This is a genomic window from Sphingopyxis sp. (assembly GCF_051861155.1).
Classification (GTDB): domain Bacteria; phylum Pseudomonadota; class Alphaproteobacteria; order Sphingomonadales; family Sphingomonadaceae; genus Sphingopyxis.
This window is the reverse complement of record NZ_JBHYDE010000003.1, coordinates 389,070-444,353: the sequence shown is the minus strand read 5'-3', so window position 1 is coordinate 444,353 and position 55,284 is coordinate 389,070. Positions and strand designations below refer to the sequence as shown.

The window sequence follows — 55,284 nt, the reverse complement described above, 5'->3', positions numbered from 1 at the left end:
GCCAGCAGGTGTTCGACGCGTGGAGCGCCGAGGGCAAGGACGTCAGCGCCTATGACCGCGCCAAGCTGATGAGCGTCGATTATGACGGCACCCCGCTCGGCGACGAAGCCGATAACCGCATCCGCACCTTCCAGCGCGATTCGGCAAAGCGGGCGGGCATCTTCCACCACCTGATCACCCTGCCGACCTATCACACCGCGGCGCTGTCGACCGACAATCTCGCCAAGGAATATTTCGGCGACGAAGCGATGCTGGGTTACGTCAAGGGCGTCCAGCGTGCCGAGATCCGTCAGGGCATCGCCTGCGTGAAGCACCAGAATATGTCGGGCAGCGACATCGGCGACGATCACAAGGAATATTTCGCCGGCGAAGCGGCCCTCAAGGCGGCGGGCAAAGACAATACGATGAACCAGTTCGCCGCGTAAATCCCGAGCTTGGCGCGGGGGCCCGTTGCACCCCCCGCGCCTTCCCTCTTGGTGCGGGGGCTAGCGACCCAGCCCCCGCGCCTCCCGAGCTTTCCTGGGGAGGAAAGCCTGTCCGTCGGAAACCGCAAGGCTTCCGGCGGACATTTTTATGGTTGCGGCAACGCGTCCTCTTGGCGCGTTTTGACCAGCGACCAGATGATGCCGCCCGCGATCAAGCCCACCGTGACGCCCAAGCTGACCAGCGGCGGGAACTTGTCGCCGCCCAGGATGAAATCGGCGACGAAGATCTTCGACCCGATGAACACCAGCACCAGCGCGAGCGCATATTTGAGATAGTGGAAGCGGTGCACCATCGCCGACAGCGCGAAGTACAACGCGCGCAGGCCGAGGATCGCCATGATGTTCGACGTATAGACGATGAACGTGTCGGTGGTGATCGCAAAGATCGCCGGCACGCTATCGACCGCGAACACCAGATCGGCGAGGTTGATGACGACGAGCGCGAGGAACAAAGGCGTCGCCGCCAGCACCAGCTTGCCCGTCTTGCTATCCGGCACCCGCACAAAGAATTTCTCGCCGTGCAGCTCGCCCGTGATCGGGATGTGACGCGACAGCCATTTGACCACCGGATTGCCCGCGACGTCCATCGGCTTGTCGCCCGCGAACAGCATCTTGATGCCCGTGAACACCAGGAACGCGGCAAAGACGTAGAGCAGCCATTCATATTCGGTGACCAGCGCCGCGCCGCCCGCGATCATGATCCCGCGCAGCACGATGACCGCGACGATGCCCCACAGCAGCGCGCGATACTGGTAGCGCGGCGGGATCGCAAAGGTCGCAAAGATCAGCGAAATGACAAAGATATTGTCGATCGACAGCGCCTTCTCGATAAAGAAGCCGGTGTAATATTGCAGCCCCGCCTCGCCGCCCTTCGCGGCCCAGACCCAGGCGCCAAACGCCATCGCAATGCCGATGTAGAGCGCCGAGAGCCGCAGGCTCTCGCCAATCCCCATCTCCTTGTCCTCCTTGTTGAGGACGCCAAGGTCGAAGGCGGTGAGCGCGATGACGAGCGTGATAAACGCCAGCCAGAACCAGGCGGGCGTGCCCAGCCAGTCGGCAAACAGAAATTCCATGGTGATTGTCCCTGGATACGCCAGAAGGCGCCGCCCCGGCGGGGCGACGCTTCCGGTCTTGGTTAGGATCGATTAGCGCGCGAGCGCCGGGCGCAGCGACAGCGCTGCCAGGCGCCGCTTGACCGCGAGCTTCAGCGTTTTGAGCCGTAGCAGCCGAAACGGATCGGCCCCGCGCCGCCGCGCTTCGCGGCGCGCCGCTTCGTCGAGCTGGCGGTGCAACATGGTAAGCCGATAAAGATTGGGATTAAGCGTCATGAAAATGGGCCTCCTGATTGAAAATCAAGCAGGTGACGCCGATGTCGGACCCAGGGTTTAAGGGGGGAGGAGGGCCCAGAGCATCGGTGTCACCCGATGCGGTCCGACATCACGTGGCAGGAATGATCCTGCCGACGCCAGAGGGGCCCGGCCCGCATGAGTCCGATTTAGGGCGCCCGCATCAGCGTTTCAAGACCCCGGACGATCATGCTAGCGGAAAAAATACCGATCCCGGCGACAGGTCGGCAACAGGGGAGGTTCGTTTGTCCGTCATCATCAGCCGAGATGGCCCCGTCATGATCGTCACGATTGACCGCCCGGCGCGCCGCAACGCGGTCGACCCCGGTACAGCCATCGCATTGCGTGAAGCCTTCGCCGCCTTTGCCGACGACAGCGACGCGCGCGTCGCTATCCTGACCGGCAGCGCGGGGCATTTCTGTGCCGGCTTCGACCTCAATGCCGTCGGCGCTTCGCGCTACGACCCCGACGGTCCCGGCCCGATGGGACCGACGCGGATGCTGCTGGACAAGCCGGTGATCGCCGCGGTCGAGGGGCATGCCGTCGCGGGCGGGCTCGAACTCGCGCTGTGGTGTGACCTGCGCGTCGCCGCCGCCAGCGCGGTGTTCGGCGTCTATTGCCGCCGCTGGGGCGTGCCGCTGATCGACGGCGGCACCGTCCGCCTGCCGCGCATTGTCGGGCAAGGCCGCGCGCTCGACATGATCCTGACCGGACGATCGGTCGAGGCGCAAGAAGCCCACCACATCGGCCTCGTCGACCGCATCGTCGCCGATGGCGAAGCGATGTCCGCCGCGATCGCACTCGCCAAACAGATCGCCGTCTTTCCGCAATTGTGCATGAACAGCGACCGGCTGAGCGCCTACCGCCAATGGGACTTCGATCTCGAAGCCGCGCTCGCTCACGAAGCCCATGCCGGGACCGCTCCTTTGCGTGAGGGCGCGACGGCGGGGGCCAAACGCTTTACCGAAGGCGAAGGACGCGGCGGCAGCTTCGCTACTTTCACGGGAGAATGACGGAGAAGCCAGGGATCGCAGCTACGCTGCTCGGTGCCATATCGCGAAATGGGACAAGGCGGCCCCCGGGGGCAAGCCCGGGGTGCCGAAGGTTGGGAGGGGGCATTGCGCGCGTGCGACGTCTGCAATTTTGCGGACGGCGAACGCGTGAGGACCGGCATTTCTTCGTAGCGCCTGGCGATGCCGGCGGTCGCGATCAAGAAATTCGATTAAAGTGCGTCGTTTCCAATTTTTGAAGCTTGTCGCTGGACCAGACAATCGTTTCGGTCATGGATTTCAAATCCTTGGCGACGGTATAGACTCTCGTCGACACCCGCGCCCCTGCCTTTCCCAGTGTCATCACCAATGTGTCCGGCGCTGGCTGACGCAGGGCAACAGTGTCGATGAAATCCATATTGCCGGTGATCGGTACAGGAACGCCATCAAGAGCGGCGGTCGATTCCGCATGCCTGCGGGAGCCGTCTGGCGCGACGATTTCGACACGCGTTGTCCATTTGCCGTCTTGCGATGCGCGGAAAGTCATCGTCACCCGTTGAGGCTGTTCTTCCTCGGGCATGAGCGACGCGTCCAGCGACCAGCTTCCGACCAGCGGCCGTTGCTGGGATGCCGCGCCGTAAACGGCGGCGGGTGCTCCGACCTGATCGGCGGAAGGGGCGGTTGCGACCATTAACCCAGCGGCGGCCAGCGGTATTGCAATGAGCATGACGATCTTTCCTTTCAAACCACGAACCCCGACGGTTGCGGCGTGCGCCAAACCTTTCACCGGGTACCGTCTGCTCGAAAGATCGATATTTTCGTCACAAGTTTTCTGGGGGTCCAGAAGCCGCGCCAATTCGCGGCTGCTGCCGACGCCTGTCTTACGGCGGGCGGAGCGCAAACGCTCGTTAATCGAGGTCTCCGAACGGCCTAGACGCGCTGCGATGGTCTTGACGGTATGCCCAGCGACCAACAGACGCAAAACTTCCATTTCCCGGTCGGTCAGGCATGCGGACAAGCCGATGGATTGTTCCTTGGCAGACATATCTTTGCTCACCACAGGCACGGTGACACGTCCATCCCAATTAATTTGGGAGGCAGTTGCGTGGACAGATCGAGCATTGCGGTAACGGGTCGGGTGTCAACATCGTCAAAGGCGGGGATCGGCGGTGAATGCCCAAATTAATCAACCGCAGGATATGACGAGCCTGTCCGTGTCCGGGAAATTACCGTGTTGGTGACGCCCATCAACGCCCGTCGTTCCCGCTTACTACTTCCCCATCAACTTCATCGCCATCGCGGTCAGCGCCTCGGTCGCGGTCGCGATCACCTTGTCGGCCTCGGGCGCCCAGTACGGCGAGTGCAGGCTCGGCAGCGTCCGGCCTTCCTTTTTCGCCGCGTCATACTCGGCCTGCGGGACGCCGCCGACCCAGATGATCAGGCTTTTGATGTCCTTGTCGTCGCGCGAAAAGCGGCCGAAATCTTCGCCGCCCATCACCGGCGGGATCTGCATCACGCGTTTGTCGCCGAAACTGTTTTTCAGATATGCCGCCATCTCTTCGGTGAAATCGGGGGTGTTGAAGGTCGATGGCGTGAACTCGTCCTTGGCGACGCTCACCACCGGCATCTTGTCGTCGGGAATCCCCGCCGCAATCGCCTCGCCCCTCGCAATCCGCGCGATGCCGTCGAGCAGATGATTGCGCACCTCGTCCGAATAGCTGCGCACCGTCAGCTGCAACCGCGCCTCGTCCGAGATGATATTGTGCTTCGCCCCGGCGTGAAAGCTGCCGACGGTCACCACCGCGCTGTCGAGCGGGCTGATCTCGCGCGACACCAACGTCTGCAACGTCGACACGATGCGGCTGGCCAGCACGATCGGATCCTTGGTCGTCTGCGGATAGGCGCCGTGGCCGCCGACGCCCTTCACCAAAATGTCGACGCTATCGACATTGGCGAGCGCATAGCCCGGGGTGTAGCCGATCATTCCCGCGGGAAACTGCGCCGCGTCGTGGAACGCCAGGGCATATTGCGGCTTAGGGAAGCGCGTATAAAGCCCGTCCTCCAGCATCATCCGCGCCCCCGCGCCGCGTTCTTCGGCGGGCTGGCCGATCATCACCAGCGTCCCCGACCATTTCGCCTTGTTCGCCGCCATCAACCGCGCGACGCCGACCCACGCGGTCATATGCGTGTCATGGCCGCACGCGTGCATCACCCCGGTCTCGACGCCTTCCGCGGTCGTGACGCGCACCTTCGACGCGCCGGGCAGCCCGGTCTGCTCGGTCACCGGCAGCCCGTCCATGTCGGCGCGGACCAGCACCACCGGTCCGGGGCCGTTCTTCATCACCGCGACGATGCCGGTGCCGCCGACCTTTTCGGTCACCGCAAACCCCAGCTTGCGCGCCTCGGCCGCCAAAATGCCCGCCGAGCGCACCTCCATGAAGCTGAGTTCGGGGTTGGCGTGCAGATCGTCATAAATTTTCATCAGCGACGGCATCTGCTTCTGCACCTCGCCGCCCAGCTGCTGCGCCGCCGCGGGCGACGCCCCCGATACCGCGAGCGCCAGCGCCGCGGCGCCCGTCCACAAAGTTCGCATCTGATTCCCCTGTATCAAGCTGTTATGAGCCGAACCCAATCCGTTCGTGTCGAGCGAAGTCGAGACACCCCGCAGCGTAGCGCGCCCCAAGCGTGTCTCGACTTCGCTCGACACGAACGGGAAACAGAAACGGGAATAAAGAATCCACTCAAACGCTTGTCAGCCCGCCGGGACCAGTTCGATCACGTCGACCAGCGATTCATACGCCGGGGCGGGCAGCACAAGCCGCCATCGATTGTCGCCGATGCGTTCGACCAGCCCCGCCATGTCGCGCATCCGGTCGCTGCCATAATTCACCGCCATCTTCTCGTCGCCCAGCTCGAGCGTGCCGAGGAAAATCTGGCGTTTCAGATGGTCGGGAAAGATCAGCCCCACGGGGCGCTGCGACCCGGTCAGCTTGGTCAGGCTCGACAGCCCCTGTTCGGGCGCCACGCGGCAGCGGAACCAGCCATAAGCGATATAGCTGAGGCCGCCGCGCCCCTTCGCGCCGACCTTGATCGTCCGACAACGATAATCGCCCGCGGGCAGATGCGCGTTGGGCAGCGCCGCCATCGGCTGCAGCAGCACCCCCTCGCGATCGATTTCGGCGCCATGCCCCTTCGCCCGCGCGTCGGCCAGCGCCGTCTCCCAGCTGGCGTACCAGCCGCGAATCCGCTCCTTGTCCGCGTCAGTCGCGGTGGCGCGCCAGCTGCCGGGCGCGGGCGGTTCGTCGGCCGCCGACGGCGGCAGCTTGGGCACCGTCTGGCAGGCGCCAACGCTCAGCCCCAGCATAAGGGCGAAAATAATCCTGGTGCGACCCCTCATTCTCCGTCTCTCCCCTGATCCGGCTCTGTTAACCTTAGGAGGGCAAAGGGGAATGCTCAAGGCTTACGGAGTATCAGGCCGCGGTCCAGCCGCCATCGACACTCAGGTTTGCGCCGGTAATGTTCGCCGCCTCGTCGCGAGTCAGGAACGACGCGAGCGCCGCGACCTGCTCGACCGTCACGAACTGCTTGGTCGGCTGCCCCGCCAGCAGCACGTCGTTGATCACCTGCTCGCGCGTCATCCCGCGCGCTTTCATCGTGTCGGGGATCTGCCCTTCGACCAACGGGGTCCAGACATAGCCGGGGCTGATGCAATTGGCGGTGATCCCCGCGTCAGCCACTTCCAGCGCGACGGTCTTGGTCAGCCCGACGAGGCCGTGCTTCGCCGCAACATAGGCCGATTTGAACGGCGAGGCGACGAGCGAGTGCGCCGACGCGGTGCCGATGATCCGCCCCCACCCCTTTTTGCGCATGCCGGGGACCGCGTGGCGGATGGTGTGGAACGCCGAGGTCAGGTTGAGCGCAAGGATCAGATCCCATTTCTCGACCGGGAAATCCTCGATCGGCGACACGAACTGTGTCCCCGCATTGTTCACCAATATGTCGACCCCGCCCATGTCGGTATCGGCGCGCGCAAACATCTCGGCGATCGCATCGACCTTGGTCAGGTCGGCGCCGTCATAGCTCGCCTTGCCGCCGCTTAAGCCCTCCAGCGCCACGCGCTCGGCCTCGATCGCCGCGGCGTCACCGAACCCGTTGATGATGACATTCGCGCCCTCGCTCGCCAGCGCCTTGGCGATGCCCAGCCCGATGCCCGAGGTCGATCCGGTGACGAGGGCGGTTTTTCCTTTAAGACGCATTATGGGAGTCCTTTCGGTGGGATAATGTCAGTTGATGTCGGGATCGGCCTTGGCCCGCAGCGCGTCGGATTGCACCGCAAAGCTGCCCGACCGCCCTTCGGCGATGCTGTCGGCGAGCAGGTGGCCGTCCTTCATCGCAGCCTCGACCGCGGCGCGGCCCAGCGCCCAATTGACCTCCATCGTCGAGCGCGAAAATTCAAAATCACGCGCGCCCGTCTGCCACACCGGCGGCTGGTGGATCAACTGGACGACGTTCAGCGCCTTGCAATCGACCATCCGCTGCACCGCCTTGACCTCCGGCAGGTCAAGCCACTCCGGCGGCAGTTTCGCCAGCATCCGGTCGATCAGCCGGTGTTCCTTGCGCCGCCGCACCAGCCCGTCCGAAATCCGCCGCGTGCGGCTGGAATAGCGAATGTCCTTCTCGCGCGACCAGGCCTCTTCCATATCGTGCGGCCGGTCGCCGCGCGCCGGGAACAGGTCGACCTGGAACACCAGCATATCCTCTTTCGCGGCATCGACGACATGCTCGAGCGGGGTGTTCGACACCAGCCCGCCGTCCCAATACCAGCAACCGTCGATCTCGACCGGCGGCAGCCCGGGCGGCAGCGCGCCCGACGCCAGGATGTGCCGCGCATCGAGCGTTTCTAACTTGGTGTCGAAATAGCGGAAATTGCCGGTTTCGACCGCCACCGCGCCGACCGACAGCCGGACATTGCCCTTGTTCACCCGGTCCCAGTCGACCAGCCGGTCGAGCGTCTGGGCCAGCGGCGCGGTGTCGTAAAAACTCACCGCCTCGGGGGTCTGCCGCTCGGCAAAGGCGGGCGGCGGCCAGCGCGGGGTGAAGAAGCCGGGCACTCCAAACGCCGCCACCTGCCCCGCCGCGGCCATATGCGCCCATTCGCGCGCCCAGTCATTGTCGGCGGTGGGCAGCGACGGCAGCGCCGAAGATACGCCGTCCCAGAATTCGCGCAGCTTGCCCACCGCGTCGTCGCGCGGATTGCCCGCGATGATCGCGGCGTTGACCGCGCCGATCGAAATCCCCGCGACCCAGTCGAGTTCGATGCCCAACTCGATCATCGCCTCGTAAACCCCCGCCTGAAACGCACCGAGCGCACCGCCGCCCTGCAGGACAAGCACGACGAGGTCGGGAAGCGGAAGCGCGGCGGTTGCGGCACGGCGTGACATGGACTCGGGGGTTCCTTTGGCCCGTGGAAGCGCGATTGGTGCGCCGCAGCATAGATGAATGCAAGCGCCGCGTCGCGCGCGAAGTCTCTTTCAATTGCCCGTCGCTGCTGTAACTATCGGGACGAACAGACACTTTAGCGGCGGAGAACCCCCATGCGCCTCGACGATTATGATCCCGGCGACGACATTCGCGACCTTGGGCGCGGCGGGGGCGGCGGCTTTGGCGGCGGCGGTGGTCTCGGCGGGCTGCTGATCGGTTTCCTGCCGATGCTGCTCGGGCGCAAGATGGGCTGCGGCACGATCCTGTTGATCGGCGCGGTCGCCTTTTTCCTGCTCGGCCCCGGCGCCAACATGCTCAGCAGTGGCGGCGGCACCGCCGACCCTGCGGCCGACAGCCGCGGTGGCAGCGGCGTTGCCTGCGACACCGCGTCGGAGCGTTTCGCCTGCAACGTGTTCGGATCGACGCACACAGTATGGGAAGGGCTGGTCAGCGGCTATCAGAGGCCGACGCTCAACTTCTTCACCGACCGCAACAGTTCGGAGTGTGGCCCGGCGCAGGCCGCGATGGGCCCCTTTTATTGCCCCGCCGATCAGGGCGTCTATCTCGACACCAGTTTTTTCCGTGAGCTCGAACAAAAATTCGGCGCCGCGGGCGACGCGGCGCAAGCCTATGTGATCGCGCACGAGGTCGGCCATCATATCCAGACGATCAGCGGTATTTCCAACCAGGTCCGCCAGGCGCAGCAACGCGCGTCGCAGGCCGAGGGCAATCAGTTGCAGGTTCGCATGGAATTGCAGGCCGATTGCTACGCCGGCGTCTGGGCGGCGCGCGCGCGCAACAGCGCCGGTCAGCCGGTGCTCGAAGCGGGCGACATGGAGGAAGCAATGCGCGCCGCCAACGCGATCGGCGACGATACGCTGATGCGCTCGGCGGGTCAGCGTCCGGTCCCCGAAAGCTTTACCCACGGCACCAGCGAACAGCGGATGAGCTGGCTGCGCCGCGGCCTGCAATCGGGGGATCCGCGTCAGTGCAACGCGTTCGACACCGCCATCTGATCGCCGCGCTCGCGGCGGCACTCGCCGCGACGCCCGCCGCGGCGCAGACACTCTATGTCCAGGCCGGGCGGCTGATCGACGGCGTTTCGGACGACGCGCGGACCGGCCAGTGCATCACGATCGAGGCCGAACGGATCAAGGCGGTCGGGCCGTGCGGCGCGCCCCCCGCGGGCGCGACGCGGCTCGACTGGTCGGGCTTTACCGTCCTGCCCGGGCTGATCGACCTGCACACCCACCTTGCTGATCTGGGCCAGAGCGCCGACCTTGCCGCGCCGATCAAGGCCTCACCTGCCGAAACCGCCCTCGTCGGCGCGCGCAATGCCCGCGTCACCCTGAACGCCGGTTTCACCGCGGTTCGCGATGTCGGCACCTATCGCGGGCTCAGCGACGTGACGCTGCGTAACGCGATCGAGCGCGGCAATGTGCCAGGGCCGCGGATGTGGGTCGCGGGCGCCTATCTCACCATTCCCAAGGGCGGCGGCGAACTCAACGGCGTCGTCCCCAACGAAGACCTGCCGCCCGACATGCGCCTGGGCGTCGCCGCAACGCCCGAAGAAGCCGCGGCGAAGACGACATATTTGCTCGACCATGGAGCCGATTTCATCAAGACGATCGCCACCGGCGCGGTGCTCGCGATCGGGACCGAACCCGGCGCCCCCGAACTGACCGTCGATCAGCTGCGCGCGATCGTCCAGGTTGCGCATGCCCGCGGCAAAAAGGTCACCGCGCACGCCCATGGCGCGATCGGTATCCAGAATGCGATCAACGCCGGGGTCGACAGCATCGAACACGCCAGCCTGGCCGACCAGGCGACGCTGCAACTCGCCAAGAAGCACGGCACCTGGCTGGCGATGGACATCTATAACGGCGATTATATCGAGGATGTCGGCACCAAAGAGGGCTGGCCGGCCGAATATCTGCGCAAGAACCGCGAGACCACCGACGCCCAGCGTGCCGCCTTCCGCCGCGCCGTCGCGCTGGGGGTCAATATCGGCTACGCGACCGACGCCGGCGTCTATCCGCACGGCCTCAACGCGCGCCAGTTCCGCTACATGGTGCGCTATGGCATGACAGCGATGCAGGCGATCCAGTCCGCCACCGGCCGCGCCGCAGTCGAAATCGGCCGCGAAGACATCGGCGCGATCGCGCCGGGCCGCTATGCCGATATGGTCGCGGTGAAGGCCGACCCGCTCGCCGATATCGCTGCGCTCGAACAGATCGATCATGTGATGAAGGGCGGCGTGATCGTTCGTTAGCGACGTCGTCAGGATGACGCGGGCGCGGTCTGCAAGGTCGACACTAATATTCGATGATGATCCGGACCCTGTCGGCGCTGATGCCGCCGGCACGGGCGATCTCTTCGCGGCTGCGGTCGATCAGGTGCTGGAACTCCTCGCACACGGCGTTGTCGATCACCGGATCTGCGCCAACTTCGTCAACGCCGGGCGCCGGGGCGATGGCAGTGGTCAGCTCAGGCGCCGCAGCGACGGCGCTTTTCAGTTCCACCGCGCTCAGCGTTGCGGACGATACCGGGCCTTCGAACTGGCACCCGAAAAGGCGCCCGCTGGCCCATATGACGACCGCGGTGATGTCGCCAGCATGCGGCAGCTCGATTTCGATCCTGTCGCAGGCGACCAGCTTGATATCGCTTTCGAACAGCAAGCCCGTTCCAGAGATGTTGTGGATCTGGACCTCGATGCCGGTGCCGTCATGCTGCATGCCGCGGGCAAGCAGGCTAAGTTTTCGGCGCACGTCTTGACGCTGGTCGCCAGCAGACGCGGACGGCAAAAAATGTCCGAGAATAGCCATGCGCCGTTGTTGGAGTTGGCTGGTTAAAAGAAGGTTAGCGGGCGCAGTGAAAGATCGCGCCCGGTCCAAAATATCCGGATGCCGGCCCTGGTGCACGGCGCGCAGATACTTGACCGCCCGCCCCCGAAGCTCTGACGACGAACTTGCTTGAACGCACTGGCCACCCCGCTACACCGCTTTCATGCGAAACCATATCCTGACCAGCGCCCTCGCGCTTGCCGCCGCCCTGTCCACCCCTGCCTTTGCCCGGCCGATGACCGAGGTCGATCTCGCGACGCTGAAGCGCGTTGCGGCGCCGACCGCGTCGCCCGACGGGCGGTGGGTGGTATTTCAGATGACCGAGACCGACACCGCGACCTACAAGCGCTCAACCGGGCTGTGGCTGATCGATCGGGGAGCCAAAGACGCCGCGCCGGTGCGCGTCGCCGACACCGCCGACAAGAATGAAACCGCCCCCGCCTTCCATCCCGACGGCAGCCTGTATTTCCTGTCGAACGCTTCGGGCAAAAGCCAGGTGTGGCGGATCGATCCCAGGGTCGGCGGCGGCGCGGCGCAGGTCATCGATACCGCGGCCGATGTCTCTGGCTTCAAGATTTCGCCCGATGGCAAGCGCCTGCTCGCATGGGGCGATGTGCCGCGCGAATGCACCGACTTCGGTTGCGACGCGAAGGACAAGGGCGCGGTTCCCGGCCCTGGCACCGGCCGCCTTTACCAGGACGGTGCGGGTTTCGTGCGCCATTGGGACAGCTGGGAAACCCCCGGCACCTACAGCCGCCCCTTCGTCTTCAACCTCGACGGCGGCAAGGCGAGCGTCGCGCGGGCCGTTGACGGCGGGCTGATCGGCGACAGCCCGTCGAAGCCCTTTGGCGGCGGCGAGGAACTCGCGTGGGGCGCCGACAGCCGCACCGTCTTTTTCACGCTGCGCAAGGCCGACAAGGACGAACCGACCTCGACCAACCTCGATATTTACAGCTGGCTGGTCGACAGCCGGATGATGCCGCAGAACCTGACCGCGGATAATCAGGCGACCGACACCCTGCCCGCCCCCTCGCCCGACGGCCAATGGCTCGCCTATGCCGCCATGGCGCGCCCGGGGTATGAGGCCGACCGGCAGGTGCTGATGCTGCGGAACCTCGCCAGCGGCGAAACGCGCAAGCTCACCGACGCATGGGACCGCTCGGTGGGTTCGATCGCGTGGGCGGCGGACGGCAAGTCGCTCTACGTCACCGCGCAGGATGTGCTCGACCACCCCGTCTTTCGCGTCGATGTGAAGACCGGCAAGGTCACCAAGCTCAAGGCCACCACCGACGCCTATGAAGGCAATATCGGCGACGTCACCCCGCTGCCCGGCGGCGCGCTGCTCTATTCGCGCAACAGCGTCGCGGTGCCGACCGACCTGTTCGTCCGCGATGCGAAGGGCAAGGTCACCCGCCTGACCGACGTCAACCGCGCGCAGCTCGCCGAAATCGACCCCGTCGATGCCAAACGCTTCAGTTTCAAGGGCGCGAACGGCGACACCGTGTGGGGCCAGATCGTCAAGACCGCCGATGCCAAGGGCAAGGTGCCGGTCGCCTTTCTCGTCCATGGCGGGCCGCAGTCGAGCTTTGGCAACAGCTGGTCGACGCGGTGGAACCCGAGGCTGTTCTCGGCGCCCGGCTATGCCGCGGTGACAATCGATTTCCACGGGTCGACCGGATATGGACAGGCGTTCACCGACAGCATCAATCAGGATTGGGGCGGCAAGCCGTTCGAAGACCTCAAGCTCGGCCTCGCCGCGGCGGGGGCGCAGGACGCCAATGTCGATACCGCCAACGCCTGCGCGCTCGGCGGATCTTATGGCGGCTATATGATGAACTGGATCGCGGGCAATTGGCCCGACGGTTTCAAATGCCTGGTCAACCACGCCGGGGTGTTCGATCTGCGCGCTATGGCGTTCGAGACCGAGGAAACCTGGTTCGACGAATTTGATCATGGCGGTCCCTGGTGGCAGCGCGCCGAGGGCGAGAAATGGAACCCGGTGAACCATGTGACCAAATGGAAAACCCCGATGCTGGTGATCCACGGCGAAAAGGATTTTCGCATACCCTACAGCCAAAGCCTCGCCGCATTCCATGCGTTGCAGCGGCAGGGCGTCGAAGGCGAATTGCTGGTTTTCCCCGACGAAAACCACTGGATCCTGAAGGGTCAGAACAGCGTCCAATGGTATCAGACGGTGTTCGGGTGGATGGGCAGGTATTTGAAGAAGTAGGAACCCCTCAATTCCGTTCGTGTCGAGCGAAGTCGAGACACCGCGAAGGCGCGCGCCAACGATGGGCATCTCGACTTCGCTCGATCCGAACGGAAACTCTATGGTTCCCCCTTGCCGCGCCGCACCATGGCTGGCAAAGCGCGGCGCATTATGCCGATGGAAAAAACATTCGATCCCGCCGCAATCGAGGCGAAATGGGCTCACGCATGGGAGAGCCGCGGGCTGTTTCGCCCGCACCGCCCCGACGCCACCCCCTTTACGATCGTCAACCCGCCGCCGAACGTCACCGGCGCGCTGCACATCGGCCATGCGCTCGACAACACGCTGCAGGACGTTCTCGTCCGCTATGAGCGGCTGCGCGGCAAGGATGCGCTGTGGGTCGTCGGCATGGACCATGCCGGCATCGCGACGCAAATGGTCGTCGAGCGCCAGCTGGAGGCGAGCCAGGACAAGCGCACCAATTACAGCCGCGAAGATTTCATCGACAAGGTGTGGCAGTGGAAGGCGGAAAGCGGCGGCCAGATCACCGGTCAGCTGCGCCGTCTCGGCTGCTCGATGGACTGGTCGCGCGAGCAATTCACGATGGACCCGCATTTCACCGCCGCGGTGGTCAAGGTGTTTGTCGACCTCCACAAAAAGGGCCTGATCTACCGCGACAAGCGGCTCGTGAACTGGGATCCCAAGCTCAAGACGGCTATTTCGGACCTCGAGGTCGAAACGCACGAGGTGCAGGGCGGCTTCTGGCATTTCAAATACCCGCTCGCCGACGGCGTGACGCTCGACGACGGGCGCGACCATATCGTCGTCGCGACGACGCGCCCCGAAACGATGCTCGCCGACATGGCGGTCGCGGCGCACCCCGACGACCCGCGCTACCAGAGCGTGATCGGCAAGGACATCCTCCAGCCGATCACCGGCCGCCGCTTCAAGATCGTCGCCGACGAGCATGCCGATCCCGAACTAGGCAGCGGCGCGGTGAAGATAACGCCGGGGCATGATTTCAACGACTTCGACGTCGGCAAGCGCGCGGGGTTCAAACCCGGCGAAATGCTCAACATGCTCGACGGCGACGCGAACGTCATCCAGACCGCCGACGGGCTCATTCCCGACGAATATCTCGGGCTCCATCGTTTCAAGCGCGATGGCAAGGACGGCGCGCGCGAACTGGTCGTGATGCGGATGAAGGAAGCGGGCTTCCTGATCCCCCATATCGACAAGGACGGCGGCGAACACGACGCCGAGCCGCGCACGATCCAGACCCCCTTCGGCGACCGCGGCGGCGTGGTGATCGAGCCCTGGCTGACCGACCAATGGTATGTCGACGCCGAAACGCTCGCGCAGCCGCCGATGGCGGCGGTGCGCGACGGGCGCATCAACATCGTCCCCAAGACGTGGGAAAAGACCTTCTTCAACTGGATGGAGAATATCCAGCCGTGGTGCGTCTCGCGCCAGCTCTGGTGGGGGCACCGGATTCCGGCGTGGTACGCCGAGGACGGCCGCATCTTCGTTGCCGAAACTGAAGAGGAAGCACAGGCCGAAGCCGGTGCAGGCGTGACTCTTACCCGCGACGAGGACGTCCTCGACACGTGGTTCTCCTCCGCGCTCTGGCCCTTCGCTACCCTCGGCTGGCCCGAGGACACCGAACTGCTTCAACGCCACTATCCCAATGACGTCCTGATCTCGGGCTTCGACATCCTCTTTTTCTGGGATGCGCGCATGGCGATGCAGGGGATCGAGTTCATGGGCGATGTGCCGTGGAAGACGCTCTATCTCCACGGCCTCGTCCGCGCGCCCGACGGCGCGAAGATGTCGAAGTCGAAGGGCAATGTCGTCGACCCGCTCGGGCTGATCGACCAATATGGCGCCGACGCGCTGCGCTTCTTCATGGCGGCGATGGAAAGCCAGGGCCGCGACATCAAGATGGATGACGCACGCTTGGCGGGATACCGCAATTTCGCGACCAAGCTTTGGAACGCCGCGCGCTTCTGTGAAGCCAACGGCATTTCGGCCTCGACCACCCTCGCAGCTCCTGCCGCTACCCTGCCCGTCAACCGCTGGATCATCGGCGAAGTCGCCGCGACCGTCGCCGCGATGGAAACCGCCTTCGCCGCTTATCGCTTCGACGAAGCCGCGAACGCGATCTACAGCTTTGCGTGGGACCGCTTCTGCGACTGGTATCTGGAGCTGATCAAGGGCGCGATCGACGATGAGACCAAGGCCGTCGCAGGCTGGGTGCTCGACCAGATCCTCGTCATGCTCCACCCCTTGATGCCCTTCATCACCGAAGAGCTGTGGACGGGACTCGGCGACCGCGCGGATTATCCGCTCATCACCGCGAAATGGCCCGAACCGAACGCTGCGCGCGACGCCGACGCGAGCGCTGACATCGACTGGCTGATCAAGCTCGTCAGCGAACTGCGCACCGCCAAGGCCGAACTCGGCCTGCCGCCGGGCGCGCGCCTGACCGCGCATTTCCCGGCGTCGCTCAAAGGCCGCACCGACAAGCTCGCGGCGCAGCTCGACCGGCTCGCGCGCCTGCAAGCCATCAGCTTCGACCCCGCGCCCGCGGGCGCGTCGGCGCAGCTCGTCGTCGAGGGTGAGACGATCACCGTCCCCCTCGAAGGCGTGATCGACATCGCCGCCGAACGCGACCGCCTGAGCAAGGCACTCGCCGCCGCGGCCAAGGAACGCGACGGCCTCGCGGGCCGCCTGGGCAACCCGTCGTTCGTCGAACGCGCCAAGCCCGAGGCGGTCGACAAGGCGCGCGCCGATCACGCCGCTAAGGAAGCCGAGGCCGACCGCCTGACCGCCGCATTGGCAAGGCTCGGTTGAGCGAAGAGGCGCCCGTCACGCCGACCCCGGTCGCTGCGGCGGCCGACCCTGCCGCCAATCCCATGCCGCCGCGCCAGACCGCGCGCGGCGGCATGGATTTGACCAGCGGGCCGATCGCCAAGACGCTGATCATCTTCGCTCTCCCGACGCTGGCGTCGAACGTCCTCCAGACGCTCTCGGGTTCGGTGAACTCGATTTGGGTCGGGCAGTTTCTGGGCAACAGCGCGCTCGCCGCGACCGCCAACGCCAACATCATCATGTTCCTGATGTTCGCCACGTTCTTTGGCTTCGGAATGGCGGCAACGGTGCTGATTGGGCAAGCGATCGGGCGCGGCGACATCGACGCCGCGCGGCGTGCGGCGGGGGGTGCGATCGGGCTGGCGGCGCTGTTTGCGGTCGTCATCGCGGTCGTCGGCTGGTTCGCCTCCGACGCGATCCTGCGCCTGCTCGAAACCCCGCCCGAAGCCTTTGCGCTGGCGCATGATTATCTCCGCGTCACCTTTGTCGCGATCCCGGCCAGCATGATTTCGGTGACGCTGATGATGGCCTCCCGCGGCGCCGGCGACGCGGTGACGCCGCTGCGCTTCATGGTGCTCACCGTCGTCATCGACATCATCCTCAACCCGGTGCTCATCCTCGGGCTCGGCCCCGTCCCGCGCCTCGGCATCGCGGGCAGCGCGCTGGCGACCGCGATCGCCGGGACGATCAGCCTGATCGGCATGGTCATCTGGTTCTATGCCAAGGATCATCCGCTCCGCCTGCGTGGCCGCGAGCTTGCCTATCTGGCACCCAGCTGGCGCGAACTGCGCTTCATCGTCGCCCGCGGCCTGCCGATGGGGGCGCAGATGCTGGTGATCTCGGGCGCCGGACTCGTGATGGTCGGGCTCGTCAACCGCGAGGGGCTGGTGACCGCCGCGGCGTACGGCGCGACGCTCCAGCTGTGGAACTATATCCAGATGCCCGCGCTCGCGGTCGGCGCCGCGGTCAGCGCCATGGCGGCGCAGAATATCGGCGCGCAGCGTTGGGACCGCGTCGCGACGATCACCAATAGCGGTATCGCCATCAACCTTGCGATGACCGGGGTGCTGATCGCGCTGCTCCTCCTGTTCGACCGCGCCGCACTCGCGCTGTTCCTCGGCAGCGGCAGCGAGGCGATCGAGGTGTCGCGCCATATCCAGTATATCGCGACCTGGACCTTCTTGCCCTTTGGCACCACGATCGTCATCATCGGCACATTGCGCGCCAACGGCTCGGTCGTCCCGCCGCTGATCATCCTCGCGCTGTCGATGTTCCCGATCCGCTTCGGCATCTATTATTTCGCTTATCCCGCGCTCGGCGCCGACGCGATCTGGTGGAGCTTTCCGCTCTCCTCGCTCGCTTCGCTGGCGATGGCGTGGACGGTGTACCGGCGCGGCAACTGGCGCCGCGCGCTGCCGCAACCCGGCGCGAGCTGACGGCGCAGCTTTCGACCAAAGCGCACGCCCCTTCGACTGGCGGCCCGGTGCCTGCTATCCTTCGCCCCGGTTTTGACGCTAAAGCAGGCGCAATGAACATGACTCTTCGTAAAGACGCGCTGCGCGACCAGCGCGCAAAAATGCTGGCGGCGGCGCCCGACTGGCGCGCCTCCGACGCCCGCGTCAACCCGCGCGTCGCGATCGGATCGATCATCGCGATGTGGCTGATCTATTTCCTGATCACCACCGGGCTCGGCCTGCTCACCGGCGTCGCCGAACAATGGGCATCGGCGGGGCGGCGCGGCATCGTCGTCGTCGCGGGCATCCTGTGCACCTTCGTGCTGTATCAGCTGCTTCAGCGCGCCCAGCCGCAAAGCTTCGGCGCGCGCCTCGCCGCCGCGCTCGGCGCCGCGGTGCCGCTGGTCATCGTCTATGCCTCGGTCAATCTGCTCGTCTTCTATTACTGGTTCCCGGTCGCCGAAGCCGCCAAGATCATCGAGGAAATGCAGGCGAAATTCCCCGGTGCCTGGGAAACGGTGCTCATCCTCGACAGCTCGATCCGCTGGTATTTCTTCTTCGCCGTATGGGCCGCGCTCTATGTCGCCTTCGGCTATGCCAATGAAATGCGCGCGGTCGAACGGCGCGCCAATCATTTCCGGCTCGAGGCGAAGAACGCCCAGCTGCGCGCGCTGCATTACCAGGTGAATCCGCACTTCCTGTTCAACACGCTCAATTCGCTATCGACCCTCGTCATGCGCGGTTCGAAAAGCGAGGCCGAGACGATGATCATGAACCTGTCGTCCTTCCTGCGCTCCAGCCTAGCGGTCGATCCCGAACAGCTGGTCAGCCTGGACGAGGAAATCGCGCTGCAACGCCTGTATCTCGACATCGAACAGACGCGCTTTCCTGACCGGTTGCAGGTCGAGGTGACGATGCCCGACGAGTTGAAAAACGCCTGCGTCCCGGTGCTGATCCTGCAACCGATCATCGAAAATGCGATCAAATACGGCGTCGCGCCGACCAAGGGCAAAATCGCCATCCGCCTGCACGCCAGCGCCGAATATGGGTTGCTGGTGCTGCGGATCGACAATGACATCGATGCAAAGGCGCCGGCGCCGCCGTCGGGGACCGGGCTCGGCCTTGGCAATGTTCGCGAACGGCTGCTGACCCGCTATGGTCCGACCGCCGGGTGCGAATGGGGACCGTCGGACGATGGCGGTTTCGTCGTGTCGCTGTGGTTGCCACTGTCACGGGAGGCCCGCTAAGCCATGATTCAGACGCTCCGCACCCTGATCGTCGACGATGAACCGCTGGCCATCGAACGCCTGCAGATCCTGACCGGACAACAGGACGGCGTTTCGCTGGTCGGCACCGCCAGCGACGGCGCCTCGGCACTGCGCATGGTCGACGCGCTCGCCCCCGACCTCGTCCTCTGCGACATTGCGATGCCCGACCTCAACGGGCTGGAGGTCGCCGCCGCGATCGACCGGCTCCACAATCCGCCAGCGGTGATCTTTGTCACCGCCTTCGATCAATATGCGGTCGCCGCCTTCGATGTTGCCGCCGTCGACTATCTGCTCAAACCGGTGGCGCCCGATCGCCTCGCGCGCGCACTGACCCGGGTGCGCGAATGGCGCGCGACCGAACGCGCACCCAGCCAGAAAAGCAAATGGATCAACGAATTCTGGGTCCAGAACCGCGGCGAAATGCTGCGTATCGACGCCGGTCAGGTCGATCTGATCGAGGCCGAGCGCGACTATATGCGGCTGCACGTCGGCGCGCGCAGCTGGCTGATCCACCAAACGATCAAATCGCTAGAAGCGCGGATGAACCCCGATCAGTTCATGCGCATCCACCGGTCGAAAATGGTGCGCCGCGACGGTATCGTCGGGCTGAAACACCATGGCGACGGCGCGTGGAGCGTCGACCTGGGCGACGGCGGCGTCCACCGCATCGGGCGCACCTATCTCCACGACGTCAAGGCGATCATGCACGCCTGAGCCCGAACGGCAAAAGGCGGCCACGCCCGCCGGGGCACGACCGCCTTTCGCCAGCGTCCGGTCGCTATCGCCGGTCCCTCGGCGATAGCGACCGGGGGCCGCGCCGTCAGGGCGCGGAAACCAGGATCGTCTGGCCGCGATCGGCCAGCCGGGTGCCGTCGCCATTGAGCAGGCCGGCCAGCTTCACGCCCGCATCGGCCAGCGTCGCCGCCTCGCAATTCTGCGCCAGCGCCAGTTCGTTCAGCGTCGCGCGATAGTGCGGGCGGCTGTTGCACACCGTGCGCACCGCCGATTTGACGCGCGAATTAAGTCGTTCGCGGCCCTCGACGCTCGCCAGGTTCAGGTCGTGATAGCGCACCACGACGGTCCGCCGCTCGCCATCGTCCTTGGCCGCGGCCACCGCGGGGATGCTCAGGCCGATACACGCCAGCGGCGCGCTCAGCAGGATCAGAGAAAATTTCGCCATGGGGGAGTCCTTTTTTGGGGGATGATGCGGGACACGAAGGCTCCGGACCGGGGAGACCGGTGCCCCCGCATCCCGCAAGTTGGTGATACCCCCTAGACGGCATGAGAATCGCGTTTGGATCGATCGGCGCAAACGGCGGCTCGATTACCGGACGAAAGCCGTTCATCCATCGACGAACGGTCGGCGGTCGGGCAATTTCATGGCGCCGGGCTTGCATCGGACATCGCAACATGACCAAATCATGACATGGTGAGGAAATTATCTTTCATCGCGAGTCGCTTGAACAGCCGCCGGGCATCCCGCTGGTCGCGGGTCGCGCTCGCCGGGACGATCGCCGGAATGTTGTTGGGGGAAATGGTCGCTGGTCCGCTCGCCGAACAGCGCGCGAGTGCGGCGGCGTCGTTTTCGCGCCTCAGCGCCAATCCCGACGCGCAAATGGCGCAGGGCGAAGGCGCGGCGCCCTGTTTCGATTGTCCCGACAGCTATGGTGTCGCGGCCCGGCTGCGCGCCGCTCGCGACCAGCGGATGAGCGATGAATTTCGCGAACTGGGCGCGGTGGAACTCGATCCACCGGCGCCCGCCGATCCCGACGACGGCTACCGCTACGGCGGCCGCTTTCCTGACCCGCCGCCGCGCGAACCAAAAGCGCTCGATACCCCGCCCGCGCCAGCCGCCGCGGCGGACGAAACTCCGCCGAACACCGACGCGCTTACGCCGCCCGCGATCTATTGATCGTTCAGCGCGGCGGCACCGCCGGCTTGGCACAGCGCGTCGTGTCGCCGGCCTTGCACGCCGCGACATCGGCCTCCCACTTCATCCGTTCCTCGGCCGACATCGCCGCAACACGCGCCTTTTCGGCTTCATAGGCCGCGGTTTCGGCGGCAAATTCGCTCTGGTCGTGCGCGACCTGTTGCGCCGCCGCCGACACTTCCTGTTGATAAGTCACCGTTTCGGCCTTGGCGCGCGATGCCTGTTCGGCGTTCAACCGTGCTGTATTGGCGCGTTCTTCGGCGGTCGTGCCGTCGGGCAGCTTCTTCGCGGTTGCAGCCGCGGGTGCCGGGGTTTCGGCGGGTGTCTGCCAGGCCGCGGCCTGCCCCGCCCCCAGCAACGCCAGCGCGGTGGTCGCCGCCAAAATCATTCTGGTCATCGAAGCTCTCCTGCGATCAAATCCTCTGCCGCTCCAACGCGCGGGCCGATGGGGCGTTCCCGGCATCGAATTGACCCCGGCGCGGCCACGCGCCATGTTGCCCGCCCCACCCTGTCCGATCGGCCCGTCCTTTGCCAGCATTGTCAAAGCTTTCCAGCCATCGCCATCCCATCAACCGCGCGGTGTTCTATACCCCGCTCGCGGTGCTGCTCGCCGCGGTGATCCTCAGCCTGTGGCAGGGCGCTGCCGTCCTCGCCGCCGAAACCGCGATCAACGACTGGATTCTGCGCCACTTCTCGCCGCTGTTCGCCTGGGCCGGGCTCGCCTTTCTGGTGCTGCTCGCGGGCATCGCGCTCTCGCCGCTCGGCGGGCGGACCATCGGCGGGGCGCAGGCGAAACCGATCCTCAGCCGCTGGCGCTGGTTCGCGGTGACGCTCTGCACCACCATCGCGACCGGCATATTGTTCTGGGGCGCCGCCGAACCTTTGTTCCACCTCAACGATCCGCCCGCGATGTTGGGGCTACAGCCCGGCAGCGATGCCGCCGCGACCTTTGCGATGTCGACGATGCTCCTGCACTGGACGCTGACGCCCTATGCGATCTACACCGTCGCCGGGCTCGCCTTCGCGCTCGTCTATTACAATCGCCGCGAACCGTTCAGCCTGTCATCGCTGTTCGTCCCGCTGATCGGCCAGCGTGCGCATGGCCCCGTCGGCACCGGCATCGACATCATCTGCCTCTACGCCCTCGTCGCGGGTATGGCGGCCTCGCTCGGCGCCGGCTTGCTCGCGCTTGCGGGCGGGATCGAGGGCATCGGCGGCTTCGATGGCGGCGCGGCGCTGCGCTGGGCGATCGCGGCGGCGATCGTCGGCAGCTTCCTGATCTCCGCGGCGACCGGTCTGCAAAAAGGGATCGCCGGGCTGTCGGTACTAAACACCTGGCTGTTTTTCGCGATCATCGCGTTCGTGCTGATCGCCGGGCCGACCGCCCGGATGTTCGACCTCACGCTACGCGGCACCTTCGACTACTTCCAAACCTTCATCCCCCGCAACCTCGGCCTCGACGTCGATACCGGCTGGCACCGGCAATGGACGATCTTCAACTGGGCCAACTGGTTCGCCTGGGCGCCGGTGACCGCGCTGTTTCTCGGCCGCCTTGCGGTCGGCTACAGCGTCCGCGCCTTCATCCTCTACAACCTCATCCTGCCGTCGCTGTTCGGCGCGGTGTGGATGACCGCGATCGCGGGCGCGACGATCGCGCTCGACCAGCAAAGCGGCGCCAGCCTTTACGCTGTCCTGATCGCGCAAGGCCCCGATCCGGTGCTATTCCGGCTGTTCAGCGCGCTCGGCGGCGGAACGGTCGTGGCCGGGATAGTGCTGTTCGCAATCTTCCTCTCCTACGTCGCCGGCGCCGACGCCAATGTCTCAGCGATGAGCGCACTGTCGACCCGCGGCATCACCCCCGACGCGCCCGAAGCGCCGCTCGGGGTGCAGGCGGTGTGGGGCATCACCGTCGGGCTGGTCGCGCTCGTGCTCGTGGCGAGCGGCGGTATCGACGGCATCCGCATGATGTCGGTCCTCGGCGGCTTTCCCGCGCTGTTCGTGATCGTCGGCGCGGCGCTGTCGCTGGTCGTCATGGCGGTACGGGGACGGCACGAAACCGCCCCCGCCCAATCCTGAGAAAGGGGCCTCAGGATTACCAGATCCGCGTGCGCTCCTCGGGCTTCAGATAATATTTTGCGCCCGCCTGGACACTGAACGCCTTGTACCACGCATCGACGTTGCGCACCGGCCCGATGATGCGCCAGCGCGCCGGGCTGTGCGGATCGCTCGCCACCTGCTGCTTGACCGCATCCTCGCGCTGCTTCGTCCGCCACGCCTGTGCGAAGGCCAGGAAAAAGCGCTGATCGCCGGTTAGCCCGTCGATCACCGGTGCGGGCTTGCCGCCCAGCGAGCGGCGATAGGCGTCATAGGCCACCTCCAGCCCCGCCAGATCGGCGATATTTTCGCCCATCGTCAGGTCGGGATTGATGAACGCGCCAGGAGCGGCTTCATAGGTCGCATATTGCGCCCCAAAAGCCTTCGCTGCGGCGTCGAACTTCGCCGCGTCCTCGGCGGTCCACCAGTCGCGGACCGCACCGTCGGCATCGATCTTGCGCCCCTGATCGTCGAAACCATGGATGATCTCGTGGCCGATAACCGCGCCGATCGCGCCATAATTGACCGCATCGTCGACGCTTTCGCTGAAATAGGGCGCCTGCAAAATGCCCGCCGGGAACACGATCTTGTTCTCCAGCCCGCCGTTATAGGCGTTCACCTCCTGCGGGTTCATCGCCCATTTCTTGCGATCGACGGGCTTGTTCAGGTCACCCAGCGCATAAGCATATTCGAACGCCGAACTGCGCTTCACATTGCCGTAAAGGTCGGTCGGATCGATCTTTAGCGCTGCGTAGTCGCGCCATTTGTCGGGATAGCCGACCATCACGTCCATCTTCGCCAGCTTTGCCAGCGCCGCGTCCTTGGTCGCGGGCGCCATCCAGCTGTTGGCGCGAATACGGTCGCCCATCGCCAGTTTCAGGTTGGCGACCAGCACCTCCATCTTCGCCTTGGCGCTCGCCGGGAAATATTGCGTCGAATAGGTCTCGCCGACCAGCTCGCCGAGGCTGCCGTCGACCAGCGTCAGCCCGCGCTTCCACCGCGGCCGCAGCTCGGACACGCCGCTCAACGCCTTCGAATATTCGAACCGGCTGTCGACAAACGGCTTGGACAGATAGGGCGCAGCATTGTCAGCGACATGGAACTGCTGCCACAGCTTGATCGTGTCGAGCGGCGTCTTGGCATAAAGCGCCGCGATGTCGCGCACCGCGGTCTTTTCGTTGACGATGATACGCTTTTGCGGCGCGATCCGCGCCCCCGCGAACCACGCCGCCCAGTCGAGCCCGGGCGCATAGGCGGCGAGCTCGTCCGACGACATCGGGTTGTTGATCTTGCCGATGTCGCGCCGGTCAGCGATCGCCCAGCTGACCTTTGCAATCTCGGTCTCGAACGCCAGCACCGCATCGGCGGCCTTTTCGGGGTCGGCATGCCCTGCCATCTTCATCGTCCGCGCGATATAGGCGCGGTACGCATCGCGCTGCGGCTTGAAGCCGTCGCTGAGGTAATAGTCGCGTTCGGGCAGGCCGAGTCCCGCTTGGCCCAGCCACAGCACATTGACCGTCGGGTCGGCGGTGTCGGCATAGGGCCCACCGCTCACAATCGTCGCGCCGAACGTCCCCTGCGTGCCGCCCATGAAGCGCGCCATTTCGGTCTTGTCCCTGATCGCCGCAACGGCGGCGATGTCGGCGAGCAGCGGCTTGGCGCCGAGCGCCTCGACCCGCGCCTCGTCCATGAAGCTTTGATACAGCCCGCCGACCTGGCTCGTCGCCGGCGCCCCCGCGACCACCGCGCGCAGCTGGCGCTGGGTCAGGTTGTAAACGTCGTAATCGACCCCCGCCGACGCCTGATCCGACGGAATTTCAGTGCGCGCGAACCAGCCGCCATTGGCATATTTGTCGAAATCGTCGCCGGGCTTCACCCCCGGATCGCGCGCGCCCAGATCGACGCCCCAGGTGCCGAAGGTCAGCGCTTTCAGCGATTCCGCGTCGCCCGCCGCTTCCTCGGCACCGGCTGCATGCAGCGATGCGGCCGCGGGTGCATCCTTCGCCAGCGCCGGTGTCGCGGCCAATGCGATAGCGATCGCAAGGCTCGCGGCCCCGCCCAGATATTTCATCATTCCCCAGTCTCCCTATGTCCCCGCGTCGCCCGAAACCGGACAACGGCCATAGTGCGACTGTCCGCCCGCGCTGCCAAAGGGTCAAGCGAGGGGGATGACGCTGGTCGAAGACATTGGGAAGTTGGTGGAAAGTCGGCAGCCTTTACGTGGCCACCCCGATCTGCATCGCATAAAAATGGTCCAGCACACCGCCGGTACCGAAACGAACACGCAGAAAGCCGTCGTTCCCCCATCCCTGTCCCATACTATTGAGCAGGACAGCCGTTCGGGCGGGATAATCATATCCGACAAGAAGCATGCTGTGCCGCTTCGCGGTGCCCGGATCGACCGGCGCAGAATAGATGTCATGCCTGCGAATATCCGGAAAATCAGGCGGGACATTCATTTCGACGACCATCGGGCCGTGCCTGACCAGCGAATTGAGCATCGGCGTTCCAGGCGCCACCCAGCCAAACCCCGACACCCCGATACGATCCTGCCCCAGTATTTGGCATTGTTGGACCGATAGCGGTGGTCCGTCTGTTACGGATTTCGCAAGCCCGTTCGCGGTTGCCGCGCGCGCCGCCGTTTCTGGGTTTACACCCTGCAACGGCTCGCTGATGCCGAGCAGACAACAATGGACGTAGGCGCCAGCTAGCCGGATGTTTTCATTGCGACGCAGTTGCCAGCGCGCCTCCGCCATCGCGGCGGTTGCATAGCTGGTACAGACGTTCGCGGCGCCCTGCGCCCGTGACACAAATGCCAACCCTCTCGTGCGCCAGTCGAAACGTTGTTCTACCAAGCTGGATTCGGACCAATGGTTGAAGGGTCGCGAATATTTATACTGTGCTGGGTTGGCATCGGGAGCATCGACAAAGGCGGCGAAGCGATCCGCGGTGGTCGCTTCAGCATCCGCGGCGTCACCAAGATGTGCGCCCACTACGGCTCAACCTGACTTTTGGCTTCGTCGAGCGCTCGCCGTCCTTCGATCAGTCGGCGTTCGGTGTCCAGCATTGCGATCTCGTCTTCCCATTGCTGCTTTTGGGTCGGCGGCGCCGTCACCTGCGCCTTGCGCGCCGCAGCGATCTTTCCGTCGATCTCTAGCAAAGCCAGTTCGGCCTGCTTGTCCTTGAGCGCGCGGCCATCCAGTGCCGTTTTGACGCCAGCCACCTCCGTGACGGCAGTGCTGAGCAAGCCTGCCGCGACTTCGCCCGGCGCCTTGCTGTTGGTCGTGCCCGCTTCGCTGACGCGGCCATTCTCGTTGAACGCCAGACTACAACTGATCGACGTGAGGGGCTTGCTTACACAGGGCAAGACAAAAACGCGGCCGAGTTGTAGAAACTCGTAGCGCTTCTCCTCAGAAACTTCCCACGCCCCGGTCTCGTTTTTCGTTCTTACACGCATCAACCCCCAATAGGGATTCCGGTACGGAATACCCTTGGCAAGGTCGGTCGCGGGTAATGTCCTTGACCCTCCAGCCTGCACATAGGGACTGTTCGGTTGTTCAGCTTCGATTTCCAGCTTCACCGCCAAACCAGCCAGATCAGCCGGGTTGATCGAAACCGATGCCGCGCCACCTTTGAGCCATTTGTTAAATAGCGGCGCGAGTTGATCGCTCGTCGGCACGATCTCTTCGGACATCAGCACGCCATTCCTCGGCCAGTTGAGCGCTACCGAAATGCTAAGCGCCTTCTTTGCGGCATCGAGCGCCTTTTTGCTGTCGGCAAGCCCTTGCAATGCGCCCTGCAACGCCATGTAATCCTGGGTAAACTGCTTGCGCAATGCAGAGGGTATTGCGGCACCCGCTGCGTCGATCTGCGCCTTTCGTTTGTCAAATATTTCTTGCGCGCTTTTCACTACCGCAGTTCTGGTCTTGACCAATTGCGTCAGGCGATCGAGTTCCTTGATCGCGGCATCGGCCTCCGTTGTGCAGGCGACGACTGCGGTCATTCCGCCTCCGCCGGCTACCAACTTGGCGATGCCGGCGGCTGATTTGATCAGTGACCCGGCGATTTCCGCCGTGCGGTCATCGGCCTTTGCGTTGATCGACGAAGGCATGCCGTTCGGAAAATATTTGATCGTTGCCTCGGCGGTCTTGTTAAAGGCGGCAAGGCTGTTCGGGTCGATGACGTAGCTATGCTCCGGATCCGCCGAACGGATGCGCTCGACGACCTCCACCGACGTTTTGAAGATCAAGTCTGAATCGCACTTTGCCAGTTGATAATTTATCGAAACGCGAAATTGATCAAAATAGAGTGGAAACGGTGCGCCAACCGGGGTGGCAGACCCGGTCAACGGCGCGACGGACAGGCGCGTCGTGCAACCGCCCAATACAAACGAAGACAAAATTGCCGCCACAGCGGCCGAACGCATATACCCCCGAACCATATTTGCCTCCCCCATAAGCTGGGAGAAGAGAAACGCCGACTGCCGCGACGGTATAGGACCGAAACGCCAAATTTGTTCCATTGTGGCAGCATTTCCGCGTCACTATGTTGCGGCCACCGCGCCCCTTGCGCATCAAGAACAAATCTGGAACATACCCCTCCCATGAGTCTCACCCATATTTCCGTCCGCGGTGCGCGCGAGCATAATCTGAAGGGCGTCAACGTCGACCTGCCGCGCGATGCGCTGGTGGTCATCACCGGCCTGTCGGGCAGCGGCAAATCGTCGCTCGCCTTCGATACCATCTATGCCGAGGGGCAGCGGCGCTATGTGGAGTCGCTCTCCGCCTATGCGCGTCAGTTCCTGGAGATGATGCAGAAACCCGATGTCGAGCATATCGACGGACTGTCGCCAGCGATCAGCATCGAGCAGAAGACGACGTCGCGCAACCCGCGCTCGACCGTCGCGACGGTGACCGAAATCTACGACTATATGCGCCTGCTGTGGGCGCGCGTCGGCATCCCCTATTCGCCCGCAACCGGCGAGCCGATTTCGGCGCAGACGGTCAGCCAGATGGTCGACCGCGTGATGCAGTTGCCCGAAGGCACCCGCGCCTACCTGCTCGCCCCCGTCGTCCGCGGGCGCAAGGGCGAGTATAAGAAGGAGCTGGCGCAGTGGCAGAAGGACGGCTTCACGCGCGTCCGCATCGACGGCGAATTTTACGAGATCGGCGAGGCGCCGGCGCTCGACAAGAAATACAAGCATGACATCGAGGTGGTGGTCGACCGCATCGCGGTGCGCGAAGGGCTCGGCACCCGCCTCGCCGACAGTTTCGAAACCGCGCTGAAGCTCGCCGAAGGGCTTGCCTATGTCGATCTGGCCGACGGCCCGGTCCCGGGTCGCGAAGAGGAAGACACCGGCGGCGCGATGAAGGGCGCGGGCATCCCCGCCAATCGCCTGATCTTTTCCGAGAAATTCGCCTGCCCGGTCAGCGGCTTCACGATCGCCGAGATCGAACCGCGCCTGTTCAGCTTCAACGCCCCGCAGGGCGCCTGCCCCGCGTGCGACGGGCTCGGCGAGCGGCAGGAGTTCGACCCCGACCTCGTCGTGCCCAACCATGCGCTGAGCCTGAAAAAGGGCGCGGTCGTCCCGTGGGCAAAATCGAACCCGCCCTCGCCCTATTATATGCAGGTGCTGGAAAGCCTGGGCAAAGCCTATGGCTTCGAGCTGACAACGCCGTGGCAGGATCTGCCCGGCGAGGTGCAGCTGATCATCCTTTATGGCAGCGGCGGCAAGCCCGTCGAGCTGACCTTCAAGGACGGTCGCCGCAGCTATACGACGCACAAGGCGTTCGAGGGCGTCATCGGGAACCTCAACCGCCGCCTGCTGCAAACCGAGAGCGCGTGGATGCGCGAGGAGTTGAGCAAATATCAGACGCCGCAGCCGTGCGAGACCTGCCATGGCGCGCGGCTGCGCCCCGAACCGCTGGCGGTGAAGATCGCGGGCGAGGACATCAGCCTGTCGGCGCAGCGCAGCGTCGCCGACGCGCTGGCGTGGTTCGGGACGCTCGAGGACAAGCTCAACGACACCCAGCGCCAGATCGCTCGGGCGATATTGAAAGAGATCAACGAGCGGCTCGGCTTCCTCAACAATGTCGGGCTCGATTATCTCAACCTCAACCGTACCAGCGGGACGCTGAGCGGCGGCGAGAGCCAGCGCATCCGCCTAGCCTCGCAGATCGGTTCGGGTCTCTCCGGCGTGCTCTACGTCCTCGACGAACCGAGCATCGGACTCCACCAGCGCGACAATGACCGGCTGCTCGCGACGCTCAAACGCCTCCGCGACCTCGGCAACACGGTGATCGTCGTCGAGCATGACGAGGATGCGATCCGCCACGCCGATTATGTCGTCGACATGGGGCCGGGCGCGGGGCTGCATGGCGGCGAGATTGTCGCCGAGGGGACGCTGGAAGAGGTTCTCAAGAGCGACAAGAGCCTGACCGCGGCGTATCTCAACGGCACCAAAAGCATCGCGATCCCGAAACACCGCCGCAAGGGCAATGGCTTCGACCTGGTGCTGAAGGGCGCGCGTGCGAACAATCTCAACAATGTGACCGCGAAAATCCCGCTCGGCACCTTCACCTGCGTCACCGGGCTGTCGGGCAGCGGCAAGTCGAGCCTGATCATCGACACGCTTTACGCCAGCGCGGCGCGGGTGCTGAACGGGGCGCGGATGATCGCGGGGCCGCACGACAGTCTGAAGGGGCTGGAGCATTGCGACAAAGTGATCGACATCGACCAGTCGCCGATCGGCCGCACCCCGCGCAGCAACCCCGCGACGTACACGGGCGCCTTCACGATCATCCGCGACTGGTTCGCGGGGCTGCCCGAAAGCCAGGCGCGCGGGTACAAGCCGGGGCGCTTCAGCTTCAACGTCAAGGGCGGGCGGTGCGAGACCTGCACCGGCGACGGGCTGATCAAGATCGAGATGCACTTCCTGCCCGACGTCTATGTGACGTGCGAGACGTGCCACGGCAAACGCTACAACCGCGAAACGCTCGAGGTGAAGTTCAAGGGCCACAGCATCGCCGACGTGCTCGACATGACGGTCGAGGATGCGACCGAATTCTTCAAGGCGGTGCCGTCGATCCGCGAGAAGATGGCGATGCTGGTCCGCGTCGGGCTAGGTTACATCAAGGTCGGGCAGCAGGCGACGACGCTGTCGGGCGGCGAGGCGCAGCGGGTGAAGCTGGCCAAGGAATTGTCGCGGCGCTCGACCGGGCAGACGCTGTATATCCTCGACGAACCGACCACCGGGCTGCATTTCGAGGATGTCCGCAAGCTGCTCGAAGTGCTGCAGGCGCTGGTCGAACAGGGCAACAGCGTGATCGTGATCGAGCATAACCTGGATGTCATCAAGACCGCCGATTACATCCTCGACCTGGGCCCCGAGGGCGGGGTGAAGGGCGGCGAGATCGTCGCGGCGGGGACGCCCGAGCAGGTGGTGAAGGAGCCGCGGAGCTTTACCGGCCAGTATCTCAAACCCTTGCTGGAGGCGCAGGCGGGGAAAGGGTAATAACGCCCACGCTATGCAGCGGGAGGATCATGTGATGCCCCTCAATTTTGTGCGTATTGCCCTGCCCTTCGCCGCGGCGCTGCTCGCGGCGGCGCCCGCGCACGCGGCCGCGCCATCCTCGCCCGAACAAGCGCTGGAGGCCTATGTCAGCGGGCTCCGGACGGGGCGCGTCGAGGCGTTGCAAAAGCTGTTCCTGCCCGACGGTCAGTTCTGCACCTTGTCGGACGACGGCGATACCGGGGTCGGTTGCCGGCGCTTCGCCGAGGTGCTCGGCAGCTGGGCGGCGCGCCCCGATCCGGCGGCAACCGGGCGCGTCCTCGACCGCCGCGACGCGACGCCGTCGATGAGCGCGGTCACCTATGAACTCACCTTCGGCGGCGACCGCTATATCGACCAGCTGCTGCTCTATCGTACCGCGGCCGGATGGCGCGTCGTGGCGAAGACCACCGCAGTGCAATAGATCAACGCCACACCACCGACAGCGGGTAGAGCGCGATCAACCAGATCAGGCACCCCACCACCACGCGGCGGTCCTTGGCCGCGATCGCGAGCAGCGCGACGGGGAAGAAGGACCAAGCAATGATGACGGCGCGCAAGCTGGTCGGGGCGGGCAAGCCGCCCAGCCAGGTGACGACGCCCATCAGCGCGACATTGCACAGGAACACCCCGCCGATCACCTTGCGCCGGTGCTGGTCGAAATGGGCATTGAGGTCGCCCCATCCTTCGGGATCGTCGGGGAAGACGAGCGACGCCGCGACATAATAGATGGCGGTGACGATGAAGCCGCAGAACAGCACCGGCCAGTTCAGCGGCAGCGCGTCGCGCACCGCCCAGCCGTACATCCAGAAGGTGACGACGTCGCACGACACGAACAGCCCGAGCAGCGCGGTCGGCCAGCCGATGCGGACGCGGTGCGACGCCTTGAGCGCGCGCGCCAGCCCGCCCAGCCCCTCGGCCAGCGCGAGACCGAGGATCAGTCCGAACAGCGAAAAGATGAATTCAAACCCGCTCATAGGCCCCCCGGCGCTTTATCCTTGCCGCCCCGGCACAATCCGGGGTCGATTGCCCTGCCCTATCGGAACGCGGCGCGGGATCAAGCCCGCGCGCGCCCGAACAGCGGGAGCGCGGGCGGCGGGGCGCGGCATGTTGGTCCAAAGTTCAGTGAAGTTCAGCCTTGTGCGCTGATGTGCCGTTGCCGCATCCCGGAGGTGGGATGATCGACCGCCAAGGTTGCGCGCGCTGGGCGACGACCGCTTTTGTCGGTGATTTGAAAGAGCCGGGATAAAGGCTGGCACAGCGAAAAAAGATAGGAAAGCGGTTATTTTTCCACCCCGTCACCCCGGATCAAGTCCGGGGTGACGAAGGAGGCGAAAGCCCCTCCCTTCAGGGAGGGGTTTGGGGAGGGCCTGTCACCCTCGCCCACAATCCGAACAGGCCCTCCCCCGACCCCTCCCATGAATGGGAGGGGAGATTTACCCCATCACCCGCGCCGTCACATCGTCGCCCGAGAAAATCCGCATCACCGGCGGCTGCGGCGAGAGGGCGCGCATTTCGGCGACGAAGGCGCCCGACGCGGGGACCGCGAAATGGGCGCGCACCGCGGCCATATCCGCCCACTCCTCGACAAAGACGAGGCGGTCGGGCTGTTCGACATCGACATGGCAGTTGTGCGCCAGACACCCCGCCTCGCCGCGCGACCGCGCGCTATGCTCGGCGCCGAGCGCAATCATGCGCTCGCGATGCTCGGGGGTCAGGATGACGTGGCCGGTGATGAGGATCATTCGCCTAATGGCCAAATTGAAGAGGCATATGTTACCTCATTTGCTCCTCTATAACCCAATATTGCTGCTGCCATTTTTGCAGGCTTTTTCTTGACAATTTCACCAGCTTTTCTTTGATAATCTAGGTATGTATTCATTATATTTTCATCGATTTTCAAGATCGTATTCTTGTCATCGCAGAATGAATAGTGATGCGCCCACCCTTTCGCCATTCCGGATATCCGATTGAGGGTTCGAGGGATGCTAAATTGCATATCGAAATCCGATGGTTCTTCCGATTTTCGGATTGCTCGAAGGGACTCAACCGCTACATCTTTGCAGCGAAACTCAATGCTCCTTCGTGATCGTTTTGATGGCCTCAGCCCTGCCTTTGAAAACTCTATTCCAAGATATTCGAAGGGCTCGTGAAACGGTATTGGAACGGCGCTAGATTTGTCGGGTGCAAATCTCATTCCCATCTCATTCAAAATCCCACTAGCAAGTCGAAAACGAGCCGAAGCGGCGCGCCCCGATGGCGCTACGATGATTACATCATCAATGTATCGAATACATCGACAGTCTCCATCATTCATCGCCTTGTCGAAGTCTGATAGTATTAGATTTCCGAGGAATGGCGACAAGCAACTTCCCTGCGCCACACCTAAATCTCCGTATGGGAACTGGTCTTTGAACTTCCAGAGGCGAGCCGCATTTTCGAGATCCACTGATATAGATTTCTCAAATAGAGAGAGGAAATGGCTATCATCAGTAAATCTCTTGACCATATTTACACAGCCAGATTTCGAGATCCGCGTAAAAAAACCTTCGACGTCCGCTATCATTACGTGAGTTTGGCCCTGCTTGGCGAATTCGATCAATTGATGAATCGCGGCAGGCACTCCCGCCGAGCTATCTTTCGATACTTTTGGAATGCCGCCAAAGCTAAACGGCTGGAAGGCCTGTTTGCGTATCGCATCCGTCGCAGTCAATGCATCGAGTACGCATCGCTGGACTATCCGATCTTCCGTTTTCGAGATTACAATTGGTCGGACTTGACCCGGCTTGCCGGTCTTCGGGATCGCGACACCTCTCGATGGTGAAAAATGAAATGTCTGACGGTGTATTTTCGCGGCGATTGAAGCGATGCGTGTCCGTACATCCGCGGCAAAATCCTCGGCTTGCTCTTTAACGTAAGGCGAGGTTGAGAAACGGGAATTCGAGCGCACAGCTTGCCAAGCCTTCGTCAGGCTGGAATGTTTGCGGACATATTTCCTCAGGCTATCGTCCAAGTCTCCGGGCCCCTGCTCTCGCCACCCATCCGACTAGCACTGTCCTCCGAGGAACCTGCACGGGGCCGATTCCAGACGACGGCCAATGCGCTTGCGCACACTGAATCATCGCCGCTCCGCTCGCTCGACACACCGACAATGTCGGCTTTCAAAGCTGGCAGCGCAAGAGGCAAACACAGAATCACGATAAGAACCGTGGCCCCGCGCCGCGCCCATTTGGCACGTTTTTGCATGCTTCCCAGAACGCCCGCAAAACATCCGAAGAAAATCGAACCTCCGCGTAAAATTCTCGTTGCATGCCCGCATTCCCTTCCTTGTAAAATAACCTAATAGCCGTCGAGCAGGGTGCCCTATTGGACTGAACTACGGCTTCTCTTCGGTCAAACACGGACGGGTCAGCACTGTCCTCCGAGGAACCTGCACGGGGCCGATTCCAGACGACGGCCAATGCGCTTGCGCACACTGAATCATCGCCGCTCCGCTCGCTCGACACACCGACAAAACCGGCTGTCAAAGCTGGCAGCGCCAAACAACGCTTCCATGTGTAGCGCAGCGGGAACAAAAAGGGAAGATCGAGATTCCAAGGCCCGCATCTTCTCGCGCATCATGACATATATATGACACTCCCTGTCACAAACACGTCACACAAAACCCCCAAATGGCGCTCAGCGAGTCGCCGCGGGGGTGGTGGCTTGGTTCGGTAACGACCCCCATCAACAGGATTTTCCATGGCTCAGAAATTCGCGCCCCGCACCCTTGGCGTCGTTGGCGCCGCCGTGTGCGCGCTGGCGCTTTCCGCCTGTCAGGATCAGGCTTCGTCGGGTGGCGGCGCGCGCGATTATATCAGCGCGGTCGGCTCGTCGACCGTCTATCCCTTTGCCACCGCGGTCGGTGAGAAGTTCGCCGAAGCGACGGGCAACAAGACGCCGAAGATCGACAGCACCGGCACCGGTGGCGGCTTTGAACGTTTCTGTTCGGGCGTCGGCGGCGAAACCCCCGACATCGCCAACGCATCGCGCCGGATCAAGAAGAAGGAATTCGACACCTGCGTCGCCAATGGCGTCAAGGACATCGTCGAAGTCCAGATCGGCATCGACGGCATCGCGCTGGGCGAAGCGACGCGCGGTCCGGGCTTCCAGCTGACCGAAGAAGATGTGTACAAGGCTCTCGCTGCTAACCCCTATGGCAAGCCCAACACGGCCAAGACGTGGCAAGACGTCAACCCGGCGCTGCCCGCGGTGGCGATTTCGGTGTTCGGCCCGCCGTCGACCAGCGGTACCTATGACGCGTTCAAGGAGCTGATCCTGGGCCGCGGTTGCGACGCCAACCCCGAGATGAAGGCGCTGAAGGACAGCGACAAGGACAAGCATGAGGCGGTGTGCACCGCGCTGCGCGGTGCGCCCTTCTATGTCGAGCAGGGCGAGAATGATAACCTCATCATCTCGAAGCTCGACAAGAACCCGACCAGCCTGGGCATCTTCGGCTTTTCGTATCTCGATGCGAACAAGGACAAGATCAAGGCCGTCCCGGTGCAGGGCGTCGCGCCCAGCTATGCCGCGATCGCCGACGGCAGTTATCCGGGTTCGCGCCCGCTGTTCATCTATATCAAGAAGGCGCATGTCGGCGTCGTCCCGGGGCTGGCCGAATATGTCGCCGAGTTCCTGAAGGGCGCGGGCGACGGCGGGTATCTGAACGCCAAGGGCCTGATCGTGTCGCCCGCCGCGATCGCCGCGACGGCGACGGCGAACGGCACCGCCATGACCGCGTTGAACGGCGCCGAGCTGAAGTAAGTTTCCCCCCGCTGGCGACCGGGGCGGGTTTTGGCCCGCCCCGGTCGCCGGTTTTTTCTGGACCCGCCTACGCTCGTTAGCCAACCACATCATCCGTTCGTGCTGAGCTTGTCGAGGCACTGTCCTTCTTTTCTTCAAGGCAAGAACGGCCCTTCGACAAGCTCAGGGCGAACGGATTGCAAGTTGGCACCAGAACCGAGGACCAAGTGACCTTCAACGCCGCCGCCCTGTTGCTCCTGATCGCCGGCCTCGCGCTGATCGGCTGGATTGCCGGTCGGCAGCGATCGAACCTGCTGGCGGGGCGGTCGGGGACCAAGCTGCATTCGCGGCCGCAATATCATGGCTGGTATGTCGCGCTGTGGCTGTTCGCGCCCGCGGCGCTGTTCCTGGCGGTGTGGTCGTCGGTGTCGCCGGGGCTGATCACCAACCAGGTGCTGGCGAGCGACGCGGCGCAGAGCCTGCCCGCCTTCGGTTTCGAGCGCGGCGCGATCCTGTCCGACGCGCGCAGCGTCGCGCTGGGGCAGCAGGAGCGCGTGCGGCTGACCGCCGCGGCGCCGCTGGTCCAGCCCTATGCCGACGCCGCGCATAAATATGCATGGATCGGCATCGCGGCGATGCTGGCGCTGGCATTGGCGGGCGGGCTGTACGCCTTTACCCGCATCAAACCCGATTTCCGGGCGCGGACGCGGGTCGAGCGGATCGTGATGGCGGTGCTGTTGCTCGCGTCGCTCGTCGCAATTTTGACGACGTTCGGCATCGTGTTGTCGCTGCTGTTCGAATCGATCCGTTTTTTCCAGCTGGTGTCGCCCGCCGAGCTGTTGTTCGGGACCAATTGGGCGCCGCAGAGCGGGGCGCCGGTCGACGATACGTTCGGCGGCATTCCGTTGTTCTGGGGCACGGTGCTGATCGGCGCGATCATCGCGATGATCGTCGCGATCCCGATCGGGATGATGACCGCGGTGTACCTGACCCAATATGCCGCGCCGGTGGTGCGCCGCTGGGTCAAACCGATCCTGGAGATTTTGGCGGGGGTGCCGACCGTCGTCTACGGCTATTTCGCCGCGCTGACCGTCGCCCCTGCCCTGCGCAATTTTGCGGTGCTGCTGGGCATTCCCAACGCCTCGACCGAAAGCGCGCTGGCGGCGGGCATCGTGATGGGGGTGATGATCATCCCGTTCGTGTCGTCGATGGCCGACGACAGCATCAACGCGGTGCCGCAGGCGATGCGCGACGGGTCGCTGGCACTGGGCGCGACGCCGAACGAGACGATCCGCCAGGTGCTGATCCCCGCGGCATTGCCCGGGGTGATGGGCGGCATCTTGCTCGCGGTCAGCCGCGCAATCGGCGAGACGATGATCGTGGTGATGGCCGCCGGCCTGTCCGCCAACCTCACCGCCAATCCGTTCGCCAGCGTCACCACGGTGACCGCGCAGATCGTCAAATTGCTGACCGGCGACCAGGAATTCGACAGCGCCAAGACGCTCGCCGCCTTTGCGCTGGGGCTGGTGCTGTTCGTCGTCACCTTGCTGCTCAACATCGCCGCGCTGCGGATCGTCAAAAAGTATCGCGAAGCATATGAATAGGCAGACCAACCCCACCGACTGGAAGGGCGCGGCGATGCAGAAACGCATCGCGGGCCGCTACGCCGCCGAACGCCGCTTCCGGCTGATCGGGCTGGGCGCGGTGCTGCTCTCCGGCGCGTTTCTGGCGTTCCTGCTGTTCGTGATGGTCGGCAATGGCGCGCGCGGTTTTACCTATACCCATGTCGCGGTGCCGATCGATTTCCAGTCGACCCCGTTGGCGATCGATACGGCGCGGCTGGGCGATGCCGACGCCGATCAGGTGATCGCGAACGCCGGCCTCGCCGACATCGTCGCCTTTGCCGCCGACGAGGCGCTGGGCGATGGCGGGTCGGAGCTGATTTCCGAAAATGCGTGGAAAGAGGTCCGGGCGCAGATCAAGGCCGACCCCGAGCTGCTCAAGGGCAAGACGGTGTTCGAACTGCCCGCCGACAGCGCGGTCGACATCATGGCCAAAGAGGGCAGCCGCGGCGCGCTCGGCGCGCGGGTCGATGCGCTGGAGAAGGACGGCAAGCTGTCAACCGGCATCCACTGGCCGTTCTTCAAGAACGCCGACGCGACCGACCCGGCGGTGGCGGGGATCTGGGGCGCGCTGAAAGGATCGGTGCTGACGATCTTCATCGCCTTCCTGATCGCCTTTCCGACCGGGGTGCTCGCGGCGCTGTATCTGGAAGAATATGCGGCGAAGAACCGCTGGACCGACCTGATCGAGGTGTCGATCAACAATCTGGCCGCGGTGCCCTCGATCATCTTCGGTCTGCTCGCGCTGGCGGTGTTCATCAACTGGTTCGGCATCTGTCAGGCGAGCCCGCTCGTCGGCGGCCTGACGCTGGCACTGATGACGATGCCGGTGATCGTCATCGCCAGCCGCAACGCGATCAAATCGGTGCCGCCATCGATCCGCGACGCGGCGCTGGGCGTCGGCGCCAGCCCGGTGCAGGTGGTGTTCCACCACGTCCTGCCGCTCGCCCTGCCCGGCATTTTGACCGGCACGATCATCGGCATGGCGCGCGCGCTGGGCGAGACCGCGCCGCTGCTGCTGATCGGCATGCGCGCCTTTATCGGCGACGTTCCGGGCGGCATCTGTTCGCCGTCGACCGTGCTGCCGATGCAGATCTTCCTCTGGTCGGACGAAGTCGATCGGGGCTTTGTCGAGAAAACCTCCGCCGCGATCATCGTGCTGCTAATCGTGCTGCTGTCGATGAACGCCTTTGCGATCTATCTTCGCAACAAATTCGAAAAACGCTGGTGACCCCATGACCCAAGACGATCTTACCATCGCCGATCCCAAGATGAAGGCGCACGGCGTCGATGTCTTCTATGGCGAGAAACAGGCGATCAACAATGTGTCGATCGACGTCGGCACCGACATGGTCACCGCGTTCATCGGCCCGTCGGGCTGCGGCAAGTCGACCTTTCTGCGGTCGCTGAACCGCATGAACGACACCGTCGCCAGCGCCAAGGTCACCGGGCGTATCGAATTGGACGGTGAGGATATTTACGCGCCGTCGATGGACGTCGTCCAGCTGCGCGCGCGTGTCGGCATGGTGTTCCAGAAACCGAACCCCTTTCCCAAGTCGATCTATGACAATGTCGGTTACGGCCCGCGCATCCATGGGCTCGCCCCGGCCAAGGCCGACCTCGATGTCATCGTCGAGCGCGCGCTGGTCCGCGCCGGGCTGTGGGACGAGGTCAAGGACCGCCTGCAGGAAAGCGGCACCGCGCTGTCGGGCGGCCAGCAACAGCGCCTGTGCATCGCACGCGCGATCGCGGTCGACCCCGAAGTCATCCTGATGGACGAACCCTGTTCGGCGCTCGACCCGATCGCGACCGCGAAGATCGAGGAGCTGATCCACGAACTGCGCGGCAAATATGCGATCGTGATCGTCACCCACAATATGCAGCAGGCGGCCCGCGTGTCGCAGCGCACCGCCTTTTTCCACCTCGGGACGCTGGTCGAATATGGCAAGACCACCGACATCTTCACCAACCCGAAGCAGGAACGCACCAAGGATTATATCACCGGCCGCTACGGCTGAGCCCAGCGACCGAACAAGGACGAAGTAGATGGCAGTAGTCAATGATCACACCGTCAAGGCTTTCGACGAAGATCTGAACCGCCTGCGCGGGCTGATCAGCGAAATGGGGGGGCGCGCCGAACAGGCGCTGCTCCAGGCGATGACCGCGCTCCACAAGGGCGACCTCGCCCTGGCGGCGCAGGTCGTGCGCGACGATAAAAAGATCGACGCGCTGGAGGCGGAAGTCGAGCAGTTGGCAGTGCAGACGATTGCTCTCAGGGCTCCGATGGCCGACGATCTGCGCGAAATGATCGCGGCGCTGAAAATCGTCTCGGTCGTCGAACGCATCGGCGATTATGCCAAGAACATCGCCAAGCGCGTCGCGCTGATGGACCAGACGCGGTCGATCGAGGCGATCCCGCTGCTGATGTCGATGTCGTCGATCGTCGCCGAACTGATCCACGATGCGCTCGACAGCTTTGCAGCACGCGACGCCGAACTCGCGGTGCGGGTGACCGTCCGCGACAAGAATGTCGACGATTTCTACAACAGCATCTTTCGCACCCTCGTGACCTTCATGATGGAGAATCCGAAATATATCTCGGAAAGCGCGCACCTGCTGTTCGTCGCCAAGAACCTTGAGCGGATGGGCGACCATGCGACCAACATCGCCGAGATGGTCTATTATGTCGTGACCGGCGAACATATGGAGGAACGCGAGCGCGGCGAGCAGCCCGAAGATGGCGCCGCGGAGCAGGAGCAAGGCTGATGCCCCAGCCCGACCTGCTGCTGATCGAGGATGACGAGGCGATCGCCGAACTCATCGTCTGGCATTTCGCACGCGAAGGGTTTTCGGTTCGGCAAACGCCCGACGGCGAACAGGCGCTGGTGCTGGTCGAGGAGCGCGTCCCCGACATCGTCCTGCTCGACTGGATGATCGAAAGCCTGCCCGGCATCGAAGTGTGCCGCCGCCTGCGCCGCAACCCGAAATCGGCGAATGTGCCAATCATCATGCTGACCGCGCGCGGGGAGGAAGAGGACCGCATCCGCGGGCTGGAAACCGGCGCCGACGATTATGTCACCAAACCGTTCAGCCCGCGCGAACTGGTCGCGCGCGTATCGGCAGTCCTTCGCCGCCTGCGCCCGGCGCTGGCCGGCGAGCTGCTGACCTATGCCGACATCGAGCTGGACTCGGTCGCGCACAAGGTCATCCGCGGCGGCCAGACGGTCAACATGGGCCCGACCGAATTCCGCCTGCTGCGCCATTTCATGGAACATCCGGGCCGCGTCTTTTCGCGCGGGCAATTGCTCGACAGCGTGTGGGGCCAGGACAGCGACATCGAATTGCGCACCGTCGACGTGCACATCCGGCGGCTGCGCAAGGCGATCAACCTGCCGGGGACGAGCGACATCATCCGCACGGTGCGGTCGGCGGGCTATGCACTGGATTCGGGGAAAAGCGGCTGAGCCCTCGGGACTCGCTTAGCCGACAAAATTCAGTGCAGCGAAGATCGCGACCGCGGTAGCGGCGAAGATGCCCAGCGCGATCCAGAGCAAGCGCAGCGATGCCCGGAAGATGCAGACGACTGCGGCAATCGCAACGAGAAGCAACGATGTCGGCGGCCAGAGCGCCAGCAAGCGAAGCCACGCGCCGGAATCCCAGAATTTTGCCCCCGGAGCGTCGAACGAAAAACCGATCATCAACAACGACAGAAAGAATAGCAAATAGGCGCCCGCCAGCGCCACGAGCGCGCCGATTATGAGCAAGGCGGTGCGCACGCCTTTCGTCCCTGCGGGATCGGATATCCGCGCCGGGTCCATGTCGCTTTTTCGGTTCGATATGTCAGACATTGATTTTCCGCCTTTTGGCCGATGCGCGCAGAGCTTTATGCTCGCTCCAAATTTCCCAAGAGATTCAACCCACTAGTTGGAATGGAAGCAGCGATTTTTACTGGATTCGGATGTCATTTTGCCGGAGCGGGGAGCAGATATTTCAAGCCGCGGGTGAAGCCACGCGGTGCGACGGTGAAGTGATCTTCATCGTTCAGCACCTCCGTCTCCATGCGTAGCGAAGGATAGTTGCGCGATCGCAGCGCCCGGTCCATTGCGCGGGTATCGGTCACCATATTGACGTCCTTGGCATAGCGCGGGTCGCCCGGCCGCATTTCCTCATATTCACCGATATACATATAGACGCGCGCAGGCAGATCGTCATGCTTCTCGGCGTAAGCCTTTTCCCGCTCTGCCATATGGTGGCGGTCGTACCAGAAGGACGGGCTGCCGAGGATATAGCCGTCGAACAGGCGCGGCTCGCTGAACAATATTTCGCTGCCCAGAAGCGCGCCATAGGAATGGCCGAGGAAAAAGCGGCGGCGCGCGTCGGTCCTGTATTTTCCGGCGACAAAGGGAAAAACCCGGTCGCGGACATAGACGGCGTAGGCAACGGCCTTGCCATGCTCGGCGTCGGCGCGCGCGGTGCTGGGGCCGTTCGGCGTCGGCGTGTAATCGCGCCGCCGACTTTGCATCCCGCCCTCGCCCTTGGCATAGGACAGGCCGACGAGGATAAACTCTTCGACGGTCGGCCGCTCGACGTTCAGCCGCCGGGCGATCTGCTTGATCAGCGAAAAGGCGTAATCGGCGTCGGTGACATAGAGCACCGGGTAACGACGCTGGGGCTGGTCGCCATAAGAGGGCGGCAGGGCGACGAAGACCTGATAGGCACGACGCGAAACGGGGTCGGGAACGTCCCAGACTTCGGTGTCGGCGATTTCATACGGCAGCCCCTCGCCGCGCTGGGCGGAAGGGGCGGCGGGTTTGGGGGAAGCGGCCGCTTGCCCGTTGGCGGCGTCGGAGCAGTTCGCGAGAAACAGGCTGGCCAAGGCAGCGAACAAGAGGCTTCTGATCAATTCGATACTCCAGGTAAATGATCAGGCTGTTGCCAATGCAACCGAGCCGTCCGCGAGAGCTGGTGCGATGGTCATAAGCTTGCCGCGCATCGAAGGAAGGCGATTTCTGTACCGGTTCTGCGCTTTGCCAGGTGTTTGGCCGCATTGGTTCCGGATGAGATGGGGAGACGTATGGCGTCTGATGACCATTTCCTGTCATCCCCGCGAAGGCGGGGATCCCGTTTTGCGACGGCGAAGGAAAAAAGCGGGATTCCCGCCTTCGCGGGAATGACAAAGCTAGGTGAGAACGTCCGCTCCCCACCCCAAAGCAGACAACCCGCCCAAATCAAAAATCGATCTGCGTCCTGAGCCCAAATGTATCCGCCGTATAATCGCGATCCCCCGTCGCCGTCGCGATGCGGGCGTTGTCGATCCACAGTTTGCCGTAGTTGGCCGTGATGCGGATGTAATCGATGGGCGCCCACACCAGCCCGATCAGCGCCGCCTGTTGCCGTCCGCCGATAATCGCGCCGTCGCTGAGGTCGAGGTGGTCGTAGCGCGCGTTGACTTCGATCGCGCCGATGCCGCCAGCCGTGATCGGCTTCGATGGTTTGAGCCGGTCGAACGCGCCGTCCTTATACCCGCGCGCGTCGCCGCCGGTCAGCACCATGCCGACCTCGGCATAGCCGCCAAAGAAGGTCGGGTCGGCGGCGCCGCGGCGCTTCAGCGTCTGCCAATAGGCTTCGCCCGCGACGTGGAACGGCCCGGCGAGCAGCGCGCCTTCGACCCCGATACCGCGTTCGCTCGCGACGTCGAGCAGGCCAGTGTCGACCAGCCGCACGTCGGTGGTGTGGACGAACGGCCGCGCGCGATAGCGAACCGTCGCGGCGGGATCATTGGGGTCGCGCCAATGGCCCGACGCGCCAAGGTGCAGCTGGGTCTTGCCGAGCTTGGGCATCCACACAGCGCGGCCGTCGATGCTCATACTGTGGTTGCTGTCGCTGAGCAGGTCGCGGGCGTTGTCGCCGAACACCCCGCCCTGCAGCAGCACGGCCTTGCCCTTATATTGCGCCGACAGCCCGACCCGGCGTTCGAACCCGAAGGCCTGGACAAACGCCGCACGCTCCATGAAGCTGGTGAACAGGTCGCTCGTCATGTCGTCAAGCCCCCAGAAGGGTTTGACCTGCCCTGCGGTGACGGTGAGCGGGCCGGTGCCATAGCTCATGTAAATGTCGGTCAGTTCGACCTCGCTGTTCGCGATGTCGGCCTCGACCCGATAGGCAAAGCCGCCCGGGATCTTGCCGTCGACGCCCAGATAGACGCGGCGGAATTCGGTCGCGGTGCCGCCGCGGACCCCGGTGGCGCCCGCGGGAGTATCGACCCCGGCGATGTCGAGCTGGACCCGCCCGCGCGGCTTGAAGCTCCAGCCGTCGGCGGTCTTGATTTCGGGCGCGCCTTTCCAGCTGATGTCGGTGGCGGGTTTGGCGGTCACCGAGGGCGGCACCGGCGCCGGGGCGGGCGCCGGCTGCGCGGTCGCCGCGTCGAGCCGCGTTTCGAGTGTCTGCACCTGCGCCTTCAGTGCCGCGAGTTCAGCCCGCAACTGCGCCGCTTCCTCGGCCGTCATCGCCTGCGCGTGCGCGGCGGTAGGCAGACAGAACATCGACGTCGCCAGCAGGGCGGCGGTCAGGGCGTGGCGCATGAGGGACTTGCTCCGTTGCGAAAGGTGACAATCTGGGGGCGCTGGTATGACCGATAGATGACAGTTACGCGTCATCAAGATGACATTTCTATTGCACGCGACATTTTTTCCGCGCGTTCACCACCCCCTTGCCTGCGAAGCGTGAACGGCTAAGGACATCTCAGTTTTTTCGGGCAACCTTTCTGGGGACCGCCCTTTCCGGGAGACCATCATGACGATCAAGTTTGACGGGCGCGTTGCCATTGTCACCGGCGCCGGCGGCGGCCTTGGCCGCGCCTATGCGCTCGAACTCGCGCGCCGCGGGGCCAAGGTGGTGGTCAACGATCTGGGCGGATCGCGCGACGGCACCGGCCATTCGGACGCGGCGCTCGCGGTCGTCGAGGAAATCCAGGCGCTGGGCGGCACCGCGATGTCGAACGGCGGCAGCGTCACTGAATATGACCAGATGGTCGAAATGGTCGCCAAAGCGAAGGAAGCCTGGGGCGGCGTCCATGTCCTGATCAACAACGCCGGCATCCTGCGCGACAAAAGCTTTGCCAAGATGGAGCCCGAAGATTTCGACCTGGTGCTGAAGGTGCACGTCAGCGGCAGCGCGAATGTCACGAAGGCGTGCTGGGATCTGATGCGCGAGCAGGCTTATGGCCGCATCCTGATGACCGCGTCGTCGACCGGCCTCTACGGCAATTTCGGCCAGGCCAATTATGGCGCGGCAAAGCTGGGGCTCGCGGGGCTGACCAAGACGCTGCACCTGGAGGGCGCGAAGTACAACATCCGCTGCAACACCATCGCACCGGTCGCGGGCACGCGGATGACCGAGGACATCTTCCCCGCCGAACTGTTCGAAAAATTCACGCCGGAGAATGTGGTGCCCGCCGCGCTCTATCTGGTCAGCGAGGATGCACCGACCAACATGATCATCGGCGCGGGCGCGGGCGCCTATCACGCCGCTTATGTCACCATGACCCCCGGCGTTGCGCTGGCTGAGGGTGACCGCACCCCCGAGGGCGTCGCCGCGGCGTGGGACAAGATTATCGACCGTGCTGGCGAGATCGTGCCGCAGTCGGGGAGCGAACAGTCGATGAATGTGATGAAAGCGTTGATGGCGCTGGGGTGAGGCTGATAGGGACACCCCGAAGATCGGCGACGCCCCGGAGGGAGGGAGTCCGGTCGAAGGGGGCTCATGACGGACTGACGATGGGCGCAGGAATAGCCCTCCTCCAGCAACGCTGCAGGCTCGTAAAGGGCTTGCTCGTTGCCGGTTTTATCGTGCTTATCCTCGCTCTGGTTGGCCAGGTCGCCGAGTTGAACGGACGGGTCTCGCTCGATGATCAGGCGCCCGTCAAGGGTCTCAATGCGCTCTACCTTGGCGTGTCGGTCACCGACCTCCTGCTGGCGCTGACCACCAATGTGATTTTCTGCATGTGGATCTATCGCGCCGCCGCCAACGTCAAGGCAGCGCGCGTGCCCGGCTTCACGTTCACGCCGGCATGGACGGTCGGGTGGCACTTCGTCCCGATCGCCAACTTCTTCAAGCCGTTTCAGGCGATGCGCCAGATCTGGAACGTCAGCGACGGCGGCGACGGCGAAAGCCGGCATCGCGGCGAGCTCCTGCTGATCTGCTGGTGGGGGGTTTGGAGTTTCTCACTCGCCGTCGGGGCGATCCTTACCGCGGCGACAATCGACGCCAATTCGGCTGCCGAAGAGCGAGAAGCGGTGATTCTCGCGATCCTCTATTCGGTCATCAACCTGATCCTCTATCCGCTCGCCTGGCGGCTCGTCGACCGCATCACGCGCGCGCAAAGCGAGCGGCTGACGTCCGCGCAAATCTTTGCCTGATTTATCGTATTGCATCACTAATACACTTCTGCTAGCAGCGGTGCGGGGCAAGGGGATCGGTCTAACAAGGACGACCCCGATGTATAGTGAAAGCGACCTGCAAGCTGCGGTCGATGCGAAGGTTTTGACACCGGAGGCCGCCACGGCATTCCGGTCGCACATCGCGTCGGTCCGTTCCACCCCCGGTGCGGATGAAGAATCCTTCCGCCTGATCACCGGTTTCAACGATATTTTCGTCAGCATCGCGGCGGTCATCCTGCTCGTCGCGGTCGCGTGGATCGGCCAGTCGATCCATGCCGCGCTCGGCGGCGCGTTCGTCGCCCTCTCGGCGTGGTTCCTCGCCGAATATTTCACCCGCAAACGCCGCATGGCGCTGCCCAGCATCGTGCTGGTGCTTGCCTTTTCGGGCGGCATCTTTGCGACGATGGTCGGCTTCCTCGTCGAGCATGGCGAGGCGATTTTCGGCGAAGATCCCGGCGAGACCGTCGGTGCGATCATCATCGGCACCATGGCGTTGGTCACCGCGGCGGCGACCTGGGCGCACTGGCGCCGCTTCATGGTGCCGATCACCGTGGCTGCAGGGACGGCTGCGCTCGCCGCGACTGCAGTGGCGCTGGTGCTGTCGATCACCGGCATGCCCGAGCGCCCCGACGCGCTAGTGATGTCGCTGGTGCTGACCGCTGGCATTGGTGTGTTCGCGCTGGCGATGTGGTGGGACCGCAGCGACCGGGTGCGCCAGACGCGGCGCAGCGACGTCGCCTTCTGGCTCCACCTGCTGTCCGCACCGATGATCGCGCATCCGATCTTCCACCTGCTCGGCGTCACCGAGGGCAATAATATCGGCAGCGGCGCCGCGGTGATGGTGGTCGCCATCTATGTGCTGTTCGGGCTGATCGCGCTGGCGATCGACCGCCGCGCCTTGCTGGTGTCCGCCCTCGCCTATGTGCTGTTCGCGCTGACCCAGCTGTTCCGTGAATTCGGCGCGGTCGAGCTTAACGTGGCGCTGACGGCGTTCGTGATCGGTTCGGCGCTGCTGCTGCTCTCGGCCTTCTGGCAGAATGCCCGCGCGGTGGTGGTCGGGTTGTTGCCCGACAATCTGGCGAACCAGCTGCCTGCGACGACGCGGTCGGTCAGTCTCCAACCAGCTTCATAAGCTTACGTTCGACGGGGGCGAGTATGTTCGACAGCTCGTCCCCGCGCTTCAAAATCGCCCCGGCTTCGGAGACCAAGGCCCACATGCCCTGGCGGCTCCGCAAGGCGGGGCGTTTTTCGATGCGATATTCGGGGCGCTCGGCGGCGCGGCGAAAGGCCGAGAAGATTGCGGCGTCGCGGTGGAAATCCATCGCATAGTCGCGCCAGTGGCCTGCGGCGACCATACGGCCATAGAGATCAAGAATGCGCATCAGCTCGGGGCGTTCGAAACCGGTCTGCTGCGATATGGCCCTGTTCGCGAACGGCAAGGGCGTCACCGTACCCATCAGGCGCTTTTCCGGCTCCCTTTGCGCCGCGGCGCTTCATCCTCGACATTCGCGTCGCGCTCGGCGATCAAGGCGGCGAGCTGTTTCTGCATCTGCTCGAGCTGGCACTGGAGCAGCTCGACCTTTTGCGTCGCCGGATCGAAGGTCTCGTTGCACGTGCCATAGGGCACGAATTCGCGGGCATATTCGGCGGCGTCGACGAGGGTCGAGCGCGCCGGGATGCCGACCATTACCGCGCCCTCGGGCACATCCTTGGTCACCACCGCATTGGCGCCGATGCGCGCGCGCGGATTGACCGTGATCGGCCCCAGGATCTGCGCCCCCGATCCGACGATGACGTCGTCGGACAGCGTCGGGTGGCGTTTGCCCGCGATGCCATTGGCGGGATCGGTGCCGCCCAGCGTCACGCACTGATAGATGGTGACATTGTCGCCGATCTCGGCGGTTTCGCCGATGACGGTAAAGCCGTGGTCGATGAACAGGTGGCGGCCGATCTTGGCGCCGGGGTGAATGTCGATCGCGGTCATCCAGCGCGACAGATGATTGATGAAGCGGGCGAGGAAAAACAACCGCGCTTCGAACAGCCAGTGCGCAATGCGGTGCATGCCCACCGCGACCAGTCCCGGGTAGAGTAGAATTTCCCAACGCGACCGCGGCGCGGGATCGCGCGCCTTGATCGAATCGAGATAGGCGATCAGCCCGTTGAACATCGAATGTCCCCTGCGACCCTATTATGTACCGGACAAGATAGATGTTCGGGCGGCGCATTTCCACCCCCGGCGCATTTTTATCGTCAGCGGCCGATCAGGCCGAGACGAAGCAGCAGCAATCCCTCGCTGCGCCAGCGCCGTTCGCCATCGTGTCGGGCAATCGCGCCAGCCCAACGGTCGAGCATGAGCAGCGCCTTGTTTCCAGAGAATAATACGCGCTTCGGCGGCGGCAGGTTACGCGCCGCCGCGAAAAATGGCTGCGCCGCGGCGGCGCTTTCCTGTAGCGCGGCGCCCCACAACAGCCCCCAGCGCGCGCCGCCGCCCGCTGTCCCGCCCGCCAGTGCGAACAGCGCGCCGCCAAATGCCGTCGCCGCGGCCTGCCGCGCCGCCGCATCCTCGGCGACCAGCATCGCCTCTGCCGCATCGGCCAGCGCGTCGAGCCCGCCCTGCCCCGCCCAGCTTGCCGCGAGTTCGGCGAGCAGCGGCTCGCCCTTGGGCAACGCAGCAGGATCGGCGGCCAGCATCGCCGCCATGTCGCGCCACCAGGCGAGCTTGATCTGTCCGATCAACGGTTCGCGTGCGTCGAGCAGCAGCTTGGTCAGCCGTTCGGCAAATGCCCATAGCGCCCCGATCGCGGCGCGCCGTTCGCGCGGCACCGCGACCATGATGCGCGGATCGCGGGCGTTGGGGTAAGCGGCGAACTCATCCGTCGCCCCCGCGAAGGCGGGGGCCGCTGGCGGTTTACTCGGCATCGAAGGGCAAGGCCGACAGCGGCCCCCGCCTTCGCGGGGGCGACGGGCTAGCGATTGCGAACTGCCTTCACCGCCGCAACGACGCGCGGCACATCGACCAGCGCCGCTTTCTCCAGGTTCGCGGCATAGGGCAGCGGCACGTCTTCGTTGCACACGCGCATCACCGGCGCGTCGAGATCGTCGAAGCCATGCTCCATTGCGACCATCGCGAGTTCGCTGGCGACCGAACAGACGGGCCAGCCTTCCTCGACGACGACCAGATGGTTGGTCTTCTTGAGGCTGGCGAGCACAGTCGCGGTGTCGAGCGGGCGCAAGGTGCGCAGGTCGATGACTTCGGCGTCGATCCCCTCGCCCGCCAGCTGGTCGGCGGCTTCGAGCGCCAGTCCGACGCCGATCGAATAGCTGACGATCGTGACATCGCTGCCCGCGCGCATGATCCGTGCCTTGCCGATCGGCAGGACATGGTCGTCGAGGTCGGGAACGTCGAACCCGCGGCCGTAAAGCAGCTCGTTTTCGAGGAAGACGACGGGGTCTTCGCTGCGGATCGCCGCTTTCATCAGCCCCTTGGCGTCGGCGGCATCATAAGGCGCGATGACGATCAGGCCGGGCACGCTGGCGTACCAGGGCGCGAAATTCTGGCTATGCTGCGCGCCGACGCGCGATGCGGCGCCATTGGGGCCGCGGAACACGATCGGACAGCGCATCTGGCCGCCCGACATATAGTTGGTCTTGGCCGCCGAGTTGATGATGTGGTCGATCGCCTGCATCGCGAAGTTGAAGGTCATGAATTCGATGATCGGTTTCAGCCCGCCCATCGCGGCGCCCGCGCCGAGCCCGGCAAAACCATATTCGGTGATCGGGGTGTCGATGACGCGGCGCGCGCCGAATTCGTCGAGCAGCCCCTGAGTGACCTTGTACGCGCCCTGATATTCGGCGACTTCCTCGCCCATCACGAACACGCGGTCGTCGGCACGCATTTCCTCGGCCATCGCGTCGCGCAAGGCTTCGCGGACGGTCAGGCGGACCATCGCGGTGCCGGCGGGGATTGCCGGGTCGGAGGCGCGTTCGGTGGCGGCGGGCTTTTCAGCCTTTTCCACCGTTTGCCCTGAGCTTGTCGAAGGGCTGCTCTTTCCTTCGGGCGGCGGCGAAGACAAGGACGGTGCTTCGACAGGCTCAGCACGAACGGAATTTGAGGTTGCTTCTTCCCCCTCGCCCGTGATCGTCGCGATCACGGTGCCGACCTTCACATTGTCGGTGCCCTCGGCGACCAGGATCTGGCCGACTACGCCTTCGTCGATCGCTTCAAATTCCATCGTCGCCTTGTCGGTCTCGATCTCGGCCAGGATGTCCCCCGACTTGACCGCATCGCCTTCCTTGACGAGCCATTTGGCGAGCGTGCCTTCTTCCATCGTCGGCGACAGCGCCGGCATCTTCAATTCGATGGCCATCTCAATATTGCTCCACCAGCACGTCGGTATAAAGGTCGTGAAGTTCGGGTTCGGGCGCGCTTTCGGCAAAGTCGGCCGATTCCGCCACGATCGCACGGATTTCCTTGTCGATATCCTTGATCTTGTCCTCGCCGATCCCGGCATCGAGCATGACCTTTTTCAGATGTTCGAGCGCGTCGGATTTATCGCGCACCGCCTGCACTTCCTCGCGGCTGCGATATTTCGCCGGATCGGACATCGAATGGCCGCGGTAGCGATAGGTCTTGAGTTCCATCAGCACCGGCCCCTTGCCCGCGCGCACCCATTCGAGCGCCGCTTCGGCGGCGCCGCGCACCGCGAGCACGTCCATGCCGTCGACCTGCATGCCGGGGATGCGAAAGCTTTCGCCGCGGCGATAGAGCTGATCCTCGGCCGACGAGCGATTGACCGAGGTGCCCATGGCATATTGGTTGTTTTCGATCACGAAGATGATCGGCAGCTTCCACAGCTCGGCCATGTTGAAGCTCTCGTACACCTGCCCCTGGTTCGATGCGCCGTCGCCGAAGTAGGACATCGCGACGCCGCCGTCATTGCGGTACTTGTGTGCGAAGGCGAGCCCGGTGCCGAGCGACACCTGCGCCCCGACGATGCCGTGGCCGCCGTAGAATTTATGCTCGACGCTGAACATGTGCATCGATCCGCCCTTGCCGCGCGAAATGCCCGCGGCGCGGCCGGTCAGTTCGGCCATGATGACCTTGGGGTCGATGCCGTAAGCGAGCATATGGCCATGGTCGCGGTAACCGGTGATGACGCTGTCCTTCTCGCCGTCGAGCGCCGACTGCAGGCCGACCGCGACGGCTTCCTGACCGATATACAGATGGCAAAAACCGCCGATCAGGCCGAGGCCGTACAGCTGCCCTGCCTTTTCCTCGAAGCGGCGGATCAGCAGCATTTCGCGATAGAATTTTTCCAGCTCCGCCGGGGTCGCGTCATAGGGAGCGGGATCGCGCGGTCCTTCGCGATTGGTCGCGGGCGCCGGGGTTGATGCGGTCTTTTTGGGCGCGGCAGGTGAACGCGCGGGTGCTTTGGCCAAGGGAGGTTTCCTTTGCATTTAGCCGTTACGGCAAGGCTCCCTATAGGGGCCGTGCGCCGGGTTTGGCAACGCCCGCTTGGCCGCAAGTACGGTGCGATTACGAATGCAGCATTATCCCGTCATTGCGAGCGCAGCGAAGCAATCCAGAGCGGTTTACGCGGGCTCTGGATTGCTTCGCTGCGCTCGCAATGACGAGAGGCGGCTTACTTCGCCGCGGGCTCCATCGGAATGATCACCTCATCGGGGTGATAGGCGCCCAGTTTCTCGCGCACATATTCCTCAGCCAGATCGGGATCGACGCGCCGCCGGTCGAGCAGGTTGACGCGGTTCTGAAGCTCGCTTTCCTTCTTGGTCAGCTCGCTCAGCACCACCCGCTGCTTTTCGACCGACTGGCCGTAATCGCCCCAAGCATAAAGCCCGGTCGGTCCGAAAATGATGTAGCCGATCATCGCCAGAACCGCGATCACCGCGACCGCCGGGCCGATCGCGCGGTTCATCGATTTGCGGAGTTTGTGGCGCTGCGTCATCGCTGTCCCTTGAATCAGAGTTGATTCATGGCGTCAAGGCGTCTGACCACATATTATCGTCATCCCGGCGAAGGCCGGGATCTCGCCGTTGCGTTTTGACACGAGGTTGAGATCCCGGCCTTCGCCGGGATGACGAATAGACTCCACTCTTCGCCTTATGCGAAAATCGCCGCCCCCGGATACCGCGCCATGTCGCCCAGCTCTTCCTCGATACGGATCAGCTGGTTGTACTTCGCGAGCCGGTCCGAGCGCGCGAGGCTGCCGGTCTTGATCTGGCCGCAGTTGGTCGCGACCGCGAGGTCGGCGATCGTCGAATCCTCGGTCTCGCCCGAACGGTGCGACATGACGGCGGTGTAGCGCGCGCGGTGCGCCATATCGACGGCGTCGAGCGTTTCGGACAGCGTGCCGATCTGGTTGACCTTGACGAGCAGCGAGTTGGCGAGGCCGTCCTTGATCCCCTGTTCGAGGCGCAGCGGGTTGGTGACGAACAGATCGTCGCCGACGAGCTGGCACTTGTCGCCGACCAGGTCGGTGAGCGCCTTCCAGCCCACAAAATCATCTTCGCTCATCCCGTCCTCGATCGACTTGATCGGATAGTCGTTCACGAGCGCGGCTAGATATTCGGCCATCTGCTGCGGGCTGAGCGAAAGCCCCTCGCCGCTGATTTCATATTTGCCGTTCTTGAAGAATTCGGTCGCGGCGCAATCGAGCGCGAGCACAACGTCGGTGCCAAGCTTGAAGCCCGCCTGATCGACCGACGCCGCGATGAAATCGAGCGCGGCGCGCGTCGAGGCGAGGTTCGGCGCGAAGCCGCCCTCGTCGCCGACCGCGGTCGCGAGGCCCTTGGCCGACAGGCCCTTCTTCAGCGTGTGGAAAATTTCGCTGCCCCAGCGCACGGCTTCGGCGATGCTGCCCGCGCCGACGGGCATGATCATGAATTCCTGCACGTCGATCGGATTGTCGGCATGTTCGCCACCGTTGATGATGTTCATCATCGGCACGGGCAAGGTGCGCGCCGACACGCCGCCGACATAACGATAGAGCGGCAGGCCGCGCGCGTCGGCCGCGGCCTTTGCAGCCGCGAGACTGACACCGAGGATCGCGTTGGCGCCGAGGCGGCTCTTGTTCGCGGTGCCGTCGAGGTCGATCATCGCCTGGTCGAGTTCGCGCTGATCTTCGGCATCGAGGCCGATCAGCGCCTCGGCGATGTCGCCGTTGACGGCGGCAACCGCCTTGATCACGCCCTTGCCCAGGTAACGCGCCTTGTCGCCATCGCGCAGTTCGACCGCCTCGTGCGCGCCGGTCGAGGCGCCCGACGGAACCGCGGCGCGGCCGAAGCTGCCGTCCTCCAGCAGCACATCGACTTCGACGGTGGGGTTGCCGCGGCTGTCAAGGATTTCGCGGCCGTGAATGTCGATGATGGCGGTCATGGGATATGTCCTGCTGAAAGCCCTGTCGGCAGGGCGGTAGAGTGGGGTCAGAACCCACCACTGACGCGTTCGAGGCGCCGAAATGGCGAAGATATCGTCTTCGGGTGGCCGCTGCGGATGGTGGTTCCATCTGCAAGGCCGCGCGGGGGCGAGATCGAAGCCATTTCGGCGTCCCTTCGGGATTTGACCGATTTTGTCCATGGCTGCGTCGGCAAGGCTTGGAATATTTTCATATGCCTACGCCTTCCCTTCTAGCCCTGAACAAAATCGCTTCAAACCTCGAATGCGTCAGTGGTGGGTTCTGACCCCGAGGCGCCCGCCTGTTATCGGCGGGGTGCCCTTAGTGCAACCGTTGCATAGGAATTTTGCTCGCCTATGGAACCATTCGGCGCGCCTTGCTATATATTCAGACAGGACCAAAAGGGATGTTCGCCATTGCGGCGCCCGACATAAGAAGAAGAGGACAAAGCCATGGCCAAAGCCGCTACTCCCGCGACCAAGAAAGTCGCCGCTCCGCGTCCCAAGGCACCCGCGAAGGCCGGTGCGACCAAAGCCGCGCCCGCGCGCAAACCCGCGAGCGTGAAGGCCGCGAAGGATCATCCGATCCGCGATCAGCTGGTCGCGACCCGCGACACGATCAAGACCGAAGCGTCGAAAAAGGCGGCATCGCTGAAAGACGAAGCGACGGCGCTGAAAAACCAAGCCTCGACCGAGGCGCGCAAGGCCGCGACCAAGGGCAAGGACAAAGCTGCGAAGGCCGTCGGCAACCTCGCCAAGCTGCTCGAAGACAGCGCCGGCACCGTCGACACCAAATTCGGCAAGCAATATGGCGATTACGCGCGCTCGGCCGCGTCGACCGTCGCGGGCCTTGCCACCTCGCTCGACAAAAAGGATCTCGACGAGCTCGCCGCTTCGACCAAGGATATGGTGAAGAAAAATCCGGCGATCGCCGTCGGCGCCGCCACGGTGATCGGCTTCGTGCTCGCCCGCATGCTCAAGGGCGGCTCGAACGATTGACAAGGTCTTGGCCGCTTCCGACCCGAACACCCTGCCTCCGTCCGCCGCGCCCAGCTTTGACGGCATAAGCCACGGCTATGCGCCTGACGGGCCGCCGGTCGCGCCGCCGCCGGTGCCGCTCGAACAGATTGTCGGCGATGTCGTCGACAATCTGTCGGCGACCGCGCGGGCGGAGTTCGCGCTGATCGAGGCACGCGGTGAGCTGGCACTACACGGCGCCAGCCGCGCCGCGATCTGGGGCGGCGTGGCTGCGACGGCGGCGGGCGTCGCGCTGCTGGCGCTGGCCTTCGGCGCGATCCTGGCGCTATCACCGCACGTCGGCCCGCTGCTCGCGACCTTGATCGTCGTTACCGTCTTGCTCGCCATCGCTGGCGGGGCGGCGTGGCGTGCGCATCTCAACTATGGCGACATTCGCACCGCGCTGCGCCGCGACCTCACCAACGAAGGGTTCGACGATGCCGCGGACGCGTAACCGCCTGATCGCCGCGGCGCGCCGCTCGATGCTGCAACGCGCCGAGCTGCACCGGCGGCTCGACGTCGCCAAGGCGGCGTTCAAACCCGGCGCGCTGGTTGATCGCGGGAAATATCGCGTCAATGCCAAGATCGACGATGCCGCGCATGCGGTGCGGCAGGAATTTCGCAACAATCGCCTGCCGATCGCGTTGGCCGCCGCGGCGGGGGTGGTGTGGCTGCTGCGCGAACCGATCAAGGAGCACGCGCCGCGGCTGACGCAAAAGATTCAGGATATGGCGAATGCGGTCGCAGACCGGCTGCGCCCCGCCGACGAAACCGGCGCCGACGACGGCGACCATGACGAACCAGTGGAGAATGACGATGAAGCCGTTCAGTGAAACCGCCAGCGACGCGCGCGCAAAAGCGAGTGAACTTGCAGAGAAAACCGCCGAAAATGCCCGGCTGACCGCCGAAGCGGCGAAGGCGCGCATCCAGGACGGTTATGGCCGCGCCCGCGCCGCGACCGGCGATTTCGCCGCCAAGGCGAGCGAACAGGCGGGCGTCGCGCGCGAAGCGGCGGGTGAAGTCTATGAACGCGGCAAGGCACAGGCCAAGCGCGCGAACAGCAAGCTGAAGGATGCGGCGGAAAAGCAGCCGCTGGCGCTGGTCGCGGGCGCGGTGGCGATCGGTGCGCTGCTCGGATCGCTGCTGCCGAAAGGCCGCAAGGGCGACTGACCGGCTTGCCGTAGCGGCGTCGCGCTGTTAGGGGCCGCGCCTTCTCCCCTCCCCAGCGCCAGCCCGCAAGGAAAGCAGCCATGAGCAAATTGCATCTCGTGTTCGGTGGACGCGTCAGCGATCCGCAGGGCACCGACTTTGTCGACCTCCACAATCTCGACGTTGTCGGGCTGTTCCCTGATTATAAATCGGCGGAAAAGGCGTGGCGCGCCGCGGCGCAGCGCACGGTCGACGATGCCGAAATGAAATATGTGGTGGTGCATCTGCACAAGCTGTTGCAGCCGGACGCGGAATAAAAGCCAACCGATATAGTCAAATTCCG

The 55,284-nt window shown here is 64.3% G+C and carries 52 protein-coding genes and 1 pseudogene; 27 read left to right on the top strand and 26 right to left on the bottom strand.

The window, feature by feature from the left end; all coding sequences use genetic code 11:
• Positions 1-425: pseudogene (locus ACTIFP_RS08250) on the top strand (isocitrate lyase); the annotation flags it as partial.
• A gap of 146 nt (positions 426-571) precedes the next feature.
• Here the strand turns inward: ACTIFP_RS08250 and ACTIFP_RS08245 are convergent.
• Both ACTIFP_RS08245 and ACTIFP_RS08240 read right to left on the bottom strand, forming a co-directional pair.
• Positions 572-1,558, bottom strand: coding sequence for a TerC family protein (locus tag ACTIFP_RS08245; protein ID WP_439568223.1), 987 nt, complete (start codon positions 1,556-1,558; stop codon positions 572-574).
• Between the two features lie 72 nt (positions 1,559-1,630).
• Positions 1,631-1,813, bottom strand: coding sequence for a DUF465 domain-containing protein (locus ACTIFP_RS08240; protein WP_439568222.1), 183 nt, complete (start codon positions 1,811-1,813; stop codon positions 1,631-1,633).
• Positions 1,814-2,076: 263 nt separating this feature from the next.
• Here ACTIFP_RS08240 and ACTIFP_RS08235 point away from each other — a divergent pair, with 263 nt between their 5' ends.
• Positions 2,077-2,844, top strand: a complete 768-nt coding sequence (locus ACTIFP_RS08235) for a crotonase/enoyl-CoA hydratase family protein (RefSeq protein ID WP_439568221.1) — start codon at positions 2,077-2,079, stop codon at positions 2,842-2,844.
• 196 nt (positions 2,845-3,040) lie between these two features.
• Here ACTIFP_RS08235 and ACTIFP_RS08230 read toward each other — a convergent pair whose 3' ends face one another.
• From ACTIFP_RS08230 to ACTIFP_RS08210, 5 genes are all read right to left on the bottom strand, one after another.
• Positions 3,041-3,877, bottom strand: a complete 837-nt coding sequence (locus tag ACTIFP_RS08230; RefSeq protein WP_439568220.1) for a helix-turn-helix domain-containing protein — start codon at positions 3,875-3,877, stop codon at positions 3,041-3,043.
• Between the two features lie 213 nt (positions 3,878-4,090).
• Positions 4,091-5,413: an amidohydrolase gene (locus ACTIFP_RS08225; protein ID WP_439568219.1), complete on the bottom strand. Its 1,323-nt coding sequence runs from the start codon at positions 5,411-5,413 to the stop codon at positions 4,091-4,093.
• A 159-nt stretch (positions 5,414-5,572) separates the two neighbouring features.
• Complete coding sequence (locus ACTIFP_RS08220) at positions 5,573-6,184, bottom strand: DUF4893 domain-containing protein (RefSeq protein WP_439568218.1); 612 nt, start codon at positions 6,182-6,184, stop codon at positions 5,573-5,575.
• Positions 6,185-6,290: 106 nt separating this feature from the next.
• Entirely contained in the window at positions 6,291-7,076 is a 786-nt protein-coding gene (locus ACTIFP_RS08215; RefSeq protein ID WP_439568217.1) for a 3-hydroxybutyrate dehydrogenase, read from the bottom strand.
• 27 nt (positions 7,077-7,103) lie between these two features.
• Entirely contained in the window at positions 7,104-8,261 is a 1,158-nt protein-coding gene (locus ACTIFP_RS08210; protein WP_439568216.1) for a patatin-like phospholipase family protein, read from the bottom strand.
• A gap of 153 nt (positions 8,262-8,414) precedes the next feature.
• Here ACTIFP_RS08210 and ypfJ point away from each other — a divergent pair, with 153 nt between their 5' ends.
• Both ypfJ and ACTIFP_RS08200 read left to right on the top strand, forming a co-directional pair.
• Positions 8,415-9,317, top strand: a complete 903-nt coding sequence (ypfJ, locus tag ACTIFP_RS08205) for a KPN_02809 family neutral zinc metallopeptidase (RefSeq protein ID WP_439568215.1) — start codon at positions 8,415-8,417, stop codon at positions 9,315-9,317.
• Positions 9,290-10,573, top strand: a complete 1,284-nt coding sequence (locus ACTIFP_RS08200; protein ID WP_439568214.1) for an amidohydrolase family protein — start codon at positions 9,290-9,292, stop codon at positions 10,571-10,573. The genes ypfJ and ACTIFP_RS08200 overlap by 28 nt, the downstream gene beginning before the upstream one ends.
• Positions 10,574-10,616: 43 nt before the next feature.
• On the opposite strand, the gene ACTIFP_RS08195 is transcribed toward ACTIFP_RS08200, so the two are convergent.
• A complete protein-coding gene (locus ACTIFP_RS08195; protein ID WP_439568213.1) occupies positions 10,617-11,126 on the bottom strand; it encodes a PilZ domain-containing protein in 510 nt (169 codons plus the stop codon).
• Positions 11,127-11,307: 181 nt separating this feature from the next.
• On the opposite strand from ACTIFP_RS08195, the gene ACTIFP_RS08190 reads away from it, so the two are divergent.
• From ACTIFP_RS08190 to ACTIFP_RS08170, 5 genes are all read left to right on the top strand, one after another.
• Entirely contained in the window at positions 11,308-13,374 is a 2,067-nt protein-coding gene (locus tag ACTIFP_RS08190) for a dipeptidyl-peptidase 5 (protein WP_439568212.1), read from the top strand.
• Between the two features lie 150 nt (positions 13,375-13,524).
• The gene (locus ACTIFP_RS08185) at positions 13,525-16,206 is read left to right on the top strand and encodes a valine--tRNA ligase (protein ID WP_439568211.1); all 2,682 of its coding nucleotides are present in this window, start codon (positions 13,525-13,527) and stop codon (positions 16,204-16,206) included.
• Between the two features lie 92 nt (positions 16,207-16,298).
• A complete protein-coding gene (locus ACTIFP_RS08180; RefSeq protein ID WP_439568234.1) occupies positions 16,299-17,660 on the top strand; it encodes an MATE family efflux transporter in 1,362 nt (453 codons plus the stop codon).
• Between the two features lie 98 nt (positions 17,661-17,758).
• Positions 17,759-18,925, top strand: coding sequence for a sensor histidine kinase (locus ACTIFP_RS08175; protein WP_439568210.1), 1,167 nt, complete (start codon positions 17,759-17,761; stop codon positions 18,923-18,925).
• A gap of 3 nt (positions 18,926-18,928) precedes the next feature.
• Positions 18,929-19,660: a LytR/AlgR family response regulator transcription factor gene (locus tag ACTIFP_RS08170; protein WP_439568209.1), complete on the top strand. Its 732-nt coding sequence runs from the start codon at positions 18,929-18,931 to the stop codon at positions 19,658-19,660.
• Between the two features lie 106 nt (positions 19,661-19,766).
• Here the strand turns inward: ACTIFP_RS08170 and ACTIFP_RS08165 are convergent, their stop codons facing one another.
• Entirely contained in the window at positions 19,767-20,126 is a 360-nt protein-coding gene (locus ACTIFP_RS08165) for a UrcA family protein (protein WP_439568208.1), read from the bottom strand.
• Between the two features lie 279 nt (positions 20,127-20,405).
• Here ACTIFP_RS08165 and ACTIFP_RS08160 point away from each other — a divergent pair, with 279 nt between their 5' ends.
• A complete protein-coding gene (locus ACTIFP_RS08160) occupies positions 20,406-20,858 on the top strand; it encodes a hypothetical protein (protein ID WP_439568207.1) in 453 nt (150 codons plus the stop codon).
• 4 nt (positions 20,859-20,862) lie between these two features.
• Here the strand turns inward: ACTIFP_RS08160 and ACTIFP_RS08155 are convergent, their stop codons facing one another.
• The gene (locus tag ACTIFP_RS08155; RefSeq protein WP_439568206.1) at positions 20,863-21,273 is read right to left on the bottom strand and encodes a hypothetical protein; all 411 of its coding nucleotides are present in this window, start codon (positions 21,271-21,273) and stop codon (positions 20,863-20,865) included.
• 182 nt (positions 21,274-21,455) lie between these two features.
• On the opposite strand from ACTIFP_RS08155, the gene ACTIFP_RS08150 reads away from it, so the two are divergent.
• Complete coding sequence (locus tag ACTIFP_RS08150; RefSeq protein ID WP_439568205.1) at positions 21,456-22,952, top strand: BCCT family transporter; 1,497 nt, start codon at positions 21,456-21,458, stop codon at positions 22,950-22,952.
• 16 nt (positions 22,953-22,968) lie between these two features.
• On the opposite strand, the gene ACTIFP_RS08145 is transcribed toward ACTIFP_RS08150, so the two are convergent.
• From ACTIFP_RS08145 to ACTIFP_RS08135, 3 genes are all read right to left on the bottom strand, one after another.
• A complete protein-coding gene (locus ACTIFP_RS08145; protein ID WP_439568204.1) occupies positions 22,969-25,044 on the bottom strand; it encodes a M13 family metallopeptidase in 2,076 nt (691 codons plus the stop codon).
• Between the two features lie 142 nt (positions 25,045-25,186).
• Positions 25,187-25,963 carry a C1 family peptidase gene (locus tag ACTIFP_RS08140; RefSeq protein ID WP_439568203.1) on the bottom strand — a complete coding sequence of 259 codons (777 nt, stop codon included), beginning with the start codon at positions 25,961-25,963 and terminating at the stop codon, positions 25,187-25,189.
• Complete coding sequence (locus ACTIFP_RS08135; protein ID WP_439568202.1) at positions 25,963-27,492, bottom strand: hypothetical protein; 1,530 nt, start codon at positions 27,490-27,492, stop codon at positions 25,963-25,965. The genes ACTIFP_RS08140 and ACTIFP_RS08135 overlap by 1 nt, the downstream gene beginning before the upstream one ends.
• Before the next feature lie 81 nt (positions 27,493-27,573).
• Here ACTIFP_RS08135 and uvrA point away from each other — a divergent pair, with 81 nt between their 5' ends.
• Both uvrA and ACTIFP_RS08125 read left to right on the top strand, forming a co-directional pair.
• Positions 27,574-30,483 carry an excinuclease ABC subunit UvrA gene (gene uvrA / locus ACTIFP_RS08130; protein ID WP_439568201.1) on the top strand — a complete coding sequence of 970 codons (2,910 nt, stop codon included), beginning with the start codon at positions 27,574-27,576 and terminating at the stop codon, positions 30,481-30,483.
• A gap of 34 nt (positions 30,484-30,517) precedes the next feature.
• The gene (locus tag ACTIFP_RS08125) at positions 30,518-30,943 is read left to right on the top strand and encodes a nuclear transport factor 2 family protein (protein ID WP_439568200.1); all 426 of its coding nucleotides are present in this window, start codon (positions 30,518-30,520) and stop codon (positions 30,941-30,943) included.
• 1 nt (position 30,944) lies between these two features.
• Here the strand turns inward: ACTIFP_RS08125 and ACTIFP_RS08120 are convergent, their stop codons facing one another.
• From ACTIFP_RS08120 to ACTIFP_RS08110, 3 genes are all read right to left on the bottom strand, one after another.
• Positions 30,945-31,496 carry a hypothetical protein gene (locus ACTIFP_RS08120; protein WP_439568199.1) on the bottom strand — a complete coding sequence of 184 codons (552 nt, stop codon included), beginning with the start codon at positions 31,494-31,496 and terminating at the stop codon, positions 30,945-30,947.
• A gap of 459 nt (positions 31,497-31,955) precedes the next feature.
• Positions 31,956-32,264: a putative quinol monooxygenase gene (locus ACTIFP_RS08115; protein ID WP_439568198.1), complete on the bottom strand. Its 309-nt coding sequence runs from the start codon at positions 32,262-32,264 to the stop codon at positions 31,956-31,958.
• Complete coding sequence (locus ACTIFP_RS08110; protein ID WP_439568197.1) at positions 32,261-33,532, bottom strand: reverse transcriptase domain-containing protein; 1,272 nt, start codon at positions 33,530-33,532, stop codon at positions 32,261-32,263. The genes ACTIFP_RS08115 and ACTIFP_RS08110 overlap by 4 nt, the downstream gene beginning before the upstream one ends.
• A gap of 728 nt (positions 33,533-34,260) precedes the next feature.
• On the opposite strand from ACTIFP_RS08110, the gene ACTIFP_RS08105 reads away from it, so the two are divergent.
• From ACTIFP_RS08105 to phoB, 6 genes are all read left to right on the top strand, one after another.
• Entirely contained in the window at positions 34,261-35,322 is a 1,062-nt protein-coding gene (locus ACTIFP_RS08105; RefSeq protein WP_439568196.1) for a substrate-binding domain-containing protein, read from the top strand.
• A 206-nt stretch (positions 35,323-35,528) separates the two neighbouring features.
• Entirely contained in the window at positions 35,529-36,905 is a 1,377-nt protein-coding gene (gene pstC / locus ACTIFP_RS08100; protein ID WP_439568195.1) for a phosphate ABC transporter permease subunit PstC, read from the top strand.
• On the top strand, positions 36,898-38,154 hold the full coding sequence (pstA, locus tag ACTIFP_RS08095) for a phosphate ABC transporter permease PstA (protein ID WP_439568194.1): 1,257 nt from the start codon (positions 36,898-36,900) through the stop codon (positions 38,152-38,154). The genes pstC and pstA overlap by 8 nt, the downstream gene beginning before the upstream one ends.
• A 4-nt stretch (positions 38,155-38,158) precedes the next feature.
• Positions 38,159-38,941 carry a phosphate ABC transporter ATP-binding protein PstB gene (gene pstB, locus ACTIFP_RS08090; RefSeq protein WP_439568193.1) on the top strand — a complete coding sequence of 261 codons (783 nt, stop codon included), beginning with the start codon at positions 38,159-38,161 and terminating at the stop codon, positions 38,939-38,941.
• A gap of 28 nt (positions 38,942-38,969) precedes the next feature.
• Entirely contained in the window at positions 38,970-39,689 is a 720-nt protein-coding gene (phoU, locus tag ACTIFP_RS08085; protein WP_439568192.1) for a phosphate signaling complex protein PhoU, read from the top strand.
• Positions 39,689-40,387, top strand: coding sequence for a phosphate regulon transcriptional regulator PhoB (phoB, locus tag ACTIFP_RS08080; RefSeq protein WP_439568191.1), 699 nt, complete (start codon positions 39,689-39,691; stop codon positions 40,385-40,387). Before phoU ends, phoB begins: the two co-directional genes overlap by 1 nt.
• Positions 40,388-40,402: 15 nt before the next feature.
• Here the strand turns inward: phoB and ACTIFP_RS08075 are convergent, their stop codons facing one another.
• The 3 genes from ACTIFP_RS08075 to ACTIFP_RS08065 form a co-directional block, all read right to left on the bottom strand.
• Positions 40,403-40,771: a hypothetical protein gene (locus tag ACTIFP_RS08075; protein ID WP_439568190.1), complete on the bottom strand. Its 369-nt coding sequence runs from the start codon at positions 40,769-40,771 to the stop codon at positions 40,403-40,405.
• Positions 40,772-40,884: 113 nt separating this feature from the next.
• Positions 40,885-41,826, bottom strand: a complete 942-nt coding sequence (locus tag ACTIFP_RS08070; RefSeq protein ID WP_439568189.1) for an alpha/beta hydrolase — start codon at positions 41,824-41,826, stop codon at positions 40,885-40,887.
• 325 nt (positions 41,827-42,151) lie between these two features.
• A complete protein-coding gene (locus ACTIFP_RS08065; protein WP_439568188.1) occupies positions 42,152-43,504 on the bottom strand; it encodes an OprO/OprP family phosphate-selective porin in 1,353 nt (450 codons plus the stop codon).
• 211 nt (positions 43,505-43,715) lie between these two features.
• Here ACTIFP_RS08065 and ACTIFP_RS08060 point away from each other — a divergent pair, with 211 nt between their 5' ends.
• From ACTIFP_RS08060 to ACTIFP_RS08050, 3 genes are all read left to right on the top strand, one after another.
• Positions 43,716-44,618 (top strand): SDR family NAD(P)-dependent oxidoreductase, encoded by a 903-nt coding sequence (locus tag ACTIFP_RS08060; RefSeq protein WP_439568187.1) that lies wholly within the window; start codon positions 43,716-43,718, stop codon positions 44,616-44,618.
• 80 nt (positions 44,619-44,698) lie between these two features.
• Positions 44,699-45,340, top strand: a complete 642-nt coding sequence (locus ACTIFP_RS08055; RefSeq protein ID WP_439568186.1) for a DUF4328 domain-containing protein — start codon at positions 44,699-44,701, stop codon at positions 45,338-45,340.
• A gap of 79 nt (positions 45,341-45,419) precedes the next feature.
• Positions 45,420-46,493, top strand: a complete 1,074-nt coding sequence (locus tag ACTIFP_RS08050) for a hypothetical protein (protein ID WP_439568185.1) — start codon at positions 45,420-45,422, stop codon at positions 46,491-46,493.
• Here the strand turns inward: ACTIFP_RS08050 and ACTIFP_RS08045 are convergent.
• From ACTIFP_RS08045 to eno, 7 genes are all read right to left on the bottom strand, one after another.
• Positions 46,471-46,818, bottom strand: coding sequence for a DUF2794 domain-containing protein (locus tag ACTIFP_RS08045; protein ID WP_439568184.1), 348 nt, complete (start codon positions 46,816-46,818; stop codon positions 46,471-46,473). The genes ACTIFP_RS08050 and ACTIFP_RS08045 overlap by 23 nt on opposite strands.
• The gene (gene epsC, locus ACTIFP_RS08040) at positions 46,818-47,528 is read right to left on the bottom strand and encodes a serine O-acetyltransferase EpsC (protein ID WP_439568183.1); all 711 of its coding nucleotides are present in this window, start codon (positions 47,526-47,528) and stop codon (positions 46,818-46,820) included. The genes ACTIFP_RS08045 and epsC overlap by 1 nt, the downstream gene beginning before the upstream one ends.
• A gap of 83 nt (positions 47,529-47,611) precedes the next feature.
• The gene (locus ACTIFP_RS08035; RefSeq protein WP_439568182.1) at positions 47,612-48,280 is read right to left on the bottom strand and encodes a hypothetical protein; all 669 of its coding nucleotides are present in this window, start codon (positions 48,278-48,280) and stop codon (positions 47,612-47,614) included.
• Between the two features lie 47 nt (positions 48,281-48,327).
• Positions 48,328-49,728, bottom strand: a complete 1,401-nt coding sequence (locus tag ACTIFP_RS08030; protein ID WP_439568181.1) for a pyruvate dehydrogenase complex E1 component subunit beta — start codon at positions 49,726-49,728, stop codon at positions 48,328-48,330.
• A gap of 1 nt (position 49,729) precedes the next feature.
• Complete coding sequence (gene pdhA, locus ACTIFP_RS08025; RefSeq protein ID WP_439568180.1) at positions 49,730-50,800, bottom strand: pyruvate dehydrogenase (acetyl-transferring) E1 component subunit alpha; 1,071 nt, start codon at positions 50,798-50,800, stop codon at positions 49,730-49,732.
• 203 nt (positions 50,801-51,003) lie between these two features.
• Positions 51,004-51,327: an FtsB family cell division protein gene (locus tag ACTIFP_RS08020; RefSeq protein ID WP_439568179.1), complete on the bottom strand. Its 324-nt coding sequence runs from the start codon at positions 51,325-51,327 to the stop codon at positions 51,004-51,006.
• Between the two features lie 155 nt (positions 51,328-51,482).
• Entirely contained in the window at positions 51,483-52,757 is a 1,275-nt protein-coding gene (gene eno / locus ACTIFP_RS08015) for a phosphopyruvate hydratase (RefSeq protein ID WP_439568178.1), read from the bottom strand.
• A gap of 471 nt (positions 52,758-53,228) precedes the next feature.
• On the opposite strand from eno, the gene ACTIFP_RS08010 reads away from it, so the two are divergent.
• The 5 genes from ACTIFP_RS08010 (at position 53,229) to ACTIFP_RS07990 (ending at position 55,258) form a co-directional block, all read left to right on the top strand.
• Positions 53,229-53,774 carry a hypothetical protein gene (locus ACTIFP_RS08010; RefSeq protein ID WP_439568177.1) on the top strand — a complete coding sequence of 182 codons (546 nt, stop codon included), beginning with the start codon at positions 53,229-53,231 and terminating at the stop codon, positions 53,772-53,774.
• 7 nt (positions 53,775-53,781) lie between these two features.
• On the top strand, positions 53,782-54,246 hold the full coding sequence (locus ACTIFP_RS08005; RefSeq protein ID WP_439568176.1) for a phage holin family protein: 465 nt from the start codon (positions 53,782-53,784) through the stop codon (positions 54,244-54,246).
• Entirely contained in the window at positions 54,230-54,625 is a 396-nt protein-coding gene (locus ACTIFP_RS08000) for a hypothetical protein (RefSeq protein WP_439568175.1), read from the top strand. The genes ACTIFP_RS08005 and ACTIFP_RS08000 overlap by 17 nt, the downstream gene beginning before the upstream one ends.
• Positions 54,609-54,962: a hypothetical protein gene (locus ACTIFP_RS07995; RefSeq protein WP_439568174.1), complete on the top strand. Its 354-nt coding sequence runs from the start codon at positions 54,609-54,611 to the stop codon at positions 54,960-54,962. Before ACTIFP_RS08000 ends, ACTIFP_RS07995 begins: the two co-directional genes overlap by 17 nt.
• Positions 54,963-55,042: 80 nt before the next feature.
• The gene (locus ACTIFP_RS07990) at positions 55,043-55,258 is read left to right on the top strand and encodes a DUF4170 domain-containing protein (protein WP_439568173.1); all 216 of its coding nucleotides are present in this window, start codon (positions 55,043-55,045) and stop codon (positions 55,256-55,258) included.
• Positions 55,259-55,284 lie beyond the last annotated feature (26 nt).

Excerpts from the sequence above, each read along its gene's own strand:
- ACTIFP_RS08245 (WP_439568223.1), bottom strand. The coding sequence starts at position 1,558 with ATGGAATTTCTGTTTGCCGACTGGCTGGGCACGCCCGCCTGGTTCTGG.
- ACTIFP_RS08240 (WP_439568222.1), bottom strand. The coding sequence starts at position 1,813 with ATGACGCTTAATCCCAATCTTTATCGGCTTACCATGTTGCACCGCCAG.
- ACTIFP_RS08225 (WP_439568219.1), bottom strand. The coding sequence starts at position 5,413 with ATGCGAACTTTGTGGACGGGCGCCGCGGCGCTGGCGCTCGCGGTATCG.
- ACTIFP_RS08220 (WP_439568218.1), bottom strand. The coding sequence starts at position 6,184 with ATGCTGGGGCTGAGCGTTGGCGCCTGCCAGACGGTGCCCAAGCTGCCG.
- ACTIFP_RS08215 (WP_439568217.1), bottom strand. The coding sequence starts at position 7,076 with ATGCGTCTTAAAGGAAAAACCGCCCTCGTCACCGGATCGACCTCGGGC.
- ACTIFP_RS08210 (WP_439568216.1), bottom strand. The coding sequence starts at position 8,261 with ATGTCACGCCGTGCCGCAACCGCCGCGCTTCCGCTTCCCGACCTCGTC.
- ypfJ (WP_439568215.1), top strand. The coding sequence starts at position 8,415 with ATGCGCCTCGACGATTATGATCCCGGCGACGACATTCGCGACCTTGGG.
- ACTIFP_RS08195 (WP_439568213.1), bottom strand. The coding sequence starts at position 11,126 with ATGGCTATTCTCGGACATTTTTTGCCGTCCGCGTCTGCTGGCGACCAG.
- ACTIFP_RS08190 (WP_439568212.1), top strand. The coding sequence starts at position 11,308 with ATGCGAAACCATATCCTGACCAGCGCCCTCGCGCTTGCCGCCGCCCTG.
- ACTIFP_RS08185 (WP_439568211.1), top strand. The coding sequence starts at position 13,525 with ATGCCGATGGAAAAAACATTCGATCCCGCCGCAATCGAGGCGAAATGG.
- ACTIFP_RS08180 (WP_439568234.1), top strand. The coding sequence starts at position 16,299 with ATGGATTTGACCAGCGGGCCGATCGCCAAGACGCTGATCATCTTCGCT.
- ACTIFP_RS08175 (WP_439568210.1), top strand. The coding sequence starts at position 17,759 with ATGACTCTTCGTAAAGACGCGCTGCGCGACCAGCGCGCAAAAATGCTG.
- ACTIFP_RS08170 (WP_439568209.1), top strand. The coding sequence starts at position 18,929 with ATGATTCAGACGCTCCGCACCCTGATCGTCGACGATGAACCGCTGGCC.
- ACTIFP_RS08165 (WP_439568208.1), bottom strand. The coding sequence starts at position 20,126 with ATGGCGAAATTTTCTCTGATCCTGCTGAGCGCGCCGCTGGCGTGTATC.
- ACTIFP_RS08155 (WP_439568206.1), bottom strand. The coding sequence starts at position 21,273 with ATGACCAGAATGATTTTGGCGGCGACCACCGCGCTGGCGTTGCTGGGG.
- ACTIFP_RS08145 (WP_439568204.1), bottom strand. The coding sequence starts at position 25,044 with ATGATGAAATATCTGGGCGGGGCCGCGAGCCTTGCGATCGCTATCGCA.
- ACTIFP_RS08135 (WP_439568202.1), bottom strand. The coding sequence starts at position 27,492 with ATGGAACAAATTTGGCGTTTCGGTCCTATACCGTCGCGGCAGTCGGCG.
- uvrA (WP_439568201.1), top strand. The coding sequence starts at position 27,574 with ATGAGTCTCACCCATATTTCCGTCCGCGGTGCGCGCGAGCATAATCTG.
- ACTIFP_RS08125 (WP_439568200.1), top strand. The coding sequence starts at position 30,518 with ATGCCCCTCAATTTTGTGCGTATTGCCCTGCCCTTCGCCGCGGCGCTG.
- ACTIFP_RS08120 (WP_439568199.1), bottom strand. The coding sequence starts at position 31,496 with ATGAGCGGGTTTGAATTCATCTTTTCGCTGTTCGGACTGATCCTCGGT.
- ACTIFP_RS08115 (WP_439568198.1), bottom strand. The coding sequence starts at position 32,264 with ATGATCCTCATCACCGGCCACGTCATCCTGACCCCCGAGCATCGCGAG.
- ACTIFP_RS08105 (WP_439568196.1), top strand. The coding sequence starts at position 34,261 with ATGGCTCAGAAATTCGCGCCCCGCACCCTTGGCGTCGTTGGCGCCGCC.
- pstA (WP_439568194.1), top strand. The coding sequence starts at position 36,898 with ATGAATAGGCAGACCAACCCCACCGACTGGAAGGGCGCGGCGATGCAG.
- pstB (WP_439568193.1), top strand. The coding sequence starts at position 38,159 with ATGACCCAAGACGATCTTACCATCGCCGATCCCAAGATGAAGGCGCAC.
- phoU (WP_439568192.1), top strand. The coding sequence starts at position 38,970 with ATGGCAGTAGTCAATGATCACACCGTCAAGGCTTTCGACGAAGATCTG.
- phoB (WP_439568191.1), top strand. The coding sequence starts at position 39,689 with ATGCCCCAGCCCGACCTGCTGCTGATCGAGGATGACGAGGCGATCGCC.
- ACTIFP_RS08075 (WP_439568190.1), bottom strand. The coding sequence starts at position 40,771 with ATGTCTGACATATCGAACCGAAAAAGCGACATGGACCCGGCGCGGATA.
- ACTIFP_RS08065 (WP_439568188.1), bottom strand. The coding sequence starts at position 43,504 with ATGCGCCACGCCCTGACCGCCGCCCTGCTGGCGACGTCGATGTTCTGT.
- ACTIFP_RS08060 (WP_439568187.1), top strand. The coding sequence starts at position 43,716 with ATGACGATCAAGTTTGACGGGCGCGTTGCCATTGTCACCGGCGCCGGC.
- ACTIFP_RS08055 (WP_439568186.1), top strand. The coding sequence starts at position 44,699 with ATGGGCGCAGGAATAGCCCTCCTCCAGCAACGCTGCAGGCTCGTAAAG.
- ACTIFP_RS08050 (WP_439568185.1), top strand. The coding sequence starts at position 45,420 with ATGTATAGTGAAAGCGACCTGCAAGCTGCGGTCGATGCGAAGGTTTTG.
- ACTIFP_RS08045 (WP_439568184.1), bottom strand. The coding sequence starts at position 46,818 with ATGGGTACGGTGACGCCCTTGCCGTTCGCGAACAGGGCCATATCGCAG.
- epsC (WP_439568183.1), bottom strand. The coding sequence starts at position 47,528 with ATGTTCAACGGGCTGATCGCCTATCTCGATTCGATCAAGGCGCGCGAT.
- ACTIFP_RS08035 (WP_439568182.1), bottom strand. The coding sequence starts at position 48,280 with ATGCCGAGTAAACCGCCAGCGGCCCCCGCCTTCGCGGGGGCGACGGAT.
- ACTIFP_RS08030 (WP_439568181.1), bottom strand. The coding sequence starts at position 49,728 with ATGGCCATCGAATTGAAGATGCCGGCGCTGTCGCCGACGATGGAAGAA.
- ACTIFP_RS08020 (WP_439568179.1), bottom strand. The coding sequence starts at position 51,327 with ATGACGCAGCGCCACAAACTCCGCAAATCGATGAACCGCGCGATCGGC.
- eno (WP_439568178.1), bottom strand. The coding sequence starts at position 52,757 with ATGACCGCCATCATCGACATTCACGGCCGCGAAATCCTTGACAGCCGC.
- ACTIFP_RS08010 (WP_439568177.1), top strand. The coding sequence starts at position 53,229 with ATGGCCAAAGCCGCTACTCCCGCGACCAAGAAAGTCGCCGCTCCGCGT.
- ACTIFP_RS08000 (WP_439568175.1), top strand. The coding sequence starts at position 54,230 with ATGCCGCGGACGCGTAACCGCCTGATCGCCGCGGCGCGCCGCTCGATG.
- ACTIFP_RS07995 (WP_439568174.1), top strand. The coding sequence starts at position 54,609 with ATGAAGCCGTTCAGTGAAACCGCCAGCGACGCGCGCGCAAAAGCGAGT.
- ACTIFP_RS07990 (WP_439568173.1), top strand. The coding sequence starts at position 55,043 with ATGAGCAAATTGCATCTCGTGTTCGGTGGACGCGTCAGCGATCCGCAG.